The sequence below is a fragment of the Bradyrhizobium sp. CCBAU 51745 genome (assembly GCF_028128715.1).
Lineage (GTDB): Bacteria > Pseudomonadota > Alphaproteobacteria > Rhizobiales > Xanthobacteraceae > Bradyrhizobium > Bradyrhizobium manausense.
Genome location: NZ_LBJP01000006.1, coordinates 912 through 56,896, shown reverse-complemented (window position 1 = coordinate 56,896; position 55,985 = coordinate 912). Strand labels below are relative to the sequence as shown.

Genomic DNA, 55,985 nt, shown 5'->3' with positions numbered 1-55,985 from the left:
CAGCATTCCGCGTCTGCGAGGAGTTTCCATTTGTTCATGCTGTTGTACGCGTCCTGTTGACGGCACAGCGAACCCATCGCGCGCAAGCGTCGTACCTTCTCCACTGCGAACCCCCTTCGGACCTGCTTTTCGCAAGCCATTGTTTGTGTCGGAATTGAAAGTCTCGCAGATTAAATTGACGAGTGATAGTCCGGTGTTCGACTTGGTTAAATGACAGCGCAATCGTCTGACTTTTCAGCGGTGTCGATTGCATCCAATGCTTCGATCAACGTTGGCCGCGCTGGTCGAGGCGGCAAGCCTGGCATGCGAGGGGCATCGTGATCACAACAAACAAAACGTTGATCAGTAGCCATAGCCCAAGAACTAGGAGGACAGTCCGCACGCGAACCTCCCGAATAGTTAACTAATATAGGGCGCTCCACGTTTCGCGCGATTGCGAGCGCTGGCACGGCGCGGGACAGTGATGACGGCTTTCGCTCTCATGCGCAGTACAGCCAACCGATTGTCAGCCGCGCCGCCATGGCTGGAATTGTGTAATGCAAGAGGCCACCAACGGGGCGGGCTTTACTTGCTAATGCGGCGATACGAGCGCCGCAACGCTTCACATCATTTGCAGCAATATCATCCCGACGACGGTCACAAAGAAACCGATTGCCGTCACTGCGGCGAAGCACCGCTCTACGCTATCCATGAACGCAACCCCTGCCAAAAAGACTAGTTCAGCTTTTTCGTAATGTAAGTGCGATTCCAACTGCTGACTTGCTCGTACTCGCGCGACGAGTTGAGAGTCCTCCGGCCAGAACAAAAGTAACCGAAAACGCTCATGCCGCCATACCGGGGGGCGCCGATTGCGTGGTGTTCGCATCATCTCCGATTGCTGGAAGCGGGAAGGCAGATGCGCACGAGTGATCGCGAAGCGCATCGTTGGCTAAATGGTCCCAATACTCAGCCTCGGCGAGCAGTTTCCAACTTCTATCGGGGTGATGCGCGGCAGTCTGACGGCACAGCGATGCCATCACGCGAAGGCGACTCATAGTATCCTCCTACTTCTCCTAACGTTTTTGTTTTTTTCCACCCTATTTTCTATTTTTGCGTCGGAGTCATTATAGTTATGGTTCAGAACCAAATTTACTCCACGAAGCGCGATTCGGCTTTCGTCGCGCCTGCAAATCGCGCCTCGATCACAATCGGCGCAATCCAGTGCGTTTCTGCAAAAAGTCCGTCGTGGCCGTAATTCTACGAGATTGCGCACCCGTAGTGTTTGGCGCCTACTTCCGATTGTTTTTATGACTATTAGCTTTTTCAGCGAGAGGTCATGAGCGTTGAGGCCATGATGACGACGATCCTGAGAATCAATTGGCTTTACGCGGCGTGCATTCCCTCACGCCATCTGAGTACCAAGAGATCGTAGAACACTTGCTCGAACAGCTCAGAGAACTGGAGCTTAGCTTGGCCGCTCGCGAATTCGATGGCACGCAAGAGCCGAAGTAAATTCATAGCGAAGGCCAAGGCGCCCACTTGATTGGTCAGCGACGACGGCTCAATGTATCCCTCGCCACTATGAAATACACATCTGCTCGCCCCTTAGCCGACCCTGAGATCGGCGCCCGAAAGCTGGTCGAGATCGCCAGCGGCATTCAACGCGTGCAAGGACGGACGCGTCTTCATCGAGCTGATCAATATGCCCTTCCTGAAACAGGGCGACACGGGCGAACAATTCAGCGCTGCAGTCGCGTTGGCGCACGAGCGCGGATGGCTGGAGCTGCATGAGAGCGGCACGTATGTGCGGCTGCGCGGGCAGATGCTGCTATCCTCAGAGGGGTGAGCGCTCCATTCAGAGCATTCCGATCAGGATGAAAAGGCCGATCTCGCCTACGAACGTCACGGCCATGATTGCGACCGTTAGAAACACATCGCCCACTGGGAGAGGGGTCATGGCGCGCCTCGCACGTTGCGAAGCCCCGCAGCCAAGTAGCTAACCCGCCGATCGCGGAGGTGTTTCTCGCGATCTTTAACAGATAGAGCACGCAACGTTTGCTCGTAAGCCTTTGTGATACATGCAATTTTTTTCGGCGGCCTCCCATTGGGGGTTTGCAAATGTAGGTAGATGCCCATGTCTCGCCCTCCAGCACGCCTATAGGCCGACAATGGAACCGTAGCTTCACCGGAAATATTGGAACCTATTAACTTATTTGAATTTATTTAATTCGTGGTAGTTTAATATTGTATGCCCCACAATCAGAGGATTGGCCGCTATGCCCGCTGAAGATGACGATCGGCGTGAATTTCTGAAGACGTGCGGGAAATTCGCGGCGGTCACGCCGCCAACCATAACTATGCTGCTTTCGACTTCTCTCACGTCAAACGCTATTGCGCATTCCGGAGGTGGAGGCGTTCGGCACGAACACCATCACCACCACGACCGCGATTAGCACCAGGCAGCCCTTCTGAAGGAACGGATGAGGCCGCTTTGCAAACGCGGCCTCAATCAATTGGGGCCGAGTTCTCTCGCGACCGTCTTCGCGATCTCATCCGGGTCATGAGTGCCGGCGGCGTCGATATCGATGACCTTTCGCGCGACTATCTCGCAGATCGGATCGTTGCGATCGACCAAATGTAGTGATTTCAGCGTGGCAGCGAACGCCTGACGGAGTCGTTCAACGTCTGCCGAGTTGGCGTTCCCCAAGAGCGGATTGATCGGCATTGCTTCTAGCCCGTTACGCCGCCCTTATTCGAGGGAGGCTCCACAACCGGAAGCTGGCAAGCATTTCAGGTCACTTACAAATCCAAACGTTGCAAACCTCAGCCAGACTGCGGCGGAAAAACACGGACGACCGGGAACGCTTTGCGGATTGTCGAGTTTTCCCGATGCCCTTACCCAAGAGGGCGACCCTAATCGGCCCCAGCTTCATCCCCCTGCCCACGGAGCTGGGGCCATTTCTTTCCATGAGTTTCCGCGCGTACGGCGACCTTAGTTCTTCGTGAGCGGCTTTTTTTGCTCGTCGGCGGACATCTCAATGTCAACCGCAGGCAACTCGCCCGTGCGGTCCTTCAGGTCTGCCGCTCGCTGGATCAATCCCGACGCGACCTGCGGGTCCTTTGTTGTTTGGGCCATTCGCAGCAGCGTTGCTGCCGCCTCTCGGGCGAAGGAGGTGTAACGCGGCACGTCTTTTTTATCCCATCAAAAGTCCCCGTGGGATGAGTCAGAAGCCGGACCTGGGTTCCGGGCCTTTGTACAAAAATGTACACGGGCGGCAAAAAGGCCTCAGCTCCGGGGCTGGCGCCGAGCTGAGGCCTTCTCGGCATCACGCCGTCGAGATGTGAGCCGGAACGATCAACTTAGCTCCCACCCTTTGGTTCCGGTGCTTGCAAAGTAAACGTTCGTTCTCAGCATGCGCAGAACAGGCCGCCAACTGATGCGGCCCACACTTGCGTCGGCCACTTGCGTCGGCGCTCCTTTGTGAGCGCCGGGCATCGATCTCGTAGTCCGGCACTGCTAATCGCAGCGGCGAATCCTGCGGACCGAACCGTCGTCGCGCTCGATCGTGACGGTGCGGCATCCACCGCGATAACCGCGATCGTATCCGTAAGCTCCGTAAGCGCGATAAGCAGGCCGATCATACTCTCGGTAGTAGCGTCGCTCCGGGCCTACTCTGACGCCGCCGAGCGGAGTATCAACCTCAACTTGAGCTGACGCGGGTGCAATGGAGATCGGCGCGCCAGCGAAGCCAGCGACCGCCAGTACACCAGCCAATAGCAGAGTTCTCATACGAGTTCCTCCTAAGTCATTGCAATTGCGCTTCAACAGCCGAGATAGGGACAATGTTCCTGCAGCGAAATTCATCCGAACGGCGAACGCCAGAATGTCTGTTGTGCCTCACGGCGACTCGTCCAACTCGCGCAGTCGGCGCATCTGTTTTTCAAGGTTCGGCGGCAACTCGGGTTCCTCTTTCAGTAATGCTCGCAGTCGCTCACCAATCTCGCGAACGATTGCGAAGCTGTGCGACCTGTCGATGTTGCGCATGGCTTGGTCTCGTGAGCCAAGGTCAAACGATCACTACGGACCCTGCCCATGCCTCATTGTCAAAAAAAGAGGCCGAGACCGTCGCCTTTGGCTATCCGCACGGGCGCTTGAAACGGCGGGTCCAGTGACTTTTGGCTATCCCGCGACGTGCGCCGTCCAATCGGTACGGCGAGCGACGGTCTCAAATGTTAATGCCCAGGGCTAGATGTCCGTTCCGGCGGCCCGGCTTAAATTCTTAAGCGGCGGATGGGATGCTTTGCGGAGCCGCGTTCACTTCGATTTCAACGACGTCCTTCGATCGGCGTCGAAGGCGGTAAAACGTAAGTTCTTGTTCGAGCATTGGACAGGTAAAGCTAACGAGCGCAGTATCTGGCAATCGGCACAGTTCATCGATGAGGTCGCCGACGGTCATGATCGGTGGATCGGCGACTAGCTTGCGAATGGCCTTACTCATGGCGTCACTCCTCCCGTCGCTAACCACGCCTCAATGGTTCTGTTCCAACTGCGTGGCGGTGGTATGTAGCAATCAGTGGAATAGCCGAACGGAATTCGCGCCTCGGTCTGGCTTCTCTTCAAGAGCCCAAGTGCCGCCGGGCGGCTTCTGCCACCCGAATTTTTTCCAGTGCTCGCCGGCCCGGCTTCGGGTTATATCGCTTGACCCACTATGACCATGTGCGCGAGGTGCACCCGCGTATCGAGGCGGGCGGCAGAGGGATTGAATCAAAGTAAAGAACCCGGCAGCATCCTGCGATGGAGCGGGAGCTTTAAAGCCGCCATGGCGGCCGCGAGCTAACCGCCAACGTGGGCGACTGTCTTGGCGAAGTGGGAAGATACAAGCGCCGCCACCGTGAATGCCAATATGCACGCAGCAGCCAATGACCGCAATCGCAACCTGCTTAAAGCCATTCCATTAGGTGTACGGTTCAGCGTACTCGAATGCGGCGCCGGTCGCGGCGCGGTTGCAATTGCTCTAGACGCTCTTCGAGCATCCTCTTTCTCCTAAGCAGGATCGTCGCCAGCTTCGCACGGACAAGTTTCCGGAATAACCTAAGCTCATCGGCGGAAAGGCCGTAGAGCCATTGCTCCCGTTGCTTCATTGAAGGACACCCCCGAGCAAAATTAAAATACGAGTTAAATTAGTTGGTCCAGACCTAGTCGCTGGCCAGGAAACGGCCCGGCATCTTTGGGGCTGGAGCAGGTGCCGGGAGCCGTTTCTAGGCACGGCGCCCTGGGCGCCAAGCGGTTCCATTTTATGCGCAATTAAATATTTTTCGCTATTTAAATGTGGTTTAAATCCATCCTTAAAATCTATTTAGCGCTTCATTTTCCTCGTTCAGGACAACCTTTTGTTCTTCCGCAACTGGAAATGCAAACTCAGGTTGTGAAAATGCGGACTAGGCCAGAACAGGAGCCTTGTAATGTTAGGCCCCGACGATATTGCACGTCGGGGCCTTTCAAGATCATCAGGCCGGTTACATCCGCCGTGCCTTACGATCGTTGACGTCCTCGATTACCGGAGAGCCATGATCGATCAGTGCAGCGTCGCGGACGGCCGCTCCGTCATCGCCTCGACAAACTGCCGCAAGCGATCCATAGCTTTGCGCCGCCAAGACTCCAGCTCGCCGGCGTATTTCGCCAGCTCCGCACGAAACTGCTCCCCGTGAATGTCGGCGCCTTGAGCGAGCAGACGGTGCGCATAGGCTGTGAGCGCAAGATCGCGATGGCGGCACAACTCGGCGTTTGCTTCATCCAATACTTTCATTTTGAACCTCGCTTCACAGCCAGTTTCCAAATATTTGCGCCTTCAAACGTGTCGACCATCGCCGGCGAATGGTTCGTGTCGGTGCAGAACGACGCTGGAGGCGATCATTCCGGCCAACTCGGGCTTGTGGTCGGAATCTAATCGGAGGCGCCCAGCCGACCGTTCTCTCCGAGGGGGACTGTGTTCGGCATCCTGCGGCCACCGCCAACCGAACGACGACGGCTGGGGACGCCCCTCGGACCGTCCATCGCGCCCAGAACCACGGGTGATCGTCATCGACGACCTGAACACGGAGATGGCGAAGACAGGTCGCCGCAGAAGCTCCCGGATCGAGTCAGACGGTCGGCCGGAAGCAGAAAAGCCGGTCGATATCGAAACATGCGGAGGTATCAAAGTAGCCTGCGCAAACCGATCAACGACGGTCGGGTCAGTTGTGGCGGAACGGCCTGGTTGTACTCCAGCCGTCTCACTCGGGAGATGGACGAGACGCGTCATGAAATAACCAAGCAAGCGGGCCGCAGCACGTGATTATGGGCTCGAAGCGTCCTCATCATCGTTACACATTGCGAGATTCCACCGCACAACGGTGCAATCGCCTTGCATTGAAACGTCAATACAATTCGTTTGTGTGCTCTGAGTTTTGAGCGGATATATAATGGGATATACGCGTTCGCGCGAGATCTCTCGATCGATGGAGCAAGATTGCGATGGGCCGATCGCAAAGAAGTATCAGGATGCGAAGGCCGGCAACAGGAATGTCGAGATTCTTCAGCCAGTCGAACCGCGATCGCTATCGCAAATTGGCAAGCAGTGCCATCAGTCACGAGGAGCAACAGCAGCTTTTGAAGGATCTCGCAAAGGAAATGGACGCGTTCAAGCGTGAGGTTCGCTGCTGCCTTTCGCCGACCGGCGAGAATGGTGGCGCCGTCCCCGGCTCTCCTGACCGGACCTGACGGGCAGGAATTCTAGCCCGGGGCAAGTGCTCTTCATCGCGCTGCGGAGCCATCTTGCCCGGAGTACGACAAATAGTTCGATTCGTTCGCTGCGATGCCTCGCTGTCGTGCGGTCAACGGCTTCCCGGGCTGCTCGTTCTTGCGAGGCGAAGTTGCTCGTTGCCGATCTCAACGTCCTGATCGGCGAAACCCGCCTCTATTGCCTCTCGCGGAGGCATGCGTACCGAAAATCTGCGTTTAATCTGGTCGGTCAATCACATTCATAGATCGAAACGCAGTAGTGCGTCAGGTACATCGTAGCCCCAAATTTGATACATGCGGGCGATAACGTCAGCCATCACTCCAAGTTCCGGCATCTTATCGCCCTGGCGGTGGCTCATAATGATGGGAGACGTCGCAGGTTCGGCGAGCCGCTTATAGCGCACGCCTTCGACCCGCGATTTCTGCACCGAGACCGGCACGATGCAGGCGCCTTCCTCGGCGGCGACGAGGCCGACCGCAATCTGAAGTTCGCGCGCTTCATGTGCGACCCGAGGTTCGAGTCCTCGATCATGGAAGAGAGCGATGACCTGGTCGGCGTAGCCCGGGCGGGGCGCGCGAGGGTAGAGAATGAGGCGCTCTTCGGCGAGTTGCTCAAGCGACACGGGAGCGCTTTGCTTTTCCAGTGGGTGATCCATCGGTAGGGCCACCACCAGCTGCTCCTCGCGCAAGATGATGCGGCGAACCTCGTCATCATCGAAGCGCACGCGTCCAAATCCAATATCGATCCGGCCTTCCTTGAGGGCGGCGATCTGTTCAAGAGTGACGAGCTCGACCAGATGGAGTTCGACCTCCGGTGCCGCGCGGCGGAACTCCCGAATGAGTTCGGGCAGGTGCCCGTAGAGCACCGAACCCACGAACCCGATGACGAACCGTCTCTTCTCGATCTTGAGCGTACGCTTCATCATCGTGCGCATCTCCTCGACACGCGCGAGCACCTGGATCGACTGTTCGTAGAAGAGCCGGCCCGGCTCAGTCAGCCGCAGCGGCCGCGACGAGCGGTCGATCAGCTCGGCACCGACTTCTGCTTCGAGCTGCTGGATCTGCCGGCTCAGCGGCGGCTGTGCGATGTGCAGCCGGTCCGCCGCGCGCGAGAAATTGCGCTCGTTGGCGACCGTCACGAAATAACGCAGCTGCCGGAGGTCCATGCCTCAATTATACCATTTAGGTATAGTATGTAAACCCAAACGATCTTTGTCGAACGCGCCGTCTGCCCGTATTTCTCAGGCAAGAACTGAGAAATTGAGGAACGACGGTGACAGTGAAGCCCGCCCATATTGATACCTTTATTGTCGACGTGCCCACCATTCGGCCGCACGTCCTGGCGATGGCGACGATGCGTAGCCAGGCGGTGGTCCTTGTCCGAATCGATTGTCCGGACGGTGTCGTGGGCATCGGCGAGGGCACCACGATCGGTGGCCTCAGCTACGGTGATGAAAGCCCCGAAGGCATCAAGCTCGCCATCGACACCTACATCACGCCGGTCCTGAAGACCTGCGACGTCTCCCGCGTCGCCGAGACGATGGCGAAAATCGGTCGAAGCGTTGTCGGCAACCACATCGCCAAATGCGCGGTGGAGACGGCCCTGCTCGATGCTGCAGGCAAGCGGCTCGGCGTGCCCGTCTCCGAACTGATCGGCGGCGGCCGCGTCCGCGATCGCTTAGCCGTGGCCTGGACGCTCGCGAGCGGAGATACCGCGCGCGACATCGAGGAAGCCGAGGCGATGATCGAGGCCAGGCGGCACTCGATCTTCAAGCTGAAGATCGGCAAGCGCAGCGTGGCCGACGACGTGGCGCACGTGGCGGCTATCAAGACGGCCGTCGGAAGCCGCGGCAGCGTCCGGGTGGACGTCAATCAGGGATGGGACGAGGCGCAGGCCGACATCGGCATGAAAATGCTGGAGGACGCCGGTTGCGACCTGGTCGAGCAGCCGGTCGCACGCGACGCGCTCGCGGCCATGGCGCGTCTCTCCGCGCGCCACGGCATTCCGCTGATGGCAGACGAGGCGCTGCACGGTCCGCGGGATGCCTTCCGCGTCGCTGCAACCGCGGCGGCCCGCGTGTTCGCGGTGAAAATCGCCCAGTCGGGCGGTCTCCGTGCCGGGCGCGACGTCGCCGCCATCGCCGACGCTTCGGGCGTCGGCCTCTACGGTGGCACCATGCTTGAGGCCGGCGTCGGCACGGCGGCCTCTGCCCACCTCTTCGCGACCTTTCCGAAACTCGCATGGGGCACCGAGCTGTTTGGCCCGCTGCTGCTCACGGAGGAGATCCTAGCCGAGCCCCTCGACTACGCGGATTTCACCCTGGGGGTCCCGACCGGACCCGGTCTCGGCATCGCGCTCGACGAGGACAAGATCGCTCGTTTCCGCCGCGACCGTACCGCGCCGACCCTGCACGTCGTCGCAAAGGGAGCTTGAGCCATGCTTACGATGGTCCAGATGAACGTGCGGATTCCGTTGGATTTTGACAAGCAGGAAGCCGAGCGCCTCAAGGCGCGCGAGAAGGAGCGCTTCCAGGAACTGCAACGCGCCGGCAAGTGGCGGCACATCTGGCGCGTCGTTGGCTGCTACGCGAACGTCAGCGTCTTCGATGTCGAAAGCAATTCCGAGCTCCACGATATCCTGATGAGCCTGCCGCTTTACCCCTTCATCGAGATGGAGGTGACGCCGCTCTGCCGGCACCCGTCCTCGCTGCATGAGGACGACCGCTAACGCTTCGAACCACGAACGTCCGCGCAGCGGACACAAAACCAAGGGAGAGACGACATGGATGCGAGCTTCGTTAAGACCCCGGAAGTCCAGGCCCTGCTCGACAAGGCTGCCGGTCTCAATCAACCAACCGGTGACGCCCGTCTGAAAGCGATCGTGCGCGACATCGTCGAGGCCGGCGCCGAGATCATCGCCCGCCACGACGTCAGCGAAGATGAATTTTGGGGCGCGGTGAATTTCCTGCAGAAGGGCGCGCCGGAATACGGCTTGCTGGTGCCGGGCACCGGACTGGAACATTTCCTCGATCTCTTCATGGACGCGAAGGACGCCGAAGCCGGACTGACTGGTGGCACGCCGCGCACCATCGAGGGACCGCTCTATGTGGCGGGCGCGCCGCTGCAGGAAGGTGACGTCAATCTGACCAAGGATGCCGACGAGACCGGCAGTCTCTACATGAGGGGTCGTGTGACCGGTCCCGACGGCGAACCGGTCAAGGATGCCGTGCTGCACGTCTGGCACGCCAATTCGCAGGGCTGGTACTCGCACTTCGACCCGACGCGCGAGCAGACTCCCTTCAACAACCGCGCACGCATCAAGCTCGGTCCGGACGGCAGGTATGCGTTCCATTCCAAAATGCCGAACGGATACTCCGTGCCTGAAGGCGGCGCCACGGACACGCTGATGAAGGCGATCGGGCGCCACGGCCATCGCCCGGCACACGTCCATTTCTTCATCGAAGCGCCGGGTCATCGCAAGCTGACCACGCAGATCAACTTCGGCGACGATCCGCATGCCGCCGACGACTTCGCGTTCGCCACCCGCGACGGCCTGCTGCCGGTGCCGCAACGCCAGGGCGACAGCGCCTACATCAACTTCGATTTCCAGCTTCAACGCGCCTCCGACGGCGCCGACGAGCAATTCTCGTCTCGACAGCGCGCCGAGGCGGCATAGCCGTCGAAAATCGACGCGACAACAACGACCGAGAGGAGAGGAACGATGACGACGATTCTGGAGCGCATCGAGGGTGCGGTGGTCGAGGACAAGGAGCGCGGACTATTCAGGTGCCGTCGCGACATCTTCACCGACGCGGAGATGTACGACCTCGAAATGCAGCACATCTTCGAGGGCAATTGGGTGTTTCTGGCGCACGAAAGCCAGATCCCTGACAACAACGACTACTTCAGTACCTGGATCGGCCGCAAGCCGATCATGATCACCCGCGACAAGGCCGGCGAGCTCCATGCCATGATCAACGCCTGCGCTCACCGCGGAGCGATGCTGTGCCGGCGCAAGCACGGCAACAAGGGCAGCTTCACCTGTCCGTTCCACGGTTGGACCTTCGGCAACACGGGCAAATTGCTGAAAGTGAAGGACGGCAGGACCGGCGACTATCCGGCCTCATTCAACACCCAGGGCTCGCACGACTTGACGAGGGTGCCGAGGTTCGAGAGCTATCGGGGCTTTCTTTTCGGCAGCCTGAATGCCGACGTGCCGTCTCTCGAAGAGCACCTGGGCGGCGCGAAGGCCGTGATCGACCAGATAGTCGACGGAGCTCCTGACGGCATCGAGGTGCTGCGCGGCAACTCCTCCTACGTCTACGACGGCAACTGGAAGCTCCAGATGGAGAACGGCGCCGATGGTTATCATGTGAGCTCGGTCCACTGGAACTACTCGGCGACGATGGGCCACCGCAACTACGAAAACGAGGGAACGAAGACGGTCGACGCAAACGGCTGGTCCAAGAGCGTGGGCGGCGTCTACAGCTTCGAGAACGGTCACATCCTGCTGTGGACCAACCTGCTCAATCCCGAGGTCCGTCCGGTGTTCAATCACAAGGAGGCGCTCGAAGCCCGGCTTGGCAAGGACCGCGCCGGCTTCATCGTCGGGCAGACGCGCAATCTCGGGATCTATCCGAACGTCTATCTGATGGACCAATTCTCGACGCAGATCCGCGTCGTGCGGCCCATCAGTGTCGACAAGACAGAGGTTACGATCTACTGCTTCGCCCCGAAGGGCGAGGGTGCGAAGGAGCGGGCAATCCGTATCCGTCAGTACGAAGATTTCTTCAACGTCTCCGGAATGGGCACGCCGGACGACCTGGAGGAGTTTCGAGCATGCCAGACGGCCTATGTCGGCGCCGGCGAGCTCTGGAACGATCTCAGCCGCGGTGCCGTGCACTGGATCGACGGTCCGGACGAGAACGCCAAGGCGATCGGTCTGAAGCCGCTCCTGAGCGGTGAGCGCAGCGAGGACGAAGGGCTGTTTGTGCGCCAGCATGAATTCTGGGCGAAGGCGCTGCGCGAAGCGATCCTCCGGAATGGCAGCGAGACGGGTGGCGTCACCCCGATGCAGGGAGAAGCCGCATGACCGCCGCAGCCGCCGCTACCCTCTCGCCTTCGGTGAAGTTAGACCTCGAGCAGGTGCGGGCCTTCCTCTATCGCGAAGCGCGCCTCCTTGACGATCGGCAGTGGGACGAATGGATCAAGCTCTATTCGCCCGACGTCGACTTCTGGATGCCGTCCTGGGACGACGACGACCAACTGGTCGAAGATCCCCAGAAGGACATCTCGCTGATCTACTATCCCAACCGCGAGGGACTGGAGGACCGCGTCTTCCGGATCAAGACCGAGCGCTCCGGCGCGAGCACTCCGGAGCCGCGGACCAGCCACAACATCTCGAATATCGAGATTGTAGAGGAGCGCGACGGGGAGCTGGATCTGCGCTTCAACTGGCACACGTTGAGCCACCGCTACAAGAAGACGGACAGTTTCTTCGGCACCGCCTTCTACACGCTGGATACGAAAGGCGATGAGCCGCGCATCATGGCGAAAAAGGTCGTCCTGAAGAGCGACTACATCCACCAGGTGATTGACGTCTATCACATCTGACGCAGCGCGTCCGGATGACTGGAGAGGTGACATGACCTATCGCGTGGCACTCAATTTTGAAGACGGAGCCACCCGCTTCATCGACTGCAACGAGGGTGAGAAGGTTCTCGACGCAGCCTATCGCAACAAGATCAATCTTCCGATGGACTGCTCGGACGGTGTCTGCGGCACCTGCAAATGCCGCTGCGAGCAGGGCGAATATGATCTCGGAAACGAGTATCTCGAGGACGCGCTGAGCGAAGCGGAAGCCGAAGACGGAATGGTGCTGACCTGCCAAATGGTGGCGTCCTCGGATTGCGTCATTGCCGTTCCGGTACCGTCCGGGGCCTGCAAGGTGAAGCCAGCCGAGCATGGCGGGGAGGTGAGCTCGGTCGAACTCGTCTCGGACAGCACCATCATCCTCAAGCTCAAGCTCGACAAACCCGACGCGCTCGGATTCCTGCCGGGCCAGTATGTGAATCTCACGGTACCGGGGACGAGCGAGCACCGCTCCTACTCCTTCAGCTCGAAGGTCGGAGCGGCGGAAGCCAGCTTCCTCATCCGCAACGTGCCGGGCGGTCTGATGAGCGGCTGGCTGGCCAAGGAAGCCGAGACCGGCGCCCGGATGACGTTTGTCGGTCCGCAAGGAAGCTTCTTCCTGCGGGCGGTAGACCGCCCCGTCGTCATGCTCGCCGGCGGCACGGGACTGGCGCCGATACTGTCGATGCTGGAAGTCCTTGCGGATCGCGGCACCGATCAGCCGGTGCACCTGATCTACGGCGTCACCAATGACGGCGACCTGGTCGAGATCGAGAGGATAGAGGCACTTGCCAAGAAGCTTCCGACACTGACCTGGGCGACCTGCGTCGCCAGCCAGGAGAGTTCGCATCCGTTGAAGGGCTACGTCACCGCACATCTCGCCGACGAGCATCTCAACGCCGGCGATTGCGACGTCTATCTGTGCGGTCCCCCGCCGATGGTCGAGGCGGTACGGGCCTTCTTCACGGAGAAGAGCGTCAAGCCTTCGCACTTCTTCTATGAGAAGTTTTCTGCGACCGAAGCGGAGGCGGCATGATCTTCGCCGACCGCTTTGCCGGAAAGAGACTAGTTGTGACAGGCGCTGCGCAAGGTATCGGGCGGGCCGTGGCGCTGCGCGCCGCAGCCGAGGGCGGCGATGTCCTGTTCGTCGATCGGGCGGATTTCGTGAACGACGTCGCGACGGAAGCAGGCGGTCGGGGACACGGTGTCGTCTGCGATCTCGAGACTTACGACGGGGCTTCGGTCGCGATGGCCGAGGCGGTGAGCCGCTTCGGCGGCATAGATATCCTCATCAATAATGTCGGCGGCGCGATCCGGATGCGGCCATACGACCGATTCCAGCCCGGGCAGATCGAGGCGGAGATCCAGCGTTCGCTGATGCCGACGCTGTGGTGTTGCCATGCCGTGCTGCCGCACTTCCTCAAGAGTGGTCGGGGCACGATCGTCAACGTGTCGTCGAATGCAACACGCGGAATTCACCGCGTGCCCTATTCCGCGGCGAAGGGTGGGATCAACGCCGTCACGCAAAGCTTGGCCATGGAATACGCTTCGCGCAACATCCGTGTCGTTGCGACCGCGCCGGGCGGTACCGAGGCCCCACCGCGACGAGTGCCACGCAACGCTGAGGGCGACACTCTCGAAGAGCAGGAGTGGATGTCCAAAACCGTCGAGCAGGTAAAGGATTCCAGTTTCCTCAAGCGCTACGCCGCGATTGACGAGCAGGTAGCGCCAATCTTGTTCCTCGCTTCTGACGAGGCGAGCTACATCACCGGCGACATTCTGCCCGTCGCCGGTGGCGACCTAGGGTGACGGATTCCCCTATGCGCCCGCGTACGATCGCCGTAGGGAATATAGACCCGGCCCGCAGGGGGGAAGTTTTTCAGCAACTCGGCATGACAATTTGGAGCGCACCGTGATCGTCTGCAGTTGCAATGTCATTAGCGACAGTCAGGTAAAGTCAACGATTGCGAACGTAAAGCCTTCGCGCCCAAAACATGTTTACGAATTCCTATGTTGTACGGCCAAATGTGGCCGTTGCTCGCGTACAATCCAAGCGATACTGGAATCGAATATCGCGGCAATGCGAACGGACAAAACCGAGAATAGCGCCTTGGCTTTCTCGTCTTGATTTTCGTCGGACGCACCGAACGGTGCCCCTCCCGCATGGCGGCCGCGGGTCAGCGCGCCTCAGCCACGGCTCACCGTTCCGCGACCGGCGACGTTTCCCGGCTGCGCGCCACGCGGCGTAGGACTCGCGACAGGTCCTCGACCGCATAGGGCTTCTGGATGATCAGAGGGGCACGATGCGGCGAAAGTGCCCATTCTACTTGGTAGCGAGGGAGGGACTCGAACCCCCGACCCCAGGATTATGATTCCTGCGCTCGGTTATCTGGTACGCTCGTTGCCTCGTGCTTTGGCGCCCCCTTCTACCTCGGTTCTGTGCTCCGCGCTGCGTTCCCGCGTATTGGCAAGCTCCGAAAGCGCGTTCTTCAGCGCATGCCGGCGAGTTTCAACGGTGGGCATTTCGTTGACGAATTGCCGTATCTGTCGCGCTAGCGCCTCATCTGCTGCCACTCCAGAGCGCTGCAGCTCGGCTGCATACTCGAGATATCGCCTCCTGATCGCGTCCTGACGTGACTTAATCTGTTCATCCCAAGGATATTTGGCAGTTCTGCCGCCCCTCACCTCCGAAAGCACCTGCTTTCTAGCGAGCCGATCGACATCGGGAGCGATCTTTCGCTTTCGCATAGCGATGACCGCCCCGCGGTCGGCCTTTCGAACCCGTCCGCGGGTTCGCCGAGGCGTGGCCTCGGCCGCGATCCCGCGAAGCCGGAGTTCGCCGGCAAACCGCTCCCGCCACGCCTGAAGATCCGCCTTGCGAGGATTGAGGCGCTTGCCGTCGTCGCCGAGTGAGCGAACCGTCAAGTGCACGTGGGGATGCTTGTCATCAAGGTGCTGGACGAAGACGTAGTCGTGATTGTCGCCGAACGTCTCGATGGCAAATGCCCGGGCTGAATCCTTAACGGCGACGGCGTCGGTGCCAGCCGGCATCGACAGAATGATGTTGATCGAAAGCGATCCATCACGGCGGCGTTTGTGGTCGAGACTAGCATCATCCACCCAGCGTTGTTGCAGATCTTTCAAGCCGGAACGACCCGCCAGCGTCGCGCCCTGCTCTGTTTCCCCCACGAGCTCACCGTTTCGCGTGATGTATGCAAGGTGCGACTTCAGATGCGCCACGCCTTTGGTGCGGCCCGTGATCTTGACCATCACCTCTGGTGCTCGGCGCACGATGCGCTCGAGCTTTGCACGCATCGCCGGCGTAAGGCGGCCGGGAGCTGCTGGATCGGGGATATCCCACTCGGCTCGCCGTGGGCGCCGGTTCGGCGTTTCCCAGACATACGAGATCGGCGGGAGTTCCGGGGCCGGCCGCGGCGAGTAGCGCCGACTCATCGCCGCCCGTCCCAATAATCCGCGTTGCTATTCAGCGCATTACGCAATTGCGCTAGCTCTCTTTCAATGACCAATTTGGCTTCTTGAATTGCGGACAGATCGGGCTCAACCGCCCTGCCCCGCAGCACACTGGTGTTCGCGGCCCGCGCGATCTGATTGATGTTGCCGCCGATCCTATTGAGCTCTCGAACGATCGCACGAAGCGCGTCATGCTCATTCGGGGAATGCTGTACGGGTGATCCCAACCGCGATCGCACTAACGCGATAATCCAGCCAGTTCGGGTCATGCCACGTTGCTGAGAGACTTCAGCGAGCTGCTGCATCTCACTCTCGCGAAATCGCACCGTCACCTTTTCTGGCCGTCCAATCGGCAACGCGATGCGCGGCGCTGGTGCAGCTAGTGCATCAGCAATGAGACGCCGCAGCAGCGCGGACTTACCGCCCTGGGCGGCTGCAAGAGCTGAGAACTTCGCCGCGAGTTCGTCGGAGACGCGAAGCGAGATCAGAGCCACGCACTCAAATCCCAATCGCGATGTAATACATCGCTGGCGCAAAGCCTATCCTGCACTAGAAAGAAAGAAAATTTGCCCCTTGATGTTGGTTCAAGCCAACACTCTCCGCATTTGGCGCTCGCCAGGATAAAGCGATCGAAGGCCCCTGCTCTCTGCGCCGAATTCTGCTCGCGGCGATCACTTGCCGGGTTAGGCATCGCAAATACCGATCCGCCGGCAAAGGAAACGAAGGCTCTAACTGACACCGACATTGTGGGCCGCGACTTTCCAGCAGTCTGCGGCCTCTCTACGGCGCTGTGGGGAGCGCGTTCGGCCTTCGGCTGCTGCGCTGACGCGCCATCCCTCTGATGGGAAAGTCGCTCCGCCGGCGCACACCAATAGTCTGCCGCCGCAGCAGCGAAAGTGTCGAACGAGCTCATCTTGACAGGATCTCCTCGATCGTGAGCGCCGACGCCGGAAATTCCTCTTCTTTATCCACACCATCGACCAACACCACGGCGTGACGGGAGCCCTTCGTCGCGGGCCGATCGACAACAAGCTGCCCGGTCCGATCCTGATACCGAACCCTGATTGCCAGCGACGCTGCCGGTTTCGATTGCGAAACGACGCTGGTCTTTAGCAGCTGATCCTCAGTTGCCGCTTTGCGGTCGGTCACACCGTTGCGCGGGAGCACTTCTTCCGGGAGGAGATCGGATTTTTCGGATCGAGGTCGCCCAACCGATAATTCCTTCCGAGGATTGGCGCAGCCGCCCTCCCTGCGAACGTCCCGGGCCAGTTGTCGAGCCTGTGCGTCGGTAAAGCTGTCCTGCGTCGCGCATCGCCGTTCGATCTCATCGGGGTGCGTACGCCAAGCCTGATAGAGTTCATAAAGAGCACGGATAGAACTGCCCTCAAGTCGAGCCCGAAGAAATTCCGGCATGCTTTGAACCGAGGCGTAACGCGACACCCAGTCTCTTGGCTTGCCTAGCTTGCGCGAGATCTCCGCCTGGTTATCGCCGGCGTCCAATCGGTCTGCGATGAACCTCGCGATCTCAGGCGCGCGCAGATCATCACGCTGGATATTCTCGATCATCTGGGCGTATCGGTCAGGCAAATCGACGTCTTGAATGAACGCGGGCATTTCTCGCAGCCCGGCACGCTGCGCGGCGCGGTACCGGCGCGCGCCCATGGCGATGACGTAGCGTCCTTCTTCACTAGAACGGCGAAGCACGATAGGTTGCAGTAAGCCATGTTCGGCAATTGATTGGGAGAGCTCCTCCAATTCCTGTTCGCTGAAGGTGCGCCGTGGTTGATCGGGATCTTCGTCAATGCAGTCAATGGCGACCAGGAGCGGCCGCCCGGTTGGGTCGCCAGGGTTTGCGGCGGCATCGACGAGCTCCTTGAAGCTGAGATCAAGCGTCATTCGTCGTCTCCTGATCGAGCCGTTCCACGATCTTCGTGAGAACCGCGCGGATTTCCCGACCGGCTTCTTGCGCCGAGCGACGCTTCAAGCTCCACACCGGCACCCGCTCCGCAACGGCTTCGGCGTAGCCGTCCCGTGCAACGATCTGGCCTGGGAACACGTACTTGCCTGCTTCGCGCAACAACTGCTCCAAGTGTGTTCGTTGACGCGGCGACTTGGTATTGAAGTTCGACGGCAGCAGGCCGAGGAATCGCGTCTCCTGACGGCCGTAGCGTCGTTGCACACCGATCACGGTCTGCATCAGGGCTTTGACGCCCTTTACAGAATAATCTTCCAGGTAAATCGGCGCCAACACATGCGAGGCGGCGATCAGGCAAGCGACGCTGCGAAAGCCAAGCGATGGCGGGGTGTCGATTACGCAAACATCGAACCGGTCGGCGGCATCGGCGAGATTCTGCCGCAGGTACGTAACGGCAGCAACATTGCCGCGATCGATATCCGTCAAGGAGCTGTCTGCCGGCGCCAGCGTTATGCCGTTGTTTTCGCCGGCTACAAACCGGATGGCCGGCTTGAAGAAATCGGCCGCCGAAATCGACCCCGCATGCTGCCTGAGCGTGTCGGTCGCGTTGCCCTGCGCATCAACATCGATCATCAGAACACGGCGGCCGGCTTCCGCCATGAACCAGGCCAGATGCACGGCAAGCGTCGTCTTGCCGACGCCGCCCTTTTGGTTGTTGATGACGATCGTGTTCACCGGGTCGACCTTGGTGCGAACATCTGCGCCCGTTTCATCCATGTTCCTCCAGACCTTGCTTCGGCTGCCGGCTCGGTCTTCATTTGACCGGCCTCTTCATCCTGGGTGTTGGTTTGAACCAACGCCCGCTGCGAACGAGCACGCGGCAGAATCCTGAAGGCCAAGCACAAAATCCCCTGCCAGAAGAGTCAGGTGGACCGAGCCACCTAGAAACGAAACGCTCGGTCGAAATGAGCTCGCATCGATTAGCAGGCGCACACCGGAGTTGAAGCAAGACAACGAAAACCAATGCGTATGCCCCCTAGCCTGTTGGTTCAAACCAACACGTTCTGAGGCAGCGACACCTCGCAATGTCCGTACAGTGAAGGAATACGAGACGGAGCCGACGCCCACCAAACCTGGACGACAGTAAGAACCGCGCGGCGCCCTCGGGCGCAAATACAGATTAACCTGCTAATGCTCTTCCAGCTGATCGGCCAGATGCGGGAAGCCAATGGCGGCCGCGATGCGATGAGCAAATGGTTCGAAAGCGGCGTCCAGGATCTTGTTCTCGACGATCAACGATCCCGAGACAGCGAAGTATATGTCGAATCGCTGCGGCGACACGACCGTGGAGGTCGATCAGCTCAGCCAATCTTCGCAAATGTCGGCTCAGGCGCGGACATGATCGAAGCAACTCGCCCGCCGCCCGCTGATCATGCCGTCGGATCGGCACGAACGGCAAGACGATGATGCAAACCTTCGACGACAGCGCGAGAGCCGGCCAGCCGTTTGGCCGGTCGAGCGGACAAGGCAATGCCCGAGGCTATGCCCCGGTGGAAGCGCTGATCCGCGGGCGATGCGTCGCCGGACGTGGTTGGCTGGTTGCGTTGCCGGATCACCTCAGCGAGTTGCGCTTCGAGGGCCTTGCGCTTCGCGGGACTGAACAGGCCGTCGCGCGGCGCGCAGTTCCTCAATAACGTCGACCGGCATGAGCTTCTCTCCGTTCGGAGGGAAGAAGGCCCCGCCTCGCGGCGGAGCCTTGTTTGGGAGGCTCAGTCCCGGTTCGGGCGTGACCAGATCATCTGGAGGCCTTCCTCGCCCTCCACCTCGATGAGGGTGGCGTAGATCGGAGCGGGAAAGCTCGGATCGTCCAGCTTGACGGAGAGGTAGTCGCGCTCGGTATCGCGGGCGACCTTCTGCCAGGCGGCGCCCAGCTCGACGTTGCCGGAATAGATGCGGAAGTGCGGACCCTTGTCGGAGGGCGTCTCGACGCGGACGAACTTGGCCTTGACGTTGAGGTTGAGAGTCTTGATGGCGCCGGAGAAGCCGTTGTCCGTTACGATGAAGGTGCCGATGGTAGCCATTGTCTCATTCCTTTGGTTTTCTCGGGCCGCGCCCATCGCGACCTCGATGGCGGTCGTGAGACCGGAGGCGATCGACCCGCACCTGAAGGGCCGAAACGAAGTGGAGGGCGGCCGGCAGCGACTTTCTTGTCTCGCGAGGAATGGCGCGCAGCGCCAGGGGAAGAAAGTCGAGGACGGGCGTTGCGGGGACAAGATCGAGGGCCCGCACAGCGGAACCGTCCTTCGGTCAGACCAGCCGTAATCGAGGACGCAGATGGGCTGCCCGTCGTGAAAACAGTTGGATTGAAGCCAGGCCCGTCGGCAACGTCACATCGTGCGGTCACAAGCACTTGCGACAAGATCCGATTGTCCTGACGAGGCCGGCTGAAGACTGCATATCCCCGCGCAAAGGGTCCGGGGGAGCAGCAGATGCGAGTCGGAGTTCGCCGCCGCCGCAAGGTCGACAAACACCTGCCGACGAACTGGCATGCCCGGATATCCTGCGTCTGCTGCATCGATGCTGCGATCTTCGATGAGGGCAACAGCGTCCACGATCCGGCCGAAGCATTGCGGACGATGGCTCCGGAGGTTTGCGACGGCGAGGCCGGGCGCGCGCGGTTGGGTGCGTGACCAAATTGGACCAAAACGGAGTCGAAGCGCCGCGCCACCGGATGTTGCGATGACCCCACGCCGGTGGCAGGCACCACACTACTTTCGCACTCGTTCGGCCATAGATCGAGCCGACCACGGTCAGCATCCGTCGAGCGGATCTGCCTCGTCCAGCGGGGCGCAGGATCGATGCAGAAAGACCAGGCCACAGGCACCGCAGTGCTCGAGCGAAGCGCACGAGCGGCATCGACGTCCGTCCCGGCTTCGGGATGAGTGATCGCAGATTTGACGCTAGCCCGCGTTATCGTTAACGGGCAATCGATGGTTACACTCTTCAGCGGGATCGGATAACGCCACATCGCTTCTCGCGGCGAACGACATGAAGCCAATCCAGCTGGGTCCACCCATTGCTCACGCTCGTCGCTTTTCGCGGCGCTGGGAGTTGATCTGCGACATCAGGATTGGCCCAAGAGAAAACTCTCCGACCTCCGCTTTCCGCGTCAGCCCGCGCAAGTAGCCGCCAGCTGATCTGATCGTCGTGCCACGCTGCAGGATGCAGGCGACAACGACCGCCGCTTGCATTTCACCCAGGACCGTTTGCGCTTCCTCCCAGGCGCTCGGGCTGATCCCCAGCATTGATCTCACAACGGCCGCGGTGGCGAGGAAATCGCGCCAGTTCGAAATCCCGTCCTTCGCATAATCGACGATGTCCGGGCATGCACCGAGGACCATTCCCAATGGATACGAACCCTCGGCGACTCGCGATGGTTGAGGTTTGGGCTCGGCTCTCGCCGCCCCGCCTTCTTGAAGGCTAGGTTCAAGTTCAATAGGGGCGTCTGGATTTGAATTCTGTATGTGGCGCTCAGAATGGGACTCATTGGCGCTCGAATTTCTGGATTTGATATGTGCTTCCAGAAGATTGAGCACGTCATCAGCAAGTTGCGACAGCTCGTCGGCGATCGGCTCGAGCTCCTGGCGCGTCGCGGTGCGCGGAATCTGAGTGACCATTGCGCGGAAGGCGGCATGCACCTCCTGCCAATCCGCAGGCCCCTGCCCTGCCCTTCGCGTCGGGACGCCTTCCTCGATGCCCGTTGCGATCATCTTCGCAATGTCGCGCCGGCACAGCGTGATCCGCTCACGCACGAGCTTGAGGGCGCGGGCTTCGGCTTCGATATCAGCCGCCAGGCTCTCGAACTCTTCCGAGCGCACGACGAGCGGCGACAGATCGAAGCCGAAGGCGAGCTCGATTTCGCCGGCATCGTCCTTCCGCGCATACCGCTTGCCATTTGGACTGTCGCGCCGAACGACCAGTCCCGCATCGACGAGCACTGCGAGGTGACGCCGCAGCGTCGATGCCGGCATGCCATGCGCCCGCCGGCTGAGCTGATGGTTCGACGGGAAGACGATCAGATCATCCTCTCCTGTCAGCGCAGTCTCAGGATGAAACGTCAGGAGCGCGTTTAACACCGACAGTGCGCGCTCCGATACGCCAAGGCGCGGCCGGGCCGTGCAGATGGCGTGGAAGATCTTCCATTTGTGGACGATCTTTTCGGGGGGGCGTCCTGTTGCGATCATTTGGCTTGCCACATGGGCAAGCGTCAACGATCGCCGCCCAAAAGGCGTCGTTGGAGAGTGTGACTGCATGTCTTTGCCTCAGCTGGGCAAAGAAAACCTGCTCGCCGAAACGACGATAAAATCGCGTAGAAACTCTTGACTGCGATTCGCGAAAGTGATTCTCTGTCAGTCGCCAAACTTGAAGAGAAGGGCTTCCGGAACTCCGTTTCGGGGGCCTTTTTCTTTTGCCTTGTCTGCTCCTGGTTCGTGTTTACGGGACGAGGCCCTCAGGCCTCGCTAGTTTCCTGACCGCCGCTCGTTTTGGAAAAGGCGTCGAACAGCGTCGGGAGTTGGTCGACAAGAAACGCCGCAAATGTCGCCGAGACATTCTTGTCGAGGGTAAGCTTCAATTCGCGCTCGGCCTGGCGCACGTGCGCAATCTTGTCGCCGGATACGGAAAAGACTGGCTTCTCTTCCGCAGCCTTCGATGTCCCGGCAGAAGATGGACGGCTTGCCGCTGTGAATGCTGCGAGAAACCGCGCGTCGGTTTCTCGCTCTGCAAATATTGGTTCAGCGATCGCCGCTCTGACACGTTTGAGCGCCGCGTCATCTTTGATCAATTCAGCGAATGACTGCCAGCGACCGCGGCCAACTTTCGGAGCCTTCCCGATGGCGTGAATAACATCGGTTGGAACTGACCGGGCCACGGCAAGAAGTTTGGAGGCCTCCGCGCGATCGATCGACAACGCATCTTGCACGATTGAGCGGCTATGCCCGGCATCTTCGATATGCATCGCGAAGGTGGCGCGCTCAATGAAACTGAGATCTTCGCGCGGTGCGTTCTCGAGGCCTTGCGCCACGACAAGCGCTTCATCTGACAGCGATCGCAGGATCGCTTTGACTTGAATGCCGAGTTCACGCGTGGCGCGGACGCGACGATGACCATAGGCGCTCTGGTAGCGCCCCTTTGCTTCAGGGTGTTCCCGAACGAGAATGGGCACCTCTTGACCGCGCTGTGCGATCGACTGCTTAAGTGCCTCGAAAGATCTATCGTCCTGGTCTCGAAACCGGTCAGCCAGCGGCGACGGATCAATAAGCGAGGGGTCGATTTCAAGAATCATCGCCCCGGAGGCAATCCTTTCGCGAAGCTCCTCATTCTCTTTCTCGACTCCGGAAAAAGTGTCTTTCAACGAGCGGACTGAGCCCGACGAGACCCGCGGCAAGGCACCTTGCATGTTGTCAGCTGACAACGCAGGTGACTGCGCGGCCGTGAAGAGGCTTTTGATGGTGTCAGTACGTTTGCTCATCGACCCCACACCTTCTTAAGAAGTTGCGCGATTTCGGCATTGACCGCGTCGACCGATTCCAATGCCCGGTCGTAGGCGCCCCGCCCTACGGCGCCGCGCTCCAGCTCATAAAGTGATTGCTTGGTGAGACCAGCATTGGCGATCGCGGTCGATTTCCACACCGTGGCCTGGAGGACATCCGATCCAAAAAGGGTTCGGAGGAGAGCCACGATTTGCGCTTCGGGCACATCGTTAGGATCATGACGCGTGATGACGTACCGGATGAAATCGTGGTCGAGGCGCCCACCCGCTTCCTCGATGACGGACATGAGATCCGACGTCATGAGGAGAAATTGGCTCATGGATGCAACATCGACCATCTGAGGATGGATGGTCACGAGCATCGCCGTCGCCGCGTTCAGCGCACCCATGGTCAAGTAACCAAGTTGAGGTGGGCAGTCGATGACCACGACGTCATAGTCGTCGGCGACCTGGTCGATAGCGCTGGCCACACGGCGAAAGAAAAGATCGTGTCCGCGTTCACGCCGCTCGACCATTGCTCGGGGTGTGGTGTGCTCGAACTCCATGAGCTCGAGATTGCCTGGCACGAGACCTATCCCGTCAAAATAGGTCGGCCGAACGACCTCGCGCATTGGCCGCCGGTGTTCGTCATATCGTATGGCGCCGTAGAGGGTTTCGTTCGCGGCGATGTCGAACTCGGGCTGGTACCCAAACATTGCTGACAGCGAAGCTTGCGGATCGAGATCGATCGCCAGAACCCGAAAGCCGGCAAGGGCGAGGTATTGCGACAGATACAGCGCTGTCGTCGTCTTGGCGGAGCCACCTTTGAAGTTCGCGACAGTGATGATTTGGAGCTTGTCGCCTAGGCGCCGGCGCGGGAGAAATTCCAATGCTTCGCGCGGCCGCGCGGTGGCTAGATACCCACGCAACTCATGAATTTGAGCCAAGGTATAGGATCGGCGTCCGCCAAGGCCGGTCGCTGGGGTCGGTCCGAGTCCGTCCAGGGAGAGCTGCCGAAGGTACCCATCGGATACGCCCGCAATCCGCGCAACCTCCCCTGAGGTGAACGACCGGAGCGATTTGCTTGCTGAAGGCGGGAAAAGCGTTGTCGCGAGCGAGCGAAGCTGGCCGGAAAGAATGCCGGCGTGCCGAGAGATCCGCGCGGACGCAGTCTCGCTCATCGTAACCGAATCTTCCGCTAAAATCGCCATTTGCCTTCTCAAGACGGTTTCTACGCGTCAGACGCCTAATCGCCGTCTTGAGAGATGGCCACGATTCTATGATTTGAGCAAGAAATAAAGAGTTAATGAGTTCTTAATGCTCGACGGTGTGCGTAACGGCGAGCAGCGACCTTTTGGGCGCGTCGTTTGTTGTCAGCTGACAACAATGGCCTCAGCCGGCCAAGCGAGCCTTTACCATAGGCACTATAGGGCGATTCGGCGCGGCTGTGTGCCCCAAGCGTCATTCGGTATGATGCCAGCCGCTGCTCCGATCAGTGTTGCTATCGTACGGATGCGCCGGGGCGTCTTTCAAATGCGCGTCAGCCCTCGCTTCTGAGATCGCGTCAGCGTACAGCGGCGCTTGACGAGCACGTGCAGCGCGCGGGGATCTGTGTATTCCCCCGTTTCCCTGAAGCCGTTGCCCCGGAGGATCGCTTTCCTCGTAAGATGCTGTGGTCTCGCACCCGATACCCAGGACCGCCGGCTCCCCGAAAAGCGCCCTCCCCTTCTCGTTGAAGCGCCGGGGCCGTGGCGAGCGAAGGGATTTTGTGGTGTTGGTTCGCCAGGTCCAGCAGCGCTCCGGGCGTTCGCAGTGTGAACCGAAGCGGCCACTGCGGCACTTCGCTGGGCCGCCGCTCGCCAGGGTAACAAGCAAGCCCGCACGGTAGCAGGTCTCCACCAATCAGCCGAACGAACAAGCACAGAGTAATCGACCCAGTGCACTCCGGGTCGCTGTTCCCGGACTACCAGCCGCAAGACCGACCACCAACTGGCGCGGCGGGGGCGCCTCATCATCGGCTGCACCTACGATCTGTTTCGGCGAGGGAAGCCAATGCGCAGTCAGGTCAACACCTTAACCGGCTCGGTCGTGGGCGGTTCGAGCCCTGGGCCGTATCCAATCTCAACGCCTGGCGCCCAAATAGCCAATCGCGAGCCTTCGAGTTCGAGGCGAGCGCGCCACATCGGATCGAGACGCTTCGACAGCAGCGTGAGGGTAGTCAATCGAGACGCCGCACAGATTGTTGTCAGCTGACAACATCCTCTAGTCCAGACCTGCGCAACAGGCCCGGGGGCTCACGGTCGGGCAGGCGGAGGCAACGCCGGAGCTTGTGTCATCACGGCCGGCATTGGGATCGAGCCATGGCCGTAGATCGAGGGGAAGAACCAGCCGAAGAGCCGGCTGAGCTCACGCCTCGATTCGGCCGGTCAGGAAGCTGATCCTTAGTATTCAGTTCAGAACGGCACTCCGTCAGCAGGCCGCAAGGCGGATCTATAATCCAATCTCGCGGGCTCACGTGACTCCTATGAGGCCGATGGGGAGCTGAAAGTCGCCTCGCGCTGCTGTCTCAGGTCGCAACCGGGCTTGGAGGATTGTTGTCAGCTGACAACAACCAAGCAGATGGATGTTGTCAGCTGACAACAATCTGTGCCGTCCTAGCCGCCGACGCGTCTTTCCAGTCCTCGTCGATCCGCGCGCTGACGAATTCAGGAGCTGGGACGAGGTCGTCCTCCCCGATGATGGCGTGGTCGTGATGAGAAAAAGCGCCCGGAAGGCCCGAGGATGGGATTCACACAATGCTAACCATAGAATTCTACGGCCTCCGTGCGCTCTTACGACCTTCTCCACCAGATCGGAAGAGTAACCAGCCTTCAGGCGGTGTAGCCGGAGTGTTATATAGGGATACACGATCGGGCTAGAGGAGCGCGGGATGGCCTTCCATATCAAGAATCCCGAGACCGACGCGCTGGCCCGCAGGGTCGCGACGTTAAAGAAAATCGGACTGACCGAGGCCGTACACACGGCGCTCACGCATGAACTCGAACGCGAGCAGGGCAGGCCGTCCTTGGTCGACCTGGGCGTCCAATTTTGTCGCGATTTGGGGGCGAAGGGCAACCCACAGAGCCGTAAAGCCGCCGACAAGGCGTTCCGCGACAGCCTGTACGAGGATTCCTGATGTTTATCGACGCTTCGGCGCTCACCGCGATGCTGACCAACGAAGACGAGGCGCGCGAGTTACTGGCGCGCGTGCAGCAAAGCCAACCCGGTTGACCTCGCCGCTGGCCGTGTGGGAGGCGGCGATTACCATCGCCCGGGTGCTCGATCTGCCGATCACCGCGGCGGACGAAGCGGTCGAGAGCTATCTCGCGCTGATGGAAATCAAAATGGTGAACGTGGCGCCCGAAACAGCCCGCATCGCGCTCAAAGCATACGACCGCTACGGTAAGGGTCGACACCCCGCGCGGCTCAATCTTGGGGACTGTTTCGCCTACGCCTGCGCCCGCCATCTCGGTGAACCGCTGATGTTCAAGGGCGCCGATTTTCCGCAGACCGACATCGAGGCGGCCTGACAAGCTCTACTATCGAAGTGAGCCTGATCGTGGCAGAAGTAATGAATGCTGATTCGCGGCGAAGCCACGAACCTGCGCTGGGAAGCCCAGCCCGATAGCCTTGGCGACAGTCAACTTGGCCGACGAGGACATCTGAGCGCGGACGGCGGCCGACGGCGTCCGGAAGAGGGCAGGGGAGCTGACCAGCGGCGCATTCTTTCACGGCGGTTTGGCGCCGACCTGTGCTAGCCTGGCTTACCGTCGTCAGAACAAACTAGTTGGGTTGCAAGCGGACGGTCCGCAACCGACGTCGCTATGACGGAAACGAAACCCCTGTTAGCTTCCGTTTCACCGGTTCTAACTAAGGTTATCAGGACCTTGCTGCCCACCTACAAAATCCCCGATCCACTGCCTTGGGCCCGGCTCGCCGGACCGCTCGCCGCCGCCGAGGACGCCGTGGCCCGCTTCGATGAGCGGCTGGCCAAAAGCCCAATCCGCGACGGGGCAATCAGCCGGACACACTTCACCGATGCCTGCGCCAGTCTGTGGCTGGACGGCGAACTTGTCCACCTCGAAGACCTCGTGCTCCACGACGCCGGCATGGACGTTCGCGCTCCTACCCACGAGCTGACTCGCGCCCACGCCGTGCTGCGCGCCCGTCGGCGCATCGCCGATGCGAAGCCCGATTGGGCGCTGTCCGCGCCGGGACTCTCCAGCCTCCGCGGGCGGGGCGAGCGAGAGGAGACGAGCAACCGGAAGGAAGGTGAGGGAGGTTTTGAGATCGATGAGGCCCCCGAACGGGAGGAGGTGGGTCTCGAATTGCCCGTCGGTGTCCTCGAGACCGATCCCCACCTGGCCGCCGCTTTCGACGCGGTCGACGCAGCGAACGCCAGGGCGGAGCGCAGGCTTGCCGACGAGATTCGGTTTCGACCGGAGCGGGATTCTCTCATCTACGATCCCGACTGGGATGAGGAGGAACGCCTCGATCACTGGCGCGGTGTGGTCAATCAGACTCGCGGCTTGCCACCGACGCTGGCGGGGGCGATTGCCGCCGACGCCTGGGGTGAGATCGAACCGCTCGAGCACATGCCCTGGCTCGGCCGCCTGCTCGCCGCGGCATTGTTGAGGGACCGCGGCAAAACGCGATCGCATCTGCCGTGCCTGCATGCTGGGCTGAAAAGCATTCCGCGTGAGCGCCGGCGGCCGCGCGACGCCGCAGCGCGTTTGAGCGTGCAACTCGAGGCCATGACGGCCGCCGCCGAGTCTGGCCGAAAGGATCACGACCGTTGGCTGATGACCAGAAACCTGCTCGCTCGAAAACTCGCCGGCCGCCGCGCCACTTCAAAACTGCCGGCTCTCCTCGACTACGTGCTGACGAGGCCGATCGTCTCGGCGGGCATGATCGCGGCGGAACTCGGGATCACTCCCCGTGCTGCCCAAAACCTGGTCGCCGAGCTTGGCCTGCGCGAGGCGACCGGGCGGGGACGCTATCGGGCGTGGGGCGTCTTGTAGAGGCGAAAGTCTGTGCTGTGAACGCTCGGCAGAAAAGCCTCTCGTCCAGATGAAAACGCACCAACAAAAATGCCGCGCGGTTGAAATCCAGCGCAGCGGCCGTTTCCGGCGCCCAGGGGCGTGACGAAAACTCCGGTCGCGCTCGGGGCGCTAACCTAGTCCTTTATTCGTCCGGCACGCACGCGAGACAAAGGCCTGAAGATTTAGTTTGATCGTACTTATCGTAGCCAACCACGATATAAGCAATAGATCGAAACTTGCCCGTCCAGCCGGTGGTACGGAGCCGCCTCAATCGTCGTCGGTAAGTTCGTCGGGCCAACGGAAAGTCGAGCAGGCGCCCGCGCGACATTCTCAATCTGTTCGTCGACATGGACCGCGGCACGAGGATTCTTGGCCTCGATGTAGCTGAAAATGCTGCCGCGATCGGACGACGCGAAGCGCAACCAGACGAGTTTCACCGTTCCTGCTCCGGCGCTTTTCGAAGCGCACCGGTACGACGTTGTGCGAAATACGTTTTGACCTCGGAATCATCAATATCAAGCCGCGTGTCGGCCAACGCTTGGCCCACCTTCTCACGAAACCAGGTATCGTAAGCTTGGCTGTTGCTCACGAGCTCCAGCGGAAGCATCCCTTCATCGGCCGTGCGCGTCAGCAGGATCCGCACGGCGTCGGATACCGTGAGACCCACATTTTCCAGAACGGCAGTGGCCTTTTCCTTCACGTCCGCATCGATGCGGGTTTGGACCAAGGCATTCGAAGCCATAGCGACCTCCTTATTCGTAGCTGGATGTGATACATTCGAATGACACGCACCAGAGACTATCACGGCTCCGTGAGCCGAGGCTGTGACAGCGGGCAAATGGCCCAGCCTTTCGGCTGGGCCATTGCCGTGGGCCCTCAATCCCGATTCGGGCGGGACCAGATGAGCTGTAAGCCGTCCTGGCCCTCCACTTCGATCAGGGTGGCATAGATCGGAGCCGCGAAGCTCGGATCGTCCAGCTTGACCGAGAGGTAATCGCGCTCGGTATCCCTGGCGGTCTTCCGCCAAGCCGCTCCCAGCTCGACATTGCCGGCGAAGATGCGGAAGTGCGGTCCCTTGTCGGAGGGATTCTCGACCCGAACCAGCTTGGCTTTGGCATTAAGAGCGAGGGTGCGGACCGTGCCGGAGAAGCCGTTGCCGGTCGAGGTGAAGGTGCCGATGGTCGCCATTGTCGTGTCGTGCGCCAGGAGTGCCGGGTGGAATCCGGCATGCGCATTCAATGCCCCGCAGGGTGGGAGACCCTGCCCTCAACGCGCCGCAGCGCGGGGAGCGAAGCTGACGGGTGAGGTCATCCGGGTGTCTCCGGCGAGCCATACATGAGCAGAACTCGTCAAAGTCGGATGGCTGGGGACTTCCGCCCCTTGGCTAGTCCGGCGAGCGTGTCCGTCACGGAGAGGGTAACCGAACCGATGTTAGAAGCCCCGGTAGAACATGGACCTCACCAAACCGGAAGTGGGTGGGACGACCGCAAGGTCGGTGGAGTGCTGATCCGCTCTGAGACGATGCGGATCAGGGGCGAGTGGATTATCGCGCGCCAAGTCTTGGTCCAGCCTGCGGTGGCCAAGATTCGGAATCCACACGGGGTAGAGTCGGCTCCTACAACGGACGAGGGATCATTGAGTGAACCTGGGAACCTCGCGATGATTTCTTCGACTTCCAAGTCGAAGATAATCGAGATGACCGATGAATGTCATCGCGTGGGGCGGAGTCTCCGTAGTAGTCCGAGGGCGGGAAAGCCGTCCACATGGCAAAGGGAGACAGTGAGTACAGCAAGCCGGCAGGAGGTGGGCACATGAAGCCCGGCGCGGTGAATACCGCGTTTGTCCTCGACATGCAGCGCAAGCTGTATAGGTGGAGCAACGCGGCCCCCGAAAAGGGGTTCGCGGACTTGTTCAATCTGGTGTGTGATCGCCACACTCTCGGCCATGCTTGGCAGAGGCTTGCTCGCAACAAGGGGAGCCAAACGCCGGGCACGGACGGGATGACGCGGCACAAGATCGAACAGCGGCCCGGTGGGGTAACACAGTTTCTCGAGGAAATCCGCGAGGAGCTGCGCACGGGAATCTACAAGCCCGAACTTGTTCGCCAACGGTTGATTCCGAAGGCAGGCAAGCCGGGACGATTCCGCCCGCTCGGCATTCCGACGCTGAAAGATCGACTGGTGCAAATGGCTCTCAAGTTCGTTCTGGAGCCCATCTTCGAGGCGGACTTCTACCCGACTTCGTTTGGGTTCCGGCGTGGACGGAGCACCCACGATGCGCTTGCGGTAGTGCAGAAACATCTGCATCCGACGATCCACGGACCATCACCGGTCCGCTTCGTCATCGAAGGCGACATCAAGGGCTGTTTCGACGCCATTGATCATCATCTGCTGATGGAGCAGGTGCGCCGCCGCATCGGGGATCGCAAGGTCCTGCGGCTCGTACTTGCGTTCCTGAAAGCAGGTATTTTGGTCGAAGGCACGGTTCGTCATCCTATCACAGGCACGCCGCAAGGCGGTGTCCTGTCGCCGCTCTTGGCGAACGTCTATCTGACGTCCCTCGACGAGCGATACGGACGATGGACACCACGACCCCGCGAACGGCTGCAGAATGCCGCTGACAGGCGACACTATGATCGCAAACGGGGACGCCCGACTTTCCAGATCGCCCGCTACGCGGACGACTTCGTTATTCTGGTTACGGGCACGGCGGACGAGGCCATGGCCGAGCGCGACATACTTGCGACGTTCCTCATGCGGGAGCTTCGCATGGAGCTATCCCTTGAGAAAACCTTGATCACCGGCGTCGCGGATGGGTTCGACTTCCTCGGCTATCGCATCATCCAGACGACGGCGCTCCGTACTGGGCATCGTGTCGGGAATCTGTACATTCCGAAAGGGAAAGTGCAGAGATTGCGAGACGCGATCAAGGCCCGGATCACGACCTATCCAACAGGAGAGTCGTTGACCCAGCTCATTCGAGAGCTCAACCCGATCATCCTTGGTTGGCGGACCTACTACCGCCACGCCACGGGAGCTTCACGCGAGTTCAGCAAGCTGGACTGGTGGTTGTCGAACCGGGTGTTGCGCTGGCTGCGCAAGAAGCATCGCAAAGCGGCGTGGCGAACGCTGCGTCGCTATCGTGTATCCAGCGAAACAAACGAGCGTAAACTTGTTTGGGGCGAGGGATACGTGCGACTTCGCAGCTTCACCACGGGCGGCACCATGCCGTATCCGTGGCGAGGCATCATGATCACGAACGGCTGGGATGGCGCGCCTGAACCGCGAGGCCGCACACATGTGGCGGCGTCGTGGAACGCGCTCAACCACCTCGCCGGATTGACGACACCCGCGACGTAAGTCGTGCATGGAGAGCCGGATGCCGGGAAACTGGCACGTCCGGTTCGGCGAGAGGCGTGCAGAAACCGACCGCTGCGAGGCGGCACGGCGCTGCGCGCCTACTCTACCTTTCAGTTTTCCGGGCCGCCCATCGCGGCCTCGATGGCTGGCGACAGACCGGAGGCGATCGACCCGCACCCCGAAGGGGCCGGCACGCAGTAGAGGGCGGCCAGGGCACGACTTTCTTGGTTGCGCGAGGAATGGGCGCGCAGCGGCCAGGGGAAGAAAGTCGTAACCGGCTGTTGCGGGGATAAGAGCGAGGCGGCGCTTAAGCGACGCCGCCCTTCGGTCAGACATGCCAATCGAGGACGACGTGGGTCGTGCCAGAAGAAACGGCCGAGGAAAACGACACTGGCGACCATCGAAGCCTTGACCGACGAAACAACCCGATCACCGCTCACCGCACACTTCTTTCAATTCTCAGGCTCACGGGTCGATGCCCGAAGCGGAAAGGTAGGCGGCCTGCCGTCAAGAGAGCCATGCGGCCCGAAAGTGAATCCGCAGGCCGCGAGCGAGATTTACTCGGCACAGCGACGACCTGTGCAAAGTCAGAAACGTCGTCCTCCTCGAAGGACGGCACACAAGGCCACAATCAGGTCGCGCAGCACGAGGAATGAAGAGACGCTGGCCCTCGAGCGACCAACAGGAGGCCGCATCTCTGAGCTGAACCACCGGATAACTAGGGGCCGGCAAGCGCCGGCGCCAATCACGTTCGCTCATCATACATCATGCTGCCTCTTCGACCTCAGCGGCCTTCGGCTGCTGGCCGTGCAGATAGGCGACGGCGCGTTGCGCATGCGCGGCAGCCGAGAAGATGAAGCGCTTCTCACTCGATAACACTTCCAACCACGATGCGAGGTAGCTTGCATGATCAGGTCGCAGTTCGAGTTCGGGAGAGATCCCGAGATCCGCGCAGAGGAAACAGCTCCCGAGTTCGGCAATCAACTCTTCGCGCGCGCGTTCGCTCCGATCCTTGCTGTAACGGCTGAGATCGCGATTGAGGCGGTGAGCGGGAGCGGTCCAGTGCACGGTCTCATGGGCTCTGACGGCGACGTAGGAGGCGGTGTCGCGAAAACTTTCGATCGTCGGCATCGGAATGTGATCGGAGGAGGGCGCGTAAAACGCCCTTGAACCGCCATGCAGAACAATCGCGCCGGTATTGGCAAAAAAAGCGTCGGCGCTCGCGTTACGCTCGATCGTTGATGCGACGGCGGGCGGCCGACCGTAATAATGTTCGGGCAAGCCATCGATTTGATCGACGCAAAACACGGTATAGGCCTTCAGGAAGGGGATATCCCTTTCGACTTCGTCGCCGTGAGCGTCGGTCTCTGTCTTGGTGAAGCGGCTCGCATAAACCACGGTGCTGCCGGTCTCGCCCTTACGGACATGCGCGCCGAGTTCGCTGGCCTGCTTGAACGTCATCCAGATCGGAGAGCGGAAGCCGCGCGCGGCGGCTTCTGACCAAAGCAGCACGACGTTGATGCCCGTATAGGGCTGGCTGTTGTGTCGCAGCGGTCGCGTGATGTGGCCTGCGATATTCCCGGCCGCCCAAAGTTGGACCCAAGGGCGCACACCGCGTTCGAGCTGCGCGACAATGCGGTCCGTGATGCGGGCGTACAGGTCGCCTCGCACCTTTTCTCCGTTCCTGTTCATTATAATGACCTCCGTTGGGGAGGCCGCGCCCATCGCGCCTCCTCACGGGTCCGCCAACGCCGGGCCCAAGGTCCGCGCACCCACCGGGGTCCCCATTGCGCAAGCGCAATGGGGTGGTCCTTAGGGCCGAAGCAGCGCGAAGGACGGCAAAGCCGTTGCGCGGGCATAGGGTCCGGCGCAGGACCACGGACCGGGAGGAGTCGACGATGGCACGCAGCGCGGGCAGGCGCCCTTTGTTGTCGCGGCGGCACGAAAAAAGGGCCGGTCTGGAGGACCGGCCCATGAGATGGCTGCAGTGGAAGAGGCGCGGGGCCGAGGCCCCGCACTGACGGTTAGTCGAACGCCGACATTTGCGCCTTGGCCGTCTTCCGCCCGACGGTGTCGGTCGTGTTATCGACGGGACGCTCGAAAGGCTTCCAGGTCTCGCCGACGACTTTTTCGTAGGCGGCAACAGTGCCCTCGGCAGCCATGCGAAGCGCGTGAGACTGCACGCCCATGTCAGCGGCGAATTCACGCTTGCGCTGTGCCTGGCTATCGAAGCCGACCGGACCATCGCGGTCCTCATCGCGGCCGTCGTTGGCGAGCTTGGCGGTCGCGTCTCGCGCTTCGGTGACTGCGCGGGTGTAGAACTGGCCGGCGCCATGCGCGGAGCCGACATAAGCGCCGACGATCCGTTGAAGGTGAATTTGCATTGCGCGTTCACTCAGGCCGTCCTTGAGCGCGTCGGCGGTTTCGATGACGAGCCGCTCATGCAGATCGCGGATGCCGTCGCTGTCCAGGATCGCAAGGCCGAAGCTTTCGGAGATGCGCTGCGCCTGTGCCGCGTCGGGGCAGGCGAGCCGGACCATTTCGAGAGTGGTGCCCTTGCGAAGCGGGATGACACGGGCGCTGGCGCGAGAGGAACGAGCAGGTTTGGTCATGGTGAATTCCTTATCTGGTTTCGCCGTCGGCTCGTTCCGGCCCCTGCCGGACCTCCCTTCGGGTGCGGTCGCCGAGCGCCGCCGGGATGAGGGCCGCTTCAAGGTCCGGGGACCGCCAGGCGAGCAAGGCCCGGCTGCGGACAAGCAGGGTCCAGCTTGCTGGGGCCCTGCGCCGGACGCGGCCGGGCCTTGTCGAGATCGGCGGTCTCTGGTCGCTTGCGACTTGGCCTTGAAGCGGACCGCCGGCGGCGCAGACCGCAGCAAACCCGAGGGGAGAGCCGACAGGGTCCGGGCGGGTTGCCGAAAACTTGGAAAGGTTCGACCCTGCAGAGCCCAGCTCCGCGCTGTGCTCAAGACGTTCGCCTGAGCGAACCGCAAGGTCAGCTTCGGCCCGGTAGGCCGCAGCGCCGTGCCGCTTCCGCGGACGACAGTCGGCAGGACCGAGACACTCGTCCTTGCGATGTACGCGCTCCGGGTCGTCATGAGGGGGGGCGAGACTCCGGCGCGCATCGAGCCCGCAACGTTTCGATCGCACCATCCTGCCGGGCGAGCTTTCGCGAGACTGTCTCCGGCAGATGGCGGAACTGCACCGGCAGCTTCGCCGCGATCTCTGCTTCGGTGAGGTCGTCGAGCAGCTTCAGGACCGTGCCGCTCTGGCCGGCATAGACGAGCACTGTGCGGCGGCCGCGAATGGCCTGCGGCCAGCGCTCGCCGGCATAGCCGCGATAGTCGTCATGCGTGCTCGACCAGATGTGCTCGAGCCGCTCGTCGCGCGTCATCGCGCGCACGGGCCGTGACTCGCGCTCGATGATCGCCGCCTTCATCCGATCGGGCGACCGCCGATCGGAAAGATCGCAATAGCCATGGAACCAGCGCCGCTTTCCGTCGATGGCGACGGCGAAGAAGATGCTGGTGACGCTGCCCGTCATGAATTCGCGCATTGCAAACATATTGCCGCGCATCCAAAGCGGCGGCAGGATGTCGAGCATGAAATCATGCTCGGACTCCGCGATCTCGAACCACTCGCCAGCGAACAGCCGCTGGGCCTCTCCCTCGGCTATGGCGGGGTTGCCGCGATGGCGATTGAACATGCGGTGCATTTCGTGGCGCGTCGCGACGCCTTCAAAGACTTTGCGGACGGACGGTAAAATGTGCATCGGCGGCTCCTCTTGGCCTGGCCGGACTGACAGCGCGAGCAATCCGCCTGATCCTTTCGTCACTTCAGTCCTTCATCACACCTCCTCACCGGCCGCATCGCAGGTCCGGCGGGTCAAGGGCCGCGGAACGCGGGCGAAGCTTCACCCTTGACGCGGCGGCCGGGCGTGCGGCAGCGCCTCATTTCATTTCATTTCCCTTTCCTCATTGTTCGACCTCCTTTTTCCTTCCCTCAACGCCGAAGGATCGGAGACCCACTCATGCGGAGGCCTTGGCGCAGCCTGCGCGTCGCTGTCGCGCGCCACATCAAGTGGTCGCCGTCAGGCCTTTAAATCCTCATTCCAGTCGCCCGCGCAGGGTCGCAATCGGTCATACCGCGCACTTGCGTCCGCCGCGATGGCGCGAACACGATCGGCGTAGATGTCGCCTTGCCGATTGTTGTCGGTCGCCGCCACGAGGCAAGCGTTGGCGCGTTTGGCCAAGTCGCGGATGGCACCATCGGTTGCGGGCGACCAACCGCCGCCGGTGCTGACATAAAGAGTGTCGGCACGCGCGGCCTCGATCGCGGCGAGGCTCATCGCATCAATAGCCGCCTCGGTGATGCAGATCCGCTCGGATTCCTCCGACCCAAAGCGAAACAGCTCCTTCCCGCCTTCCGTGGCGAAGCCCCGCCATGCCGGTCCACGCTCCTCCCAGCCTGTGAGCGCTCCAGCAGAATCGATATGCGCAGCCCACATGCTGCCTTGGGGGCCCTCGCGCAACAGATCGCTACCGACCGCCTGCTTCACGATGTCTGCCGGCAGCCGGCGCTCGCCGGTGAGATAGCGCCAGGCTGGCGAGCCGGGGCGCGGCCTGAAGCGATGTCCCCACCGCTCTACAATGGAGGCGACGGCCTTGGGCCTTGCCGGGCGCTGCCACGCTGGCGCGCAGGGGACGAAGCCAACCAAATCCGCAACACGATCACATGCCTCGACGAAGCCATCGGCACCGAGATGTTTGGCGAGCGTAAACACGTCCCCTTTCGCCGGCGACAACGGATCGAACCAGCCGCGGCCCTGGTGGATGACGATGATGATGTTGGTGTCGCGGCGATACTTGATCGCACGCCGGGTACTTTCCTTGAGGTCAACCTTCCAGCCGTCTTTCTCCAAAAGGGCCGCGCAGCCGACCTTTTCGCGCAGCTCTTCGATTGCTCTCTTGTCCATTGTTTGTACCGGCGTCGCGCAGGCGACGACCGGCCCCTTCTTCTGTTGGTCTCACTTGTTCCTGGCCTTGCGGCACATCTCCGACCGGCCGCGAAGCCTGCCGGGCGCAAGGGCGCGCGGACAAGCTGTCGAATTTGTCAGATGGCTGGGCGCGGCGAAGCTTCCCTTGCAGCCGGCATGGCGCCAGCGGCAGCCGGTCACCCGGCTCAATGAGCCGGGCACCAGGGATCGTATTCATGGACGATGGCGTCCTGGTCGCCGTCGTATTCGCTGGAGACCATCACGCCAAACTCGTTCTCACTCTGGAAAAGGATGACAGGCACCATCAGCGTGCGGGCCAGATCGAAGGCGTGGTTCTGAGCGAGGGCGAGATTGTGCGACATTGAAGGCTCCCGTCTTGCGGCGGGGACCATCCCCGCTCGACAGGCGCCGACGTGTTCGGGGGTGGCTGCGGTCACCTCGTAGGCGGAGCCGGAGAGGTCGCACGCTTGCGTAGCGAACCCCTTGCGGGTTGATCGTGGAAGGCCGCACCAGAACCAAGGAACGCCCATTTGAGAGCGGGGTTGGTCCTTCACCAGGAGCATATGAGCCGAAACGCACATGGCTCGTGCCACGGATGCAGTGTCGATCTGTTGACTGCGAGAACAGCCGCCGTTTTATCCGGAGCGAACGTCGACTTGGCCGCCTTGCCGTCGCTCCGCGAAGTTTCCGCTGCCGTTCGATGTCCTCTAGGCCAAAGGCGTCGCTTGCATTTACGGGTTCAGGTCCGATGCTTATGCGCGGGGTTCCGATAGACTCGGCAGTTGGCTTGTTCGGGGACTCGGGCCGCTTCGCGTCAGCGATGGCAGTCCGTAAGGGCGAAGACCCGCTCGCGGGGCTTCAGTGCAGCCTCCAGCCCGGCCCGCAGGGCGACGCCCGCTTTCTTCGCAACCAGAGGCGCACAACAGCGCATATATTTTCCGAGATCGATCGCTGAACACCTCAATGGCTTTCGGTATTAAACTTCTGAATCGAGAAGGCTGATCGATTCGATAAATTAATTGGACGGTGCTTTCGACAGTTGCGATTCTTACGCATGTCCGAACTCACGGTGCCATACCTCGTGCTCCAACGGTGCGATCCGGCCTGCAACATGGCCAGGTTCTATGTCCTCACGATCGAGCCGACTCTGTTCGGTGACACGGCGTTGGTGCGCGAATGGGGCCGCCTCGGCCAACGCGGCCGCCGGCGGATGGATCTGTTTGCGGGGAGGGTCCAGGCCGTCGAAGCGCTCGAGGCGTGGCTCGTCCGTAAAAGGCGCCGTGGTTATGTTCCAAAGGACCCCGCGCCTTGAATGCAACGCCTGACCTAGCATCCTGCTTAAACCGTTGATCTTGGAACTTCTTACAATCCGGAGAGCTGTTTTTCGCATTACGGGAGCAATCCCTGCCGAAAGGCGAGCGCCACAGCGTGCGGGAGGGTCAATGCAGCTAGATTGCGCCTGGCGTTGTCCAGATGAAACTTCACACCTCGCGAGCTAACACCGAGGATCTGGGCAATATCCTGCATCGTTTTGCCATCGGAGATCCAGGCGAGACACTGCCGCTCGCGTTGAGTCAGAGCGCAAACGATCTCGCCTGCTGCCGAGGTGCGTCCAATCCTGGCGCTCACATGCGCATGATAGATGAGACCCACCATTTCCAACATCTCTTGCGAGGCCGCAATGAAACGATCGAGTCCCAGGCTGCGCTCGTCGACCGCAAGCGTAAACGCAGCAAACTGGTTTTGACTCGAGGGAATGCGAACCGTCAGGCCGGTCCTGATCTTGAAACTCAGTGCATCGTCAAACAGACGTCGCTCTTTCGGCGATTTTGCGCTTCGCGCCTCACGGCCATCCCACAGGAATACTCGGCTCGTATTTCGCGGTTCCCGAAGAACGGGATCAATGTTGTGATATCCTTCGCGAAAATAGTGGCTGGTCCAACTCTTGGGATAGGATGAGATCAGATTGGGGCCATTCACGCGCCGACCAAAATAAGCAAACCACCGAAATCCCAATGCATGCGCAGCTCGTTCCGCGATGCGCCGAAAATCATCTTCCGTATAGGCAGAGTGAAGACAATCGACAAATTCGCCGCACGCTCGTTTGACATCCTTCATTGCACCACTTCGTCGTCTTCCTAGCCCTTAGAACGCGAATAACTTTGACGATTCGCGCTACACGTGCAGACCGTGTATTGCGATGATGCGGCAGCTTTGCGGCACGAGGAGTCCCATAAACGCCCTGTCAGAACTGACAGCGTAACGCCGTGACCGCGGCTGCTTTCTTGATCTCGAAGCTGTGATTCGTAAGCTTGAGGTTAAAAATGAAGGTCATTGTGTGCACACGTACGGCGCTCCTGCACGACTCCGAACTGACGCTGGGAATGCACCGCCTACGAGGGCGCGTGTTCAAGGAGCGGCTTGACTGGGAAGTCTCGGTCTCTGACGGACTAGAGATCGATCAGTACGATGCATTCAATCCGACTTATCTGCTGGCGCTTGAGCAGGATGACGTTATCGGTTGCGTGCGCCTACTCCCCACCACCGGGTGCAACATGCTTGCCGATACGTTCCCGATGCTGCTGGATGGCAATGCGGCGCCAAACACTAGCAGGATCTGGGAGAGCTCGCGCTTTTGCGTTGACACCAAGCTTGCGGAGGCAACAGCAGAGAATGGTTTGCGCAAAGCGACGTTCCTGCTGTTAGCAGCAATGATCGAATGGGGCCTGCAGCACCATCTCCGGGCCATCGCAACCGTCACTGATCTTCGCATGGAACGCATTCTGCGTCGGGCCGGATGGCACCTCGACCGCCTCGGCGCGCCTCGTCAAATCGGAGTGACCAAGGCGGTGGCTGGCTTGTTGCCGATCACCGAGGACGCTCTCGGCGCGATCCGCGCGGCCGGGCAAATCTCAGGGCGGGCAATTGCTGCGCCGTCAAGCCTGTCACTCGCGGCTTAGCATCGAACGTCCCTCAACACCTGTCAAAAGAAGGCTCTCACCATGGATCCCGCTGCATTCACGGCACTGCTCGAACGATGCGCGCCGAGGGCAATGGTCCAGCCGCTGACCGCTATCGTGCGGCAGGCGAGCTCCTTCGAGCCGCTGCTCATCACGATTGAAGGGCGCAAACCGGTTCCGATTCAGGCTACCGATCGTGACGAAGCCATCCGGCTCACGACAGAAGCCATCGCCACCGGCCAGAAGGTCCGAACGGGTCTCGCTCAACTTGATGCCGAGGAAACAAAGAAGGCCGGGCTGACAGCGGCCACGACCTTCGATGCATGCCAGCACGTAGCTGGCCTTGGCAGATTGTTCGACGCGCGACTTGATGCGTCGAGCATAAAGGGGACAGACCGCGATCAAGCAATCGCGCACGTCGTCGCAAGTTTCGCGGTTCCAAGACGAGCGCCCGAGTCTCCCATCCAGCCAATGGCAACTGCCGATAGTGATCGCGCCAGCGGTGATACGAGGATCAACCCACCCGCACGATCTGAGAGCGAGCCCCCACGCTGGGACGTCTATCGCTCAGGACTAGGTACGTCTGCCTTCGTCTATAAACGATGAGCAATGTCGTTTTCTCGCTCAACTCACTCCCGCAGTCCAGGCAGTCGCCTTCTGCATCGTCAATAGGAGCCGTGTCATGACTTCACCTCTTAAACACTCCGCTGCCCTCCTTTGCATGGGAGCCGTCCTCAGCATCGCGTTGGTCGAGCCGGCACTGGCGCAGACCGCGAATATCGAGGGCGTGCTGCAGAACATCGTCAACATGCTGACTGGCAACGTCGCTCGCCTTCTGGCGACGCTGGCCGTCATCATCGTCGGCATCGCCTGGATGTTCGGCTACCTCGATCTGCGCAAGGCCGCCTATGTCGTGCTCGGCGTCGCGATTACGTTTGGCGCCTCTGAGGTGGTCTCAACGCTGACCGGCGGTCGCTGATGGCTGAGGCCGCGCCTCTCACTGAGGACACCTTGTTCCTCGCCTGCACGCGGCCCGCCATGGTCGCCGGCGTGACGATGGAAGCTATGGCGCTCAACGTGATGTTCTCCTGCATCATGTTCCTGGTCGCTGGAAGCATCGTCTACGGCCTGGTCGCGATTCCGATCCATGGGCTTTGCCGGATCATCTGCCGCCATGACCCCAACATGTTTCGGATTCTGCTGGCCTGGATCGAAACCCGCGGGCGCGCGCGCAATGCCGCATTCTGGGGCGGCTCGTCCTGCACGCCACTCAAGCTGGTCCGGAGATATCGAACAAAGGAGCTCGGCTATGCGCAATAGGGCGCTTAAAAACCGGGAGATCGAGCCCGATGTCTATATGCCATTCGGCCGGCATGTCACGGGCACGGTGATCAGTCTGACAACCCGAGCCCTGCTGACGGTGATCCGGATCGACGGTACCTCGTTCGAGACTGCCGAGATCGCGGATCTGAATGATCTTCACGGTAAGCTAAATCTCACGCTGCGCAATGTTGCAGATCCGCAGCTCGCGATTTGGAGCCACCTGGTGCGCCGCCGGACGTCGGTGTATCCCGACGGCACCTTTCGATCGGCCTTCTCAGCGGCGCTCGACGCTCAATATCGCCAACAACTCTGCAAGGAAGCGCTGTTTCGCAACGATCTCTATCTGACTCTGGTTTGTCATCCCGGCCGAGCGGCTACCGATACGGCCGCCGCTTTCTTTCGGCGGCTCGGCCGAAGCGCTGCGAATGCCGCCGAGGTGGACAGCAGGGCGCTGAAACGGTTGGACGACGCAACGCGAGATATCGTCGCGGCACTCGACCGTTACGGCGCCCGTGCGGTTGGATTGTTCGAGCGCGACGGCATCACCTTCTCGGAACCAATGGAGTTGCTCCATGCACTCGCCTCCGGTGAATGGATGGCGATGCCATTGCTGAAAGGGCCTATTGGCCCGGCACTCTATTCAAACCGCGTCATCTTCGGCTGCGAGGCCCTCGAGATCCGCAGGCCGGGCGGGTCGCGCTTCGCTGGCATGTTCGGGCTGAAGGAATATCCCGCCTCCACCCGGCCGGGCCTGTTGAACGCGCTCCTTTCCGCGCCGTTTGAGCTCATCGTCACACAATCATTCGCGTTTTTGGCGAAAGCTGACGCCAAGACGGTTCTGACCCGCAAACAGAACCAATTAGTCTCGGCCCAGGATCCGGCCGCCTCGCAGATCGACGAGCTCTCTGACGCGCTCGACGATCTCGAATCCAACCGGTTCGTGCTCGGAGACCATCACCTCTCGCTGCTGGTCTACGCCGATGCACCGTCGCAGCTGCAGGAACACATGAGCGTGGCACGGCGTGCACTGGCCGATGCGGGTGCGGTGGTCGCCCGGGAAGATCTTGGACTTGAAGCGGCCTACTGGGCGCAACTTCCTGGTCTGTTCAAATACCGCGCTCGCACGGGGGCGATCAACTCACGAAATTTCGCGGCATTGTCGCCGTTCCATACCTATCCGACCGGACAGCCCGCGGGCAACCATTGGGGACCGGCGGTTGCGATGCTCAAGACCGCGTCTGGCTCGCCCCTCTATTTCTCCTTTCATCATGGCGACCTCGGTAACACCTTCATCTGTGGCCCCTCGGGGTCCGGCAAGACCGTCGTGCAGAACTTCCTGCTGTCGCAGGCGGAGCGACTTGGTGCGTCCTACGTTTTCTTCGACAAGGACCGGGGGGCCGAGATTTTCGTGCGCGCCGCCGGTGGCACGTATCTGACGCTCCACAACGGCGCCCCGACCGGGTGCGCGCCGCTCAAGGCGCTGGAGCTGACGCCGGCGAATCTTTCCTTCCTGGGCGAACTGGTTCGGAAACTCGTTACGCCGGACGACCGGCCGCTGACCGTGATCGAGGAGGAGCGTATCGATTCTGGACTGCGAGCGCTCGGTCAATTGCGGCAGGCGGAACGCTCGTTCGGCACGCTCCGGGCTTTTCTCGGCCAGCAAGACCGCGAGGGGATCGGTGCGCGGCTGGAGCGATGGTGCCGGGGCGCGCCTTTCGGGTGGGTGCTCGACGGTGATCAAGATGCGATCGGTCTCGACGCCCGGTTCATTGGTTTTGACATGACCGATCTCCTAGATCACCCGACCGTTCGCACGCCACTCATGATGTATCTGTTTCACCGAGTCGAGCGGCTGATCGACGGCCGGCGCCTGATCATCGATATTGACGAGTTCTGGAAGGCGCTCGGAGACGAGGCGTTCCGTGATCTCGCCAACAACAAGCTGAAAACCATCCGCAAGCAGAATGGCGTCATGGTGTTCGGAACGCAGTCGCCGCGCGACGCGCTGGCCTCGCCGATCGCGCACACCATTGTCGAGCAATGCCCGACCCAAATCTTCCTGCCAAACGCGCGGGGAACACGCTCGGACTATGTCGATGGCTTCCATCTGACCGACACGGAATTCCGCCTGATCAAGGAGGAGCTAGCTCCTGAAAGCCGGCGCTTCTTGGTCAAGCAAGGCCACAACTCGGTGGCGGCGGAACTCGACCTTGGCGGTTTCGACGATGCGCTCGCCGTCTTGTCGGGACGCACCGAAACCGTCGAGCTCCTCGACCGCATTCGCAAGCAGGTCGGCGACGACCCCGCTCAATGGCTGCCGGTGTTTCACGCGGAGCGGAGGAAAGCCCAATGATTGTTCATCGCATCCCAATTCTTCTCGCCTCCCTGTCTGCCGTCACTCTCTTGATGCCCAGACCCGCAGCGGCTGAGATCGTATTCGATCCAAGTGTGTATGCGCGGCAGTTTGAGCAACTGGCCGAATTGAAGAAGCAGGTCGATACCCTGACGTCGCAGCTCAAGGTCGCGCAGGATCAGTTGAATCAAGCCAAGCAGCTCTATGACAGCTTCAACAAGCGAACGAATGCCAACGATATTGGCGCGCTCTTGAACACGCCACAGTTCCGGAAAGTTCTGCCACAACAGTTCTCGGACATCGAACGCCTTGTCGCGGGGCAGGGTGGCGGCAACTTCGCGGACGCTATCAACCATTATCTTGCGCAGAACCGCGCTTATACCGGCAACAGCGGCAACTCGTACTACCAGAGCGAACTCGACCGGATCGCCCGGCAGACCGGGGCGAAGCACTCCATGGGCCAGGCGGTGTACGACGCTGCCTCGCAGCGCGTCGACGCACTCGAGGAGCTCAGAGCTCGGATCAGCTCGGCGACCGACGCCAAGGAGATCCTCGATCTCTCAGCGCGGCTGCAGGCCGAGCAGGCGCTGCTGCAGAACGACGTGCTTCGGATGCAGGGTCTAGCAATGATCCAGCAGGCCCGCATGGATATGGATGGTCAGCGGGAACGAGAGAAACAGCGCCAACTGGTCGATGAAATGAAGGCGGCGCTGCAATGAGAATAGCGACTTCCATTCTGCTGGTTACCGTCGCCACGGCTCTTACCGGCTGCAACGAGGCTAGCAACACTCAGCCGACGAACACGGTCGGCTGGTTTTTGGATCATCGGGAAGAGCTTGCAATCGCTCTCGAGGCGTGCCGCGACGATCCTGGTGCGCTCGGGAAGACGCCGAATTGCATCAACGCAAATGAGGCCCGCAATAAGATCACCATCCAAGAGATGAAAGACGCCCTCAAGTAAGGACCGCCGCGATGGCCATAAACGTCTTCGACAGTTTCCTCAAGGAATTCGAACAGCCGATCACGACGTTCGTGTCGACCTCGGTATCGAATCTCGCGTCCTACGTTGGTGGTCCACTCCGTATGGCCGTGATGCTCTATGTCATTCTCTACGGCTTCGCGGTGATGCGGGCCGCGATCACTGAGCCGATCATGGAATTCGCCTGGCGCGCGATGCGGATCGTAGTCGTGGTGCTACTAGCAACCAACGCGAGCGCGTTCCAACACTACGTCACGGGATTGTTCTTCGAGTCTTTGCCGAAGGAGATCGGCAATGCGCTGGCGGGTTCTGGACTGAATACCAGTTCCGGAGCGCCGTTTGATCAACTCCTTTCAAAAGGAATTGACGTCGCTAACAAGATCTATGAGCAGGCTGGCCTGACCAATATCGCGCCTGCACTGATCGCGGCCATTCTCCTGGTCTTTGTGGCCGTCGGGTCGTTCCTGCAATTTGCCATTCTGCTCTACGCCAAAGTGGGACTTGGCGTCGTGATCGCGCTTGGACCGATCTTCATTGCTCTGGGACTCTTTGAGGCGACGCGCCCGTTTACAGAAGCCTGGCTTCGGCAGCTCGCGAACTTCGTGATCCTCCTGGTCCTGGTTGTCGCGCTGGTCGGGTTGATGCTGTCCACTGTCAGCGGCTTCATCGACAGGTTTGGAGCCAACGCAGGAACGGCGGGCGAGATGGTGGTCGCCGCGGTCGCCATCAGTGCCGTGCTCGGTCTGTCCGGATATATCGCGCTTCAACTGCCGACAATCGCAGGCGGTCTCGCCGGTGGTGGGGCATCGCTCGCAAGCCGGCTGGTCACAAACCCACTGATTGCCAACGCCACGGCTGCGGCAGGAGGGGCCTATGCCGGCGCGCGCTGGTCGGCCAGCCGCGGTCTCGCCGCAGTACGGGCTAGCCGCCAGGGCGGCAGCATCCGGCGTGTCCAATCCCAGGGGACCTCGACAACGTAAGCGAAGATCGCCGGGATCAGGCGACGATAAAGACAGGGGCATCAGAATGATGTGGCGTCGACTATTCATTATTTGCGTCATCGCATGGCAGCTTGGCGGTTGCGCGAACTGGTCAAAGGGGCCGCCCTCCTGCGATGGCCTGGCTCGGCGGCCGCTTAATCGCTCGTTGTGGGATTGGGAGTCCGGCGCACCATCCGCGACACCTGAGCCGCAAGCTTCGCCATCCGCACCCATCATCCGGAAGGGCGAGGGCAACTCGTCCGCACCGTCGACCCATCTCGCCCCGTCCGGCCGCTGGGCGGACATCGCGGCCTCTTACCGCTCTTGCGGCAAGGAGGCGTGAGATGGTCGGACATGATGACCTGAAGAGCTATTTCGAGAATGCGCGGCGATGGGAGCAGGATCTGCTTCTGTCGGCCCATCGCTCGCGGCGAACAGCATGGATGATTGCCGCGGGCGCCTGCGTCTTGGCGGTTGCCTCGGTCGGCGCGGTCGCAGCGCTGGCGCCCCTAAAAACCGTCGAGCCGTTCGTCATCCGGGTCGACAATGCCACCGGCATTGTCGACACCGTCTCGGCCCTCAATTCGACGCCCGCACGCTACGACGAGGCCGTCACCAAATATTTCCTTGGACGCTACGTCCGCGCGCGGGAGGGTTACAGCTACCCGGAAGCCGAAACCAATTTCCGCACGATCTCGCTGCTCTCGGGGCAGGGCGAACAGGCCCGCTTTGCGGCCTGGTACCGCGGCTCCAATCCCGAAAGTCCCCAGGTCGTTCAAGGCCGTTTCGGGGTCGCGACGGTGCGTATCAAGGCGATTTCGCTGCTCGCCGACAACGTCGCGTCTGTGCGGTTCATGAAAGAGAGCCGCAAGGGCGAGGAGACCCATGTGACCCACTGGGTCTCGACCCTGACCTTCTCTTACGCCAACGCGCCGATGTCCTCCGCCGACCGCCTGATCAATCCTCTCGGGTTCCTGGTTTCGGAATATCGCGCCGATCCGGAGGTCGTGCCATGAAACGTTTCGTGCTTCTGATCACTTTAGGCCTCGGATTCGCGGGGCCTGTGCTCGCTCTGCAGCAGCCGGCACCGGGTCAGCACGATGCGCGCGTGCGCACCGTGACCTACGACCCAACGAATGTTGTCCGCCTCAACGGCGTGATCCGCGCCTCGACCCAGGTCGTCTTTGCCGATGACGAGGAGATCGCGCATGTCGCGATTGGGGACGCGATCGCATGGGAAGTTGCACCGGCGGGTTCGATCCTGTTCCTCAAGCCCCGCGAAAAACACCCGCCGACCAATCTGCAGGTCGTCACCACCCGGCCGGATGGGCGCAAGCGCTCCTATCAGTTCGAGTTGTCGATCGCCGAGACGACGCTGGCCGACAGCTACTTCGTTGTCCGCTTTGCCTACCCGGGCGACGAGCTCGAGCGCCGGCGCATCGAGGCGGCGACGCGCGGCGCCGAGCGGGAAGGCGCGCTGATCGATCAGACGTTTGAGCTGCATCATGCCTACGGCGCACGGAACTGGCGCTTTTCGGCCCAGGGCTCGACTGATCTCGAACCCGAAGCCGTTTTCGATGACGGCAAGGAAACCACCTTCCGCTTCGCTGGCAATCGGGAGATCCCGGCGATCTACCTGATCAACTCGGACGGCTCTGAAAGTCTCGTCCCTAAGGACGTGCGCGGCGAGCTCGTGGTGGTCCACGCCACCGCCCGCGAGTTTCGGCTGCGCAAGGGCGACATCGTGCTCTGCATCTTCAACGAAGGGTTCGATGCTGTCGGCGTCAATCCCGGCACCAACACCACGAGCCCCTCGATCGAGCGAAGGGCGAAGAGGCCATCTCCGACCCTCAAGGCACGATAGGCGGACAACATGACCGAGCATGAGAATGAGACGCTTGCCGGCGAACGTGGCATTACGCCGGTCGGAGGAGGGGACAATGGCCGAACGGCGATGCTCAAGCGTGGCTTCGGCGCGCTCGCGCTCACCGCATTCGCATTTCTGATCATCTGGGGAACCTGGAAAAGCGACAAGCCGGTCGGCGAGTCCGCCCGCAAGCTCATGATCCGCCAAGCAGCCGCCTTTGAGCCCGCCGCGGAACCACCTGCCGCACCCATGACCACGGCATCCATTCCGGTTCCACCTATCTCAGCCACGCCGGCGGCCCCCGCGCCAGCTCCGGACCAGATGCTGGAAAGCGCGCGGCGCGCACCGGTGCTGGCCTATAATCGGCCGGTCGCATCGGGACGACCGGCCCCTAACGTCGCGACCGGTGGCGTCCCCGTTGATCCCTATGATTTTGGGCGGGCCGAGCCACGCAATGAGCTTGCCGACAAGCTCAAACCCACGCCGATCGAGGGCGTGCGGGCGGTGCGGCTGCCCAATCGCAATCTTCTGGTTACCCAGGGCACTGCAATCCCTTGCGTCCTTGAGACCGCAATGTCGTCCGATGTGGCGGGGTTCGTCTCCTGCGTCGTGTTGCGCGACGTGATGTCGGATTCGGGCAACGTGGTGCTGATGGAAAAGGGCACGCAAGTGGTCGGGGAATATCGTGGCAATGTCCGACGCGGCTCCAAACGGATGTTCGTGCTATGGGCTCGCGCCAAGACGCCGACAGGCGTCATCGTGGCGCTAGCCTCGCCCGCCACGGATGCGCTCGGCCGGGCTGGGTTCGACGGCGACATCGATACACACTTTTGGGAGCGCTTCGGCTCGGCGCTGTTGTTGTCGATCGTCGGCGATGCCTCTTCGATCGGGCGCCAGCAATTGCAAGACGGCTCGATCCAGATCAACAACACGGCCGGCGCGACCAACACCGCCGCCGGCATCGCCGTCGAGCAGTCAATCAACATCCCGCCGACGCTGAGCAAGAACCAGGGCGAGCTCGTGAATATCTTTGTCGCGCGCGACCTCGATTTCTCATCGGTCTACCAACTCAAACGGATCGAAAGCCGCACCCAGATTCTCGACCGCACCCTCCCCGGAGGCATCGTCGGGCCGGCAGTGGTGACCAAATGAGGCCAGTCGCATCCATCGAACGCGATGGCGGACGGTTGGTGCTGGCGCGCTACCTCGAGCCGCTGGCGCCATACCTTTCCGACAACACCCTCACTGAAATCGTCGTCAACCGCCCGGGCGAGGTTTTCGTGGAAGGGCCAGACGGTTGGGCACGGCACGAGGTAGCGGCCCTCACCCAGGCTTACCTCTCACATCTTGCAACGGCAGCCGCCAGTCACACTCGTCAGGACATAGGGCCGGAATACCCGGTGGTATCGACCAGCCTGATCGGCGAGGAGCGCTGTCAAATCGTCGTGCCGCCCGCTGTCCCAGCGGATACGATCAGCCTGACGATCCGCAAGCCCTCAACACTGACCATGGACCTGAGCGCGCTTGAGCGGGCAGAGCTGTTTGATGAGGTCCGCCTCGCCACCGACGAGCTGGCCGCCGACGAGCATCAACTGCTCGCCCTCAAGGAAGCCGGCCAGTGGCGCGAATTCCTTGAGCTCGCGGTGCGCACCCGCCGCAATATCCTGATCTCGGGGGCGACCGGGTCCGGCAAGACCACTCTGTCCAAGGCGCTGATTGCTGCTATCCCGGCCCATGAACGGCTCATCACCATTGAAGACACCGCTGAGCTGGTCATCCCGCATCAGAATTGCGTCCGGCTGCTTTATGCCAAGGACAGGCAGGGCGTGGCCAAGATCGGCCCGCGCGAGCTCCTGGAATCGTCGTTGCGGATGCGGCCCGACCGCATTCTGCTGCAGGAGCTGCGCGATGGCACCGCCTTCTTTTATCTCAGGAATGTGAATTCGGGGCATCCGGGATCGATCACGACGGTTCACGCCGACAGCGCCCGCCTTGCCTTTGAACAGATGACCTTATTGGTCAAGGAAAGTGATGAGGGACGCGACCTCCACCGCGACGATATCCGTTCCCTCTTGCTGCATCTCGTCGACGTCGTGGTCCAGATGCAGAAGCGCAATGGCCGATACCGCGTTTCGGAAATCTACTATGACCCCGTTCGCAAACGCGACCACGCCCGCTAAGGCTGCCTTTGGCACGGCACTGACGCTCGGGGCCGGCGCAGTCTTCTTGCTGGTCGCCTCGAACGTTCTGCTGCTTGGGCTCAGGCTTCACGATGGCGGCTTTCACTGGTCAGAGATCGCGACAGGCTGGCTGCGTTATGGAGCCGATCCGCGTTTCGACCGCTGGCTGACGCTGTCGACCCTCGCTGGCTTGATTGTAGTCTTTGGCCTGCTCGGCACCATCCTGCGGCAACGTCCACTTCCCCTTCACGGCAAGGCCCGTTTCGCCTCCGAGCGCGAGATCAAGGCCGCCGGCCTGCGATCCAAGGACGGTCTGCTACTCGGCCGCAAGGATGGGAAAATGCTCTGCTTCGGCGGATCGGAGCACGTCCTCCTTTATGCCCCAACGCGCGCCGGGAAGGGTGTCGGCTATGTCATTCCGAACTTGCTGAACTGGCCGGATTCGGTTGTTGCGCTGGATGTGAAGAAGGAGAACTGGGATCGCTCGGCCGGCTTTCGCGCCAGCCACGGGCAGGAGGTCCATCTGTTCGACCCGCTCGACGAGAACGGCCGCACCGCCCGCTATAATCCGCTGGGCTATGTGCGCAGCGATCCAGCCGACCTCTACGACGATCTGCAGCGGATTGCGGTGATGCTGTTTCCGGCCGAGAGCCGCGGGGATCCGTTCTGGTTTGAGGCGGCGCGTTCATCCTTTGTGGCGATCGGCGGCTATATCGCGGAAACGCCGGGCTTGCCATTGACGATTGGCGAAATCCTACGCCAGTTGTCGGCGACCCAGGATCTGAAATCCCATTTCGACAAGGTCATTGCCAACCGCAAAGCCGGCCCTTCCCCGCTATCGGGGCACTGCATCACGGCCCTGAACGATTTCCTCGCTGCTTCCGAGAACACCTTGAATTCGGTCCGCAAGACAGTGACGGCACGGCTCGGCCTCTGGCTCAATCCCCGCATCGATGCCGCAACCTCGACCAATGATTTTGACCTGCGGAAGCTACGCCAAGAGCCCATGTCGATTTATCTCGGGGTGACGCCCGACAATCTCGACCGGATGGCACCGCTTCTGAATCTGTTTTTCCAGCAGGTAGTCGACCTCAACACCCGGGAACTGCCGGAGCAAAACCCCAAGCTCACTCGTAAGGTGCTGCTGTTGCTCGACGAATTCCCAGCGCTGGGCAATGTCAATGTATTGGCAAAGTCGGTGGCCTTCATCGCCGGATACGGCATCCGTCTTCTCACGGTGGTCCAAAGCCCGGCCCAGTTGCGCGCGATCTACGGGATTGATGCTGCCCGCAATTTCATGACCAACCACGCCGTGGAGGTCGTGTTTGCGCCGAAGGAGCAGGACGTGGCGAATGAGCTCTCGGAGCGCATCGGATATGAGACGGTGAACGCGCGTAGTCGCAGCGGGCCAAAGGGGCTTGCGATGCGAGCAATCAGCGAGACGGTATCAGAGCATCGTCGCGCTCTGATGCTGCCGCAAGAGCTCAAGCTTCTTCCAAAATCCAAGGCCTTCATTCTTGGTACTGGCATTCCGCCCATCATCGCCGACAAGATTATCTATTACGAGGACAAAGCGTTCCTCCAGCGATTGCTGCCGGCGCCAGTCCCAGAGCTGCCCAAGGGACGCTCGAACACACTGCTCGACGCCGAAATCAAGGAGCTGCGGTCAGAGATTGCGGAGCTGCGAATGGTGTTGCGGGCGCGGCCCATGACAGACGAGGAGGTGGCCGATCCCGCCACGATTCCCGCAAACGCCAGTTTCGATTTCGGGGATGTGGATGTCGACCTTGAAGGCCTCTCCGAAGCCGACATGAAAGCCTGGGTGCTGAGCTACATCGACGCCCAAGCCATCCCGCCGGCGCGACGGCCCGGCCGCAAGCGGAATGAGCAGCAGCATGAACGACACACGTGACAGCAACGAGTTCAGCCTCGAACGGCAAAGTCGTGCCGCGGACGCTTCCAACAGAAAGGGGAGCGACCACTCCGGAAGCGAGGCCGCCACCGACAAGTCTTCCCCCACGGAACCTCTGGACAATGCTCTCCCGGATCGCATCCGGCGCAAATATTACGTAGTCGCAAGTGAATCCGAAAAGGATGGCTCTGCCCGCGAAGCGCGGCTCTATGCCGATGAGCGGAAAGAGTACCTCGCGTTCAAGGCCACTGACGATCGCCTGGTCACCCGCATAGCTGCCGCCGAGGTGATCAGGGATATGGTCAGCGTGGCACAACATCGCCAGTGGGAGGCACTTCACGTTCGAGGTTCCGTCGAGTTCCGGCGCGAGGCCTGGCTCGAGGCTGGCGCACGCGGGATGGACGTGAAGGGCTATCAACCAAGCGAGCTTGATGGCCAGGCGCTGGCTGACCGAAGAGTCGCATGGGATCGAGCCCACGCCCGGACCAAAGATGTGGAGGCTCGCTGGATCTCCGACAGGTCAACCCGGGCCGATAGGCTCGATTACGACAAGGGCGTTTCCGGACGTCTGATGGAGGTCGGTATTGGCCCCTACCGCAACCGCGCCGACGCGGAGCCGTCGACCTATGTAGCCATCGAGCTGGACGATGGCCGGCGACATCAGGTGTGGGGCGTCGGCATTGTAACGGACGTCGCAGATAGCGGCGCCAGGCCTGGCGACCGCATCTCTCTGCGCAGGGACGGCGTCGAACCCGTCATCAGGGCGATCAAGTCCATAGACGCCGCCACGGGAATCGCCGGCATTGAGCGGCGCCAGATGTGGCGCAACATGTGGAATGTGACGGTGGAGGCACGCCGTGCAGACCGGCCGGCGGCTGCGCATGATTCCGACCTGCTCGCGGCCAAATCCCAGCTTGTCGTCATCAACAAGCTGGTCGAGCGCGCTCTGCCGAACGACGAGAATGCTCGTCAGAACATTATGGCCTTCGCCAAGGAGCGCATCGCTCGTCATCTTGAGAACGGACATTCGTTTGTGCGGGCGACAGTCAGGGAGCCCGTCCGTGACGGCCATGAACAACCCGGACACGATAAGGAAGGCGCTCGTCAAACCCAGAGCGGTGAACGCATGAGACGGCAAGAGCGAGAGCACTGAATGTGGAGGCTCGTCCACTCGACCATCTTCGAACCTTAAGCGCCTGGACCCTCGGCGGCCGTCGACGCGAATTATAGAGCACGGGAATCATAATCCTGGGGTCGGGGGTTCGAGTCCCTCCCCAGCTACCAAGCGATTTCAATAGCTTAGCTGTAAGGCCGGTCTACGTAAAGTTGGTTGTACCACAATTGGTACCACTCTTCAGATCGATGAGTGGAAGGGTGCTTTTTCACTGCGACAGCTCGAGCCCTCCATCTCAAAATCTCCCCGGCCTTCAGAGATTGGTTTGTGAGAAGCGCCGCTCCGGGCAGAGAGGCAGGTAGCGAAGCGGTCCCGGTTGTTTGGCAACGATGATGTACGTGGGTGGGTACCTTCTCCTAACCTGCGATCAGATTGTTAGCACTCGGTTAGGTTGCGGTTTATTCATATGGTTGCTAATATATGAATGAGCATTGGAGAGTGCAGACATGGCGCAAGAGACCGGCTGGCCCGGGCTTATCGACCAAATTGAGATTGACGAGTCGGCCGCGATCGCAGTCGAGCAGATCGATGACGAGATCACTGTCGCGATCGCAAGCGCTGTTGGCGTCCATTTCCAGCTGACGGCTAAGCAGGCGCTCAGGCTCTCCCGGGCTTTGGCTGTCGCAGCGGAGAATGCAGCGAAATTCCCTGTATCAAATGGAAAGTAGCCGTCACATCTGGCAAGCCCGAGCTCAACGAGGCGGCGGATCGCCTCAGGGCGCCCTGGAAGATCCTCTTGCTTGCGACGCCAAGCGTCGAGCGACTTCAAAGCATCGGATATCATCTCTCCGCCGCTCGTTTGCTGTCGGATCTCCCCGGGTCGTGATCCGAAAGTAGGGGATTGCCGGCGGCGGATGCAGGCGGCGGCCGCTTGCCGCTTGACCTGTAGAGTCTCGGGGTTCTAATTTTGTTCACGTGATTCATTGGAGCGGCCGCGGCCGCCACGCAGGGTGTTCGCAGGTGCTGACCTGATCACCGCGCGGGGGTTCCGGGCCGCGAGAACTTGCCGACAGCCGTCGGTTGAGAAGAATGCACGAGATCATCTGTCCCCACTGCGACAAAGCGTTCAAAGTCGACGAATCCGGTTATGCCGAGATTCTGAAGCAGGTGCGCGACAAGGATTTCGACAGGCAAATCCACGAACGGCTGGAACTTGCCGAGCGCGACAAGCACGCTGCGGTTGAACTGGCCAAGGCACAGGTGGGTAACGATCTCCAGAAGACCGCGGCCGCCAAGGATGTCCAAATCTTGGAGCTGAAGGCGAAACTTGAGGCGAGCGAGGTCGCACAAAAGCTTGCCGTCACCGCCGCGCTCACTGTCGTTGAGAAAGAGCGTGACATGCTGGCGAACGCCCTTGCCCAGGCTGAGCGCGAAAAGAAAGCCGCCTCGGAGCTTGCGGAGGCGTTGCTGGCCAGCGAGCAGCAAAAGATCTCTGCTGCCAAGGATAGGGAAATCCAAGAGCTGAAAGCCAAGCTTCAGGCCGTGGAGCTCGAGAAAAAGCTCGCTGTCACCGAAGCGCTTAGTGCGATAGAGAAAGAGCGCGACGAGCTGAAAAGCGGCATCAAGCAGGTGCGGCTGGAAAAGCAGCTTTCTGAGCAGTCGCTCAAGGACAGATACGAAACGCAAATCAAAGATCGCGATGACGCGATCGAGCGTCTCAAGGACATGAAGGCCCGCCTGTCGACCAAAATGGTCGGCGAGACCCTCGAGCAGCATTGCGAGATCGAGTTCAACCGGGTGCGCTCCATGGCCTTCCCCCGGGCATATTTCGAGAAGGATAACGACGCGCGTACCGGCTCCAAGGGCGACTACATTTTTCGGGACTCGGATGAGGCCGGCACCGAGATCATCTCGATCATGTTCGAGATGAAGAACCAAAGCGACAGGACTGCAACAAAAAGCAGGAACGAGGATTTTCTAAAGGAACTCGATCGCGACCGGACCGAGAAGGGCTGCGAGTACGCCGTCTTGGTATCGTTGCTTGAACCCGACAGCGAGCTCTACAACGCGGGTATCGTCGACGTCTTTCACCGCTATCCCAAAATGTACGTGATACGCCCGCAGTTCTTTCTGCCGATGATCACGCTGTTGCGGAATGCCGCCATCAACTCGGTAAAATACAAGACGGAACTGGCCCTCGTAAAGGCGCAGAACATCGACATCACCCAGTTCGAGAACCAGCTAGAGACGTTCAAGAACGCATTCTCGAAGAACTACGATCTTGCGTCCAGGCACTTCCAGACGGCGATCAACGAGATCGACAAATCCATCGACCATCTGCAGAAAACCAAAGATGCTTTGATCGGGGCGGATCGCAACCTGCGCCTCGCAAACGACAAAGCCCAGGATGTCACGATCAAGAAGCTAACCCGCGGCAACTCGACGATGGCGGCCAAATTTGCGGAGCTGAACAGTCAGGCGGCGGAATAAATTGGGTTGGTGCAGAGGCCTTTATTCTCAGGCTTGACGTTTCCTTCGGGCGACCCCTTGCCTTGATGGCCTGCCTTGAATGCGTTCATCGGTGGTGTGCAGCCTTTAAATCGGCTCTCAACCTTAGCTCAACCGGTAACGGACGCTGCTGCCTCGAAACGCTCCCGGGTGGATGCGGCGAGCCTTCCTAAACCGAAGTGTTCCTGCATTCCACGAATGATGTCTTCGACGTCCTCCAAGCCTTCATTTCGGAGTTTAGCGGCCAAGCCGGCCAACTCGGGCAGCGGGATGTCGCCATGATCCCGTCCCTCCGAACCTCGATACGGGACGATGTTGCCGGCGGTCGCATCCTGCCGCCATCCACATGTCGACTACGTGACACTCATCACATCCTGTAATCTCGGCGTCGGGTATCCCATCGGCTACGGGCTCAGGTTGGTCCTCATCGAGAGATTAAAGGGAACGACGATGCGCGATATTCGTGATCGGAATTCAATCAAACTGAATGACGAGAAGCGCGAGCTGACGACCCATCTGGGGCATGGTCCGACCGGAGCTCAGGAATTCCGTTACTGGGGCCCAAGGAGGACATCCAGATGTCGGCTACGTGACACTCATCACATCCTGTAATCTCGGCGTCGGGTATCCCATCGGCTACGGGCTGAGGTTGGTCTTCATCGAGAGATTAAAGGGAACGACGATGCGCGATATTCGTGATCGGAATTCAATCAAACTGAATGACGAGAAGCGCGAGCTGACAATTGCAGAGCTCGACAGGATCGCTGGTGCTGGCGGCTACAGCGAGGCCGACCAAGCACTGTCCTCCCTGATAAAGAGCCTTCACGACGCCAGAAACTCCAATATCGGAAAGATCTGAGAAGAAGGGATTTCCGCGTTGAGACCGGCTCAGTTGGCGGCCTCTCTCATTTCGAAATGTCGCTTATTGGCCCATCGGGGGGGGGGGGGGGGGGGGGGGGGGGGGGGGGGGGGGGGGGGGGGGGGGGGGGGGGGGGGGGGGGGGGGGGGGGGGGGGGGGGGGGGGGGGGGGGGGGGGGGGGGGGGGGGGGGGGGGGGGGGGGGGGGGGGG

54 protein-coding genes, 1 tRNA gene and 4 pseudogenes are annotated in these 55,985 nt (G+C 60.9%); 34 read left to right on the top strand and 25 right to left on the bottom strand.

The window, feature by feature from the left end; genetic code table 11:
• The first annotated feature begins 1,681 nt into the window (after positions 1-1,681).
• Complete coding sequence (locus XH98_RS40850) at positions 1,682-1,825, top strand: hypothetical protein (RefSeq protein ID WP_333931617.1); 144 nt, start codon at positions 1,682-1,684, stop codon at positions 1,823-1,825.
• A 663-nt stretch (positions 1,826-2,488) separates the two neighbouring features.
• On the opposite strand, the gene XH98_RS07060 is transcribed toward XH98_RS40850, so the two are convergent.
• From XH98_RS07060 to XH98_RS07040, 5 genes are all read right to left on the bottom strand, one after another.
• On the bottom strand, positions 2,489-2,704 hold the full coding sequence (locus XH98_RS07060; protein ID WP_271597415.1) for a hypothetical protein: 216 nt from the start codon (positions 2,702-2,704) through the stop codon (positions 2,489-2,491).
• Positions 2,705-2,971: 267 nt separating this feature from the next.
• Complete coding sequence (locus XH98_RS07055; protein WP_271618205.1) at positions 2,972-3,166, bottom strand: hypothetical protein; 195 nt, start codon at positions 3,164-3,166, stop codon at positions 2,972-2,974.
• A gap of 711 nt (positions 3,167-3,877) precedes the next feature.
• Positions 3,878-4,024 (bottom strand): hypothetical protein, encoded by a 147-nt coding sequence (locus XH98_RS07050; protein WP_271618204.1) that lies wholly within the window; start codon positions 4,022-4,024, stop codon positions 3,878-3,880.
• A gap of 235 nt (positions 4,025-4,259) precedes the next feature.
• Positions 4,260-4,478 (bottom strand): hypothetical protein, encoded by a 219-nt coding sequence (locus XH98_RS07045; protein WP_260371238.1) that lies wholly within the window; start codon positions 4,476-4,478, stop codon positions 4,260-4,262.
• Between the two features lie 1,077 nt (positions 4,479-5,555).
• Positions 5,556-5,786 carry a hypothetical protein gene (locus XH98_RS07040; RefSeq protein ID WP_271618203.1) on the bottom strand — a complete coding sequence of 77 codons (231 nt, stop codon included), beginning with the start codon at positions 5,784-5,786 and terminating at the stop codon, positions 5,556-5,558.
• A 755-nt stretch (positions 5,787-6,541) separates the two neighbouring features.
• Between XH98_RS07040 and XH98_RS07035 the strand changes: the two genes are divergently transcribed.
• The gene (locus XH98_RS07035; RefSeq protein WP_271618202.1) at positions 6,542-6,739 is read left to right on the top strand and encodes a hypothetical protein; all 198 of its coding nucleotides are present in this window, start codon (positions 6,542-6,544) and stop codon (positions 6,737-6,739) included.
• A 260-nt stretch (positions 6,740-6,999) separates the two neighbouring features.
• Here the strand turns inward: XH98_RS07035 and XH98_RS07030 are convergent, their stop codons facing one another.
• Positions 7,000-7,926 carry a LysR family transcriptional regulator gene (locus XH98_RS07030; protein WP_271597419.1) on the bottom strand — a complete coding sequence of 309 codons (927 nt, stop codon included), beginning with the start codon at positions 7,924-7,926 and terminating at the stop codon, positions 7,000-7,002.
• 107 nt (positions 7,927-8,033) lie between these two features.
• On the opposite strand from XH98_RS07030, the gene XH98_RS07025 reads away from it, so the two are divergent.
• From XH98_RS07025 to XH98_RS41015, 8 genes are all read left to right on the top strand, one after another.
• Positions 8,034-9,194: a muconate/chloromuconate family cycloisomerase gene (locus XH98_RS07025; protein WP_271618201.1), complete on the top strand. Its 1,161-nt coding sequence runs from the start codon at positions 8,034-8,036 to the stop codon at positions 9,192-9,194.
• 3 nt (positions 9,195-9,197) lie between these two features.
• Positions 9,198-9,488, top strand: a complete 291-nt coding sequence (gene catC / locus XH98_RS07020; protein ID WP_271597421.1) for a muconolactone Delta-isomerase — start codon at positions 9,198-9,200, stop codon at positions 9,486-9,488.
• A 54-nt stretch (positions 9,489-9,542) separates the two neighbouring features.
• Complete coding sequence (locus XH98_RS07015) at positions 9,543-10,436, top strand: dioxygenase family protein (protein WP_271618200.1); 894 nt, start codon at positions 9,543-9,545, stop codon at positions 10,434-10,436.
• A gap of 45 nt (positions 10,437-10,481) precedes the next feature.
• Complete coding sequence (locus XH98_RS07010; protein WP_271618199.1) at positions 10,482-11,852, top strand: Rieske 2Fe-2S domain-containing protein; 1,371 nt, start codon at positions 10,482-10,484, stop codon at positions 11,850-11,852.
• On the top strand, positions 11,849-12,373 hold the full coding sequence (gene benB, locus XH98_RS07005) for a benzoate 1,2-dioxygenase small subunit (protein WP_333931616.1): 525 nt from the start codon (positions 11,849-11,851) through the stop codon (positions 12,371-12,373). The genes XH98_RS07010 and benB overlap by 4 nt, the downstream gene beginning before the upstream one ends.
• 31 nt (positions 12,374-12,404) lie before the next feature.
• Entirely contained in the window at positions 12,405-13,427 is a 1,023-nt protein-coding gene (benC, locus tag XH98_RS07000; RefSeq protein WP_271618198.1) for a benzoate 1,2-dioxygenase electron transfer component BenC, read from the top strand.
• Positions 13,424-14,200 carry a benzoate diol dehydrogenase BenD gene (gene benD / locus XH98_RS06995; RefSeq protein WP_271618197.1) on the top strand — a complete coding sequence of 259 codons (777 nt, stop codon included), beginning with the start codon at positions 13,424-13,426 and terminating at the stop codon, positions 14,198-14,200. Before benC ends, benD begins: the two co-directional genes overlap by 4 nt.
• Positions 14,201-14,303: 103 nt before the next feature.
• Positions 14,304-14,519 carry a (2Fe-2S)-binding protein gene (locus XH98_RS41015; RefSeq protein ID WP_442868557.1) on the top strand — a complete coding sequence of 72 codons (216 nt, stop codon included), beginning with the start codon at positions 14,304-14,306 and terminating at the stop codon, positions 14,517-14,519.
• A 200-nt stretch (positions 14,520-14,719) separates the two neighbouring features.
• Here XH98_RS41015 and XH98_RS06990 read toward each other — a convergent pair.
• From XH98_RS06990 to XH98_RS06970, 5 genes and pseudogenes are all read right to left on the bottom strand, one after another.
• Positions 14,720-14,842 (bottom strand) — tRNA-Met (locus XH98_RS06990).
• Between the two features lie 459 nt (positions 14,843-15,301).
• Positions 15,302-15,661 (bottom strand): annotated as a pseudogene (locus XH98_RS41010) (relaxase/mobilization nuclease domain-containing protein); the annotation flags it as partial.
• Positions 15,662-15,840: 179 nt separating this feature from the next.
• A complete protein-coding gene (locus tag XH98_RS06980) occupies positions 15,841-16,356 on the bottom strand; it encodes a plasmid mobilization protein (RefSeq protein WP_271618196.1) in 516 nt (171 codons plus the stop codon).
• A gap of 415 nt (positions 16,357-16,771) precedes the next feature.
• Positions 16,772-17,758, bottom strand: a complete 987-nt coding sequence (locus XH98_RS06975; protein WP_271618195.1) for a ParB/RepB/Spo0J family partition protein — start codon at positions 17,756-17,758, stop codon at positions 16,772-16,774.
• On the bottom strand, positions 17,748-18,554 hold the full coding sequence (locus XH98_RS06970; protein WP_271618194.1) for a ParA family protein: 807 nt from the start codon (positions 18,552-18,554) through the stop codon (positions 17,748-17,750). The genes XH98_RS06975 and XH98_RS06970 overlap by 11 nt, the downstream gene beginning before the upstream one ends.
• Positions 18,555-18,920: 366 nt before the next feature.
• On the opposite strand from XH98_RS06970, the pseudogene XH98_RS06965 reads away from it, so the two are divergent.
• Positions 18,921-19,176: pseudogene (locus XH98_RS06965) on the top strand (type IV secretory system conjugative DNA transfer family protein); the annotation flags it as partial.
• Positions 19,177-19,546: 370 nt separating this feature from the next.
• Here XH98_RS06965 and XH98_RS06960 read toward each other — a convergent pair.
• Entirely contained in the window at positions 19,547-19,858 is a 312-nt protein-coding gene (locus tag XH98_RS06960) for a DUF736 domain-containing protein (protein ID WP_271599351.1), read from the bottom strand.
• A 408-nt stretch (positions 19,859-20,266) separates the two neighbouring features.
• Between XH98_RS06960 and XH98_RS06955 the strand changes: the two genes are divergently transcribed.
• Positions 20,267-20,467, top strand: a complete 201-nt coding sequence (locus XH98_RS06955; RefSeq protein ID WP_271618193.1) for a hypothetical protein — start codon at positions 20,267-20,269, stop codon at positions 20,465-20,467.
• 390 nt (positions 20,468-20,857) lie between these two features.
• On the opposite strand, the gene repC is transcribed toward XH98_RS06955, so the two are convergent.
• From repC to repA, 3 genes are all read right to left on the bottom strand, one after another.
• A complete protein-coding gene (gene repC / locus XH98_RS06950) occupies positions 20,858-22,090 on the bottom strand; it encodes a plasmid replication protein RepC (RefSeq protein ID WP_271618192.1) in 1,233 nt (410 codons plus the stop codon).
• 197 nt (positions 22,091-22,287) lie between these two features.
• On the bottom strand, positions 22,288-23,307 hold the full coding sequence (repB, locus tag XH98_RS06945) for a plasmid partitioning protein RepB (protein WP_271618191.1): 1,020 nt from the start codon (positions 23,305-23,307) through the stop codon (positions 22,288-22,290).
• A complete protein-coding gene (repA, locus tag XH98_RS06940; protein WP_271618190.1) occupies positions 23,304-24,518 on the bottom strand; it encodes a plasmid partitioning protein RepA in 1,215 nt (404 codons plus the stop codon). The genes repB and repA overlap by 4 nt, the downstream gene beginning before the upstream one ends.
• Before the next feature lie 1,718 nt (positions 24,519-26,236).
• Between repA and XH98_RS06935 the strand changes: the two genes are divergently transcribed.
• The 3 genes and pseudogenes from XH98_RS06935 to XH98_RS06925 all read left to right on the top strand — a co-directional run bounded on the left by XH98_RS06935 (position 26,237) and on the right by XH98_RS06925 (position 28,367).
• Positions 26,237-26,482 carry a type II toxin-antitoxin system VapB family antitoxin gene (locus XH98_RS06935; protein ID WP_271618189.1) on the top strand — a complete coding sequence of 82 codons (246 nt, stop codon included), beginning with the start codon at positions 26,237-26,239 and terminating at the stop codon, positions 26,480-26,482.
• Positions 26,482-26,876, top strand: a pseudogene (locus tag XH98_RS06930) (type II toxin-antitoxin system VapC family toxin). The gene XH98_RS06935 and the pseudogene XH98_RS06930 overlap by 1 nt, the downstream one beginning before the upstream one ends.
• Before the next feature lie 294 nt (positions 26,877-27,170).
• Complete coding sequence (locus XH98_RS06925; protein ID WP_271599346.1) at positions 27,171-28,367, top strand: RHE_PE00001 family protein; 1,197 nt, start codon at positions 27,171-27,173, stop codon at positions 28,365-28,367.
• Between the two features lie 298 nt (positions 28,368-28,665).
• Here the strand turns inward: XH98_RS06925 and XH98_RS06920 are convergent.
• The 3 genes and pseudogenes from XH98_RS06920 to XH98_RS06910 all read right to left on the bottom strand — a co-directional run.
• A pseudogene (locus XH98_RS06920) lies at positions 28,666-28,825 on the bottom strand (type II toxin-antitoxin system mRNA interferase toxin, RelE/StbE family); the annotation flags it as partial.
• Entirely contained in the window at positions 28,822-29,130 is a 309-nt protein-coding gene (locus XH98_RS06915; RefSeq protein WP_271618188.1) for a type II toxin-antitoxin system RelB/DinJ family antitoxin, read from the bottom strand. The pseudogene XH98_RS06920 and the gene XH98_RS06915, both read right to left, overlap by 4 nt.
• A gap of 134 nt (positions 29,131-29,264) precedes the next feature.
• Complete coding sequence (locus XH98_RS06910) at positions 29,265-29,576, bottom strand: DUF736 domain-containing protein (protein ID WP_271618187.1); 312 nt, start codon at positions 29,574-29,576, stop codon at positions 29,265-29,267.
• Positions 29,577-30,199: 623 nt separating this feature from the next.
• Here XH98_RS06910 and ltrA point away from each other — a divergent pair.
• Positions 30,200-31,747, top strand: a complete 1,548-nt coding sequence (gene ltrA / locus XH98_RS06905; protein WP_271618186.1) for a group II intron reverse transcriptase/maturase — start codon at positions 30,200-30,202, stop codon at positions 31,745-31,747.
• A 110-nt stretch (positions 31,748-31,857) separates the two neighbouring features.
• On the opposite strand, the gene XH98_RS06900 is transcribed toward ltrA, so the two are convergent.
• The 6 genes from XH98_RS06900 to XH98_RS06875 form a co-directional block, all read right to left on the bottom strand.
• On the bottom strand, positions 31,858-32,187 hold the full coding sequence (locus XH98_RS06900; protein ID WP_271618185.1) for a hypothetical protein: 330 nt from the start codon (positions 32,185-32,187) through the stop codon (positions 31,858-31,860).
• Between the two features lie 325 nt (positions 32,188-32,512).
• Positions 32,513-33,439, bottom strand: a complete 927-nt coding sequence (locus tag XH98_RS06895; protein WP_271618184.1) for an ArdC family protein — start codon at positions 33,437-33,439, stop codon at positions 32,513-32,515.
• Positions 33,440-33,771: 332 nt separating this feature from the next.
• Positions 33,772-34,359 (bottom strand): hypothetical protein, encoded by a 588-nt coding sequence (locus XH98_RS06890; RefSeq protein ID WP_271597459.1) that lies wholly within the window; start codon positions 34,357-34,359, stop codon positions 33,772-33,774.
• Positions 34,360-34,838: 479 nt separating this feature from the next.
• Positions 34,839-35,516: a DUF1419 domain-containing protein gene (locus XH98_RS06885; RefSeq protein WP_271618183.1), complete on the bottom strand. Its 678-nt coding sequence runs from the start codon at positions 35,514-35,516 to the stop codon at positions 34,839-34,841.
• A gap of 318 nt (positions 35,517-35,834) precedes the next feature.
• Positions 35,835-36,719 (bottom strand): DUF3991 and toprim domain-containing protein, encoded by an 885-nt coding sequence (locus tag XH98_RS06880; protein ID WP_271618182.1) that lies wholly within the window; start codon positions 36,717-36,719, stop codon positions 35,835-35,837.
• Between the two features lie 206 nt (positions 36,720-36,925).
• Entirely contained in the window at positions 36,926-37,102 is a 177-nt protein-coding gene (locus XH98_RS06875) for a hypothetical protein (RefSeq protein WP_271597457.1), read from the bottom strand.
• Between the two features lie 692 nt (positions 37,103-37,794).
• Here XH98_RS06875 and XH98_RS06870 point away from each other — a divergent pair.
• A complete protein-coding gene (locus XH98_RS06870) occupies positions 37,795-38,052 on the top strand; it encodes a WGR domain-containing protein (protein ID WP_271597456.1) in 258 nt (85 codons plus the stop codon).
• Positions 38,053-38,129: 77 nt separating this feature from the next.
• Here the strand turns inward: XH98_RS06870 and XH98_RS06865 are convergent, their stop codons facing one another.
• Positions 38,130-38,858 (bottom strand): autoinducer binding domain-containing protein, encoded by a 729-nt coding sequence (locus XH98_RS06865; protein WP_271597455.1) that lies wholly within the window; start codon positions 38,856-38,858, stop codon positions 38,130-38,132.
• 206 nt (positions 38,859-39,064) lie between these two features.
• Here XH98_RS06865 and XH98_RS06860 point away from each other — a divergent pair, with 206 nt between their 5' ends.
• From XH98_RS06860 to XH98_RS06780, 17 genes are all read left to right on the top strand, one after another.
• Positions 39,065-39,700, top strand: a complete 636-nt coding sequence (locus XH98_RS06860) for an acyl-homoserine-lactone synthase (protein WP_271597454.1) — start codon at positions 39,065-39,067, stop codon at positions 39,698-39,700.
• Between the two features lie 42 nt (positions 39,701-39,742).
• The gene (locus tag XH98_RS06855) at positions 39,743-40,306 is read left to right on the top strand and encodes a type IV secretion protein (protein ID WP_271597453.1); all 564 of its coding nucleotides are present in this window, start codon (positions 39,743-39,745) and stop codon (positions 40,304-40,306) included.
• A gap of 76 nt (positions 40,307-40,382) precedes the next feature.
• Positions 40,383-40,679: a TrbC/VirB2 family protein gene (locus XH98_RS06850; protein WP_025038371.1), complete on the top strand. Its 297-nt coding sequence runs from the start codon at positions 40,383-40,385 to the stop codon at positions 40,677-40,679.
• Positions 40,679-41,020, top strand: a complete 342-nt coding sequence (locus tag XH98_RS06845; RefSeq protein WP_271597452.1) for a type IV secretion system protein VirB3 — start codon at positions 40,679-40,681, stop codon at positions 41,018-41,020. The genes XH98_RS06850 and XH98_RS06845 overlap by 1 nt, the downstream gene beginning before the upstream one ends.
• On the top strand, positions 41,010-43,376 hold the full coding sequence (locus tag XH98_RS06840) for a VirB4 family type IV secretion/conjugal transfer ATPase (RefSeq protein ID WP_271618181.1): 2,367 nt from the start codon (positions 41,010-41,012) through the stop codon (positions 43,374-43,376). Before XH98_RS06845 ends, XH98_RS06840 begins: the two co-directional genes overlap by 11 nt.
• Positions 43,373-44,095, top strand: a complete 723-nt coding sequence (gene virB5 / locus XH98_RS06835; protein ID WP_271597450.1) for a P-type DNA transfer protein VirB5 — start codon at positions 43,373-43,375, stop codon at positions 44,093-44,095. Before XH98_RS06840 ends, virB5 begins: the two co-directional genes overlap by 4 nt.
• Positions 44,092-44,337, top strand: a complete 246-nt coding sequence (locus XH98_RS06830; RefSeq protein WP_271618180.1) for an EexN family lipoprotein — start codon at positions 44,092-44,094, stop codon at positions 44,335-44,337. Before virB5 ends, XH98_RS06830 begins: the two co-directional genes overlap by 4 nt.
• 122 nt (positions 44,338-44,459) lie before the next feature.
• On the top strand, positions 44,460-45,335 hold the full coding sequence (locus XH98_RS06825) for a type IV secretion system protein (protein ID WP_271618179.1): 876 nt from the start codon (positions 44,460-44,462) through the stop codon (positions 45,333-45,335).
• 344 nt (positions 45,336-45,679) lie between these two features.
• The gene (locus XH98_RS06820) at positions 45,680-46,351 is read left to right on the top strand and encodes a virB8 family protein (protein WP_271597447.1); all 672 of its coding nucleotides are present in this window, start codon (positions 45,680-45,682) and stop codon (positions 46,349-46,351) included.
• Positions 46,348-47,199, top strand: coding sequence for a P-type conjugative transfer protein VirB9 (virB9, locus tag XH98_RS06815; RefSeq protein ID WP_271618178.1), 852 nt, complete (start codon positions 46,348-46,350; stop codon positions 47,197-47,199). The genes XH98_RS06820 and virB9 overlap by 4 nt, the downstream gene beginning before the upstream one ends.
• Before the next feature lie 9 nt (positions 47,200-47,208).
• The gene (virB10, locus tag XH98_RS06810) at positions 47,209-48,354 is read left to right on the top strand and encodes a type IV secretion system protein VirB10 (RefSeq protein WP_442868556.1); all 1,146 of its coding nucleotides are present in this window, start codon (positions 47,209-47,211) and stop codon (positions 48,352-48,354) included.
• Entirely contained in the window at positions 48,351-49,382 is a 1,032-nt protein-coding gene (gene virB11, locus XH98_RS06805; protein WP_271618176.1) for a P-type DNA transfer ATPase VirB11, read from the top strand. Before virB10 ends, virB11 begins: the two co-directional genes overlap by 4 nt.
• On the top strand, positions 49,348-51,294 hold the full coding sequence (locus XH98_RS06800) for a type IV secretory system conjugative DNA transfer family protein (RefSeq protein ID WP_271618175.1): 1,947 nt from the start codon (positions 49,348-49,350) through the stop codon (positions 51,292-51,294). The genes virB11 and XH98_RS06800 overlap by 35 nt, the downstream gene beginning before the upstream one ends.
• Entirely contained in the window at positions 51,278-52,447 is a 1,170-nt protein-coding gene (locus XH98_RS06795; RefSeq protein ID WP_271618174.1) for an LPD7 domain-containing protein, read from the top strand. Before XH98_RS06800 ends, XH98_RS06795 begins: the two co-directional genes overlap by 17 nt.
• Positions 52,448-52,914: 467 nt before the next feature.
• Positions 52,915-53,136: a hypothetical protein gene (locus tag XH98_RS06790; protein WP_271597441.1), complete on the top strand. Its 222-nt coding sequence runs from the start codon at positions 52,915-52,917 to the stop codon at positions 53,134-53,136.
• Between the two features lie 361 nt (positions 53,137-53,497).
• Positions 53,498-54,898, top strand: a complete 1,401-nt coding sequence (locus tag XH98_RS06785) for a DUF2130 domain-containing protein (protein ID WP_271618173.1) — start codon at positions 53,498-53,500, stop codon at positions 54,896-54,898.
• 607 nt (positions 54,899-55,505) lie between these two features.
• Complete coding sequence (locus tag XH98_RS06780) at positions 55,506-55,775, top strand: hypothetical protein (RefSeq protein WP_220004626.1); 270 nt, start codon at positions 55,506-55,508, stop codon at positions 55,773-55,775.
• Positions 55,776-55,985 lie beyond the last annotated feature (210 nt).

Excerpts from the sequence above, each read along its gene's own strand:
- XH98_RS40850 (WP_333931617.1), top strand. The coding sequence starts at position 1,682 with ATGCCCTTCCTGAAACAGGGCGACACGGGCGAACAATTCAGCGCTGCA.
- XH98_RS07060 (WP_271597415.1), bottom strand. The coding sequence starts at position 2,704 with ATGCCGATCAATCCGCTCTTGGGGAACGCCAACTCGGCAGACGTTGAA.
- XH98_RS07050 (WP_271618204.1), bottom strand. The coding sequence starts at position 4,024 with ATGCGCAACATCGACAGGTCGCACAGCTTCGCAATCGTTCGCGAGATT.
- XH98_RS07045 (WP_260371238.1), bottom strand. The coding sequence starts at position 4,478 with ATGAGTAAGGCCATTCGCAAGCTAGTCGCCGATCCACCGATCATGACC.
- XH98_RS07040 (WP_271618203.1), bottom strand. The coding sequence starts at position 5,786 with ATGAAAGTATTGGATGAAGCAAACGCCGAGTTGTGCCGCCATCGCGAT.
- XH98_RS07035 (WP_271618202.1), top strand. The coding sequence starts at position 6,542 with ATGTCGAGATTCTTCAGCCAGTCGAACCGCGATCGCTATCGCAAATTG.
- XH98_RS07030 (WP_271597419.1), bottom strand. The coding sequence starts at position 7,926 with ATGGACCTCCGGCAGCTGCGTTATTTCGTGACGGTCGCCAACGAGCGC.
- catC (WP_271597421.1), top strand. The coding sequence starts at position 9,198 with ATGCTTACGATGGTCCAGATGAACGTGCGGATTCCGTTGGATTTTGAC.
- XH98_RS07015 (WP_271618200.1), top strand. The coding sequence starts at position 9,543 with ATGGATGCGAGCTTCGTTAAGACCCCGGAAGTCCAGGCCCTGCTCGAC.
- XH98_RS07010 (WP_271618199.1), top strand. The coding sequence starts at position 10,482 with ATGACGACGATTCTGGAGCGCATCGAGGGTGCGGTGGTCGAGGACAAG.
- benB (WP_333931616.1), top strand. The coding sequence starts at position 11,849 with ATGACCGCCGCAGCCGCCGCTACCCTCTCGCCTTCGGTGAAGTTAGAC.
- benC (WP_271618198.1), top strand. The coding sequence starts at position 12,405 with ATGACCTATCGCGTGGCACTCAATTTTGAAGACGGAGCCACCCGCTTC.
- benD (WP_271618197.1), top strand. The coding sequence starts at position 13,424 with ATGATCTTCGCCGACCGCTTTGCCGGAAAGAGACTAGTTGTGACAGGC.
- XH98_RS06975 (WP_271618195.1), bottom strand. The coding sequence starts at position 17,758 with ATGACGCTTGATCTCAGCTTCAAGGAGCTCGTCGATGCCGCCGCAAAC.
- XH98_RS06970 (WP_271618194.1), bottom strand. The coding sequence starts at position 18,554 with ATGGATGAAACGGGCGCAGATGTTCGCACCAAGGTCGACCCGGTGAAC.
- XH98_RS06960 (WP_271599351.1), bottom strand. The coding sequence starts at position 19,858 with ATGGCTACCATCGGCACCTTCATCGTAACGGACAACGGCTTCTCCGGC.
- XH98_RS06955 (WP_271618193.1), top strand. The coding sequence starts at position 20,267 with ATGCGAGTCGGAGTTCGCCGCCGCCGCAAGGTCGACAAACACCTGCCG.
- repC (WP_271618192.1), bottom strand. The coding sequence starts at position 22,090 with ATGCAGTCACACTCTCCAACGACGCCTTTTGGGCGGCGATCGTTGACG.
- repB (WP_271618191.1), bottom strand. The coding sequence starts at position 23,307 with ATGAGCAAACGTACTGACACCATCAAAAGCCTCTTCACGGCCGCGCAG.
- repA (WP_271618190.1), bottom strand. The coding sequence starts at position 24,518 with ATGGCGATTTTAGCGGAAGATTCGGTTACGATGAGCGAGACTGCGTCC.
- XH98_RS06935 (WP_271618189.1), top strand. The coding sequence starts at position 26,237 with ATGGCCTTCCATATCAAGAATCCCGAGACCGACGCGCTGGCCCGCAGG.
- XH98_RS06925 (WP_271599346.1), top strand. The coding sequence starts at position 27,171 with ATGACGGAAACGAAACCCCTGTTAGCTTCCGTTTCACCGGTTCTAACT.
- XH98_RS06915 (WP_271618188.1), bottom strand. The coding sequence starts at position 29,130 with ATGGCTTCGAATGCCTTGGTCCAAACCCGCATCGATGCGGACGTGAAG.
- XH98_RS06910 (WP_271618187.1), bottom strand. The coding sequence starts at position 29,576 with ATGGCGACCATCGGCACCTTCACCTCGACCGGCAACGGCTTCTCCGGC.
- ltrA (WP_271618186.1), top strand. The coding sequence starts at position 30,200 with ATGAAGCCCGGCGCGGTGAATACCGCGTTTGTCCTCGACATGCAGCGC.
- XH98_RS06895 (WP_271618184.1), bottom strand. The coding sequence starts at position 33,439 with ATGAACAGGAACGGAGAAAAGGTGCGAGGCGACCTGTACGCCCGCATC.
- XH98_RS06890 (WP_271597459.1), bottom strand. The coding sequence starts at position 34,359 with ATGACCAAACCTGCTCGTTCCTCTCGCGCCAGCGCCCGTGTCATCCCG.
- XH98_RS06885 (WP_271618183.1), bottom strand. The coding sequence starts at position 35,516 with ATGCACATTTTACCGTCCGTCCGCAAAGTCTTTGAAGGCGTCGCGACG.
- XH98_RS06880 (WP_271618182.1), bottom strand. The coding sequence starts at position 36,719 with ATGGACAAGAGAGCAATCGAAGAGCTGCGCGAAAAGGTCGGCTGCGCG.
- XH98_RS06875 (WP_271597457.1), bottom strand. The coding sequence starts at position 37,102 with ATGTCGCACAATCTCGCCCTCGCTCAGAACCACGCCTTCGATCTGGCC.
- XH98_RS06870 (WP_271597456.1), top strand. The coding sequence starts at position 37,795 with ATGTCCGAACTCACGGTGCCATACCTCGTGCTCCAACGGTGCGATCCG.
- XH98_RS06865 (WP_271597455.1), bottom strand. The coding sequence starts at position 38,858 with ATGAAGGATGTCAAACGAGCGTGCGGCGAATTTGTCGATTGTCTTCAC.
- XH98_RS06860 (WP_271597454.1), top strand. The coding sequence starts at position 39,065 with ATGAAGGTCATTGTGTGCACACGTACGGCGCTCCTGCACGACTCCGAA.
- XH98_RS06855 (WP_271597453.1), top strand. The coding sequence starts at position 39,743 with ATGGATCCCGCTGCATTCACGGCACTGCTCGAACGATGCGCGCCGAGG.
- XH98_RS06850 (WP_025038371.1), top strand. The coding sequence starts at position 40,383 with ATGACTTCACCTCTTAAACACTCCGCTGCCCTCCTTTGCATGGGAGCC.
- XH98_RS06845 (WP_271597452.1), top strand. The coding sequence starts at position 40,679 with ATGGCTGAGGCCGCGCCTCTCACTGAGGACACCTTGTTCCTCGCCTGC.
- XH98_RS06840 (WP_271618181.1), top strand. The coding sequence starts at position 41,010 with ATGCGCAATAGGGCGCTTAAAAACCGGGAGATCGAGCCCGATGTCTAT.
- virB5 (WP_271597450.1), top strand. The coding sequence starts at position 43,373 with ATGATTGTTCATCGCATCCCAATTCTTCTCGCCTCCCTGTCTGCCGTC.
- XH98_RS06830 (WP_271618180.1), top strand. The coding sequence starts at position 44,092 with ATGAGAATAGCGACTTCCATTCTGCTGGTTACCGTCGCCACGGCTCTT.
- XH98_RS06825 (WP_271618179.1), top strand. The coding sequence starts at position 44,460 with ATGGCCGTGATGCTCTATGTCATTCTCTACGGCTTCGCGGTGATGCGG.
- XH98_RS06820 (WP_271597447.1), top strand. The coding sequence starts at position 45,680 with ATGGTCGGACATGATGACCTGAAGAGCTATTTCGAGAATGCGCGGCGA.
- virB9 (WP_271618178.1), top strand. The coding sequence starts at position 46,348 with ATGAAACGTTTCGTGCTTCTGATCACTTTAGGCCTCGGATTCGCGGGG.
- virB10 (WP_442868556.1), top strand. The coding sequence starts at position 47,209 with ATGACCGAGCATGAGAATGAGACGCTTGCCGGCGAACGTGGCATTACG.
- virB11 (WP_271618176.1), top strand. The coding sequence starts at position 48,351 with ATGAGGCCAGTCGCATCCATCGAACGCGATGGCGGACGGTTGGTGCTG.
- XH98_RS06800 (WP_271618175.1), top strand. The coding sequence starts at position 49,348 with ATGACCCCGTTCGCAAACGCGACCACGCCCGCTAAGGCTGCCTTTGGC.
- XH98_RS06795 (WP_271618174.1), top strand. The coding sequence starts at position 51,278 with ATGAACGACACACGTGACAGCAACGAGTTCAGCCTCGAACGGCAAAGT.
- XH98_RS06790 (WP_271597441.1), top strand. The coding sequence starts at position 52,915 with ATGGCGCAAGAGACCGGCTGGCCCGGGCTTATCGACCAAATTGAGATT.
- XH98_RS06785 (WP_271618173.1), top strand. The coding sequence starts at position 53,498 with ATGCACGAGATCATCTGTCCCCACTGCGACAAAGCGTTCAAAGTCGAC.